The following is a 45,341-nucleotide window of genomic DNA, read 5'->3' on the forward strand; positions in this document are numbered from 1 at the left end:
TGAAAGCCGCATCATGGCGCGGGTTTTCATGCATTTTCCCTGGGCCATGGGGTTAGTTCTGATGGCGGTGATTACGCCCATTATATTTGGCGGCCTGAAGTCGATTGCTAAAGTAGCTGAGCTAGTGGTGCCGCTGATGGCACTGTTGTATTTGCTGTTGGCACTCACGGTGGTGGCGCTCAATATCAGCGATTTGCCCGCTGCCTTTATGACTATTATTAAGAGTGCGTTTGGTTTAGAGCAGGCGGCCGGTGGTGCAATGGGGTATGCCATTTCTCAAGCTATTATGAACGGTATTCAGCGTGGTCTGTTTTCTAACGAGGCGGGTATGGGTTCAGCGCCCAATGCTGCCGCGACCGCCAGTACTCAGCCAGACCATCCCGCTGCGCAAGGGTTTATTCAAATGCTGGGCGTGTTTTTAGACACCTTGGTCATTTGTACTGCCACTGCGGCCATCATCATTATGGCTGGGCCTGAGCTGCTGGCTGGCGAAGAAAACAACGGTATTCAGCTTACCCAAATCGCGCTCTCTAGCCATGTGGGTGATTGGGGCGGTATGTTTATTGCCGTGGCGATCTTGCTGTTTGCATTCACTTCGGTGATCGCTAACTACTCATACGGTGAATCTAATATTGAGTACTTGGCAGGCCGTCGTGCGCCTATTGCGGTGCTGATTTATCGCTTGGCGGTACTCGGTATGGTGATGGTAGGCTCGGTTGCTAGCTTAGGTGCTATCTGGAATTTTGCCGATCTTTCCATGGGTATGATGGCAGTGATTAACTTAGTGGCTATTTTGCTGCTATCGCCGATTGCCTTTGCACTGTTCCGTGATTACGACGCTCAGTTGAAGGCTGGCCAAGAGCCTGTGTTTGATCCCAGTAAATTCCCTAAATTAGTAAATAAAGTAGATCCTAGCGCGTGGCCAAAGCGGAAATAAACGCTACTTTTTGATGCGATAGACGAAAGGCCCCGCCCTGCGAGCACCGCAGGGCGGGGCTTTTTGTTGTCTATGTATTCGATTTTTTCGAATAAGACAGGGGAAACGTTGCGCTTTTTTTAATCGAAAAGCGCCGTAAAATAGTCACCAGAGTTCCCACTAATACGTTAGGAAATTATCCATGACTACACGTGCACTGCTTGTAACTTCTTCTATTTTAGGCGAAAACGGCCAGTCCAATGCGTTAGCCAACCATTTTAAAACCAAAACGGAAGCTCATGATGTAGTGGTTACTCAGCGTGATGTGGTGGCTAACGCGTTACCGCACCTTGCGATCGAAGAACTCGGTGCATGGCAGACGCCTGCCAACGAGCGCAACGCCGATCAACAAGCGTTAGCAGCTCACTCTGACGAACTGTTGGCAGAGCTACGGGCGAGTGATGTCTTAGTACTGGCGGTGCCGCTGTATAATTTAGGTATTCCGTCCCAGTTGAAAGCGTGGTTTGACCGCGTGCTGCGCGCTGGTGAAACTTTCCGTTACACTGAAAATGGTCCGCAGGGTTTGCTTGAAGGTAAGCGTGCGATTATTTTAGCGGCTCGCGGTGGTCAGTACGCAGGGACTGAATTAGACAGCCAAACGCCACACCTTAAAGCCATGCTCGGTTTAATGGGCATTAGCGATGTGGATGTTGTCTTTGCGGAAGGCTTGAATATGGGTGACGCTCAGCGTGATGCTGCGCTAAAAGAAGCGTTCCAAGCGATCGATCAACTGGTCGAAACACTCTAGTAATACGTTGATTTAAAAGAGGTGACAATGCCACGCCCAGAACTGCTCGAACAAATTTATACCATTGTTGATCAGATTCCTGCTGGGCGGGTAACCACCTATGGGCGTATCGCGGCGATGACGGAGGGCGCTACGCCGCGCATGGTTGGCTCGGCGATGCGCCACTTACCAGAAGGGCATCAGCTACCCTGGCATCGCGTCATTGCTGCGTCGCTAACGCTAGCCGACCACGGCGGTGCTGACCGCCAGCATCAGAAATTGCGCGATGAAGGCGTTATGTTTGATAGCAAAGGGCGCGTTCCTGCCCATCTTGTCTGGCCTGATTGAGCCAGAAGCGCTGTAAAAATAACGCCGCCCAACTATTGGGTACTATTGAGTGCCAGTTCATTCGGCGGCGTTATTAATTTACTCTTCCAGATTAGCCCCAGACTTCCAGGACCAGTCGCGCCAGCGTAGGTCAAATAAATCTTTGCGACGATCTTTCAAGTTGGTGACTGAGCCTTCGGCACGCACAACGGTAAGACGCGTCAGGTCTAGGTCCGAGAAGAAGATCATTTCGGTGTTAGGCGTGGTTTCCGCCAGCACTGCATCGTGGGGGAAAGCGAAGTCTGACGGTGAGAACACTGCCGATTGGGCATACTGGATATCCAGGTTCTCGATCGAAGGTAAGTTGCCGACGCTGCCACACAGTACTACATAGCACTCGTTTTCAATGGCTCTTGCTTGGGCGCAGTGGCGTACTCGCAGATAGCCGTTTTTGGTGTCTGTCCAGAACGGTACAAACAGTATATCCATATCCTGATCGGCTAGCAGGCGGCCAAGCTCCGGGAACTCAACGTCGTAGCAAATCAAAATGCCCACGCGACCTGCATCGGTGTCAAAGACCTGCAGGTTATCACCCCCTTCGATCACCCAGTCGCGGCGCTCTTGGGGGGTGATATGCAGCTTCGACTGCTTTTCGATTTTGCCATCCCGGTGGAATAAGTAGGCAATGTTGTATAGCCGGTCATCGTCACCGACTTCAATCATCGAGCCACCAACGATGTTGATGTTATACGACACCGCCATCCGCGAAAGCTCGCTTTTAAAACGCTCGGTGAAGCCCGCTAAAAAGCGAATCGCGCCCATTTGATCCTGCTGGGCCGAGCGGTCTTGTAGGCCCATCAGTGGCGCATTGAACAACTCCGGGAATACCGCAAAGTCACTTTGATAATCTGATAATGCGTCAACAAAGTACTCAATTTGTTGCAGGGCTGCTTCCACGGAAGCGAACTCACGCATTTGCCACTGTACTGCGCCCACTCGTACTTGAGTCGGGCGGGTATCTAGCACGCTCTCAGCAGGCTCGAACAGGATGTTGTTCCACTCCAACAGCGTGGCATAGCCGCGGGACTGCTCATCTTCCGGCAAATATTTACGCAGTAAGCGTTTTACTTGGAAGTCGTTAGCCAATTGGAACGACAAAATCGGGTCGTAGATCTCTTTGCGAGAGACTTTTTCGATGTACTCTGCTGGGGTCAGTTCTTGGGCGTGCTGGTGGTACTCGGGAATGCGTCCACCTGCCAGAATTGCACGCAGGTTGTGCGAGCGGCACAGCTCTTTGCGGGCTTCATATAAACGCCGACCTAAGCGATAGCCACGGTAGTCGGGGTGGATCAACACATCCAGCCCGTACATGGCATCGCCATCTTGGTCGTTAAGGATAGTTTCACGATGGCCGATCAGGTCGTCATATTTATGCGGGTTAGAAAACTCGTCGTAATCGACCTGTACCGTTAGCGCAACGCCCACCAGCGTACCATCGTCCTCAATGGCAATTTGGCCATCAGGAAATTCCTGAATGAGCTTGTCAATAGTGTGCTTTGGCCACGCACCGCCGATGTCGTGATATACCGCATCCATCAGCGTTTTGAGCTGGTCGTAGTCATCGCTGGTGAGGTTGCGAAGATTAAGGTGCAGTTCTTCTAAGGACATGTTCAGGGGTTCCCGGCCGTCGAATGAAGGTGGCCTATTGTATCATTGCTGTGCGTTGCTCGTTTTATCCGCCGCAATAGGGCGCACCAAGGGGCGTGTCAGCGTTTGTGCCATGATGACCCCGGCAAGAATGAGTAGCCCACCCATAAAGTGGAACCCGGCCACCTGCTCGCCTAAAAACGCCATGGCAATCAGGGCGCTAAATAGCGGCATTAAGTTGATAAAGATACTCGATTGGTTCGCGCCGATTTGGCGCACCGCGCGCATCCATAAGAACGTGGTAATGATGGAGGCAGGAATGCCTGCGTAGAGAATTAACCCTATATTGTGGCTATCTACCGGTGTCATGGGACCCATTAAATAGGGCGGCAGCAGGAATAGAACCGCAAAGCAGACCTGGGCATAGAGCATGACCCAAGGGGGTAGGTTCATCGCCCAGCGCTTCAGCATTACACCGTAAAGGGCGTAGCAGGTGGCAGCAACCACCATCAATGCGTCACCGATGGCTACCTGCAGTTGCAGCAGAGACAAGGGGTTGCCTCGCCCAAGCAGTACCGTGACGCCAATAAACGCCAGAACGCCCCCGGCAATACCGCCTAAGGTAGGCGGCTCGCGCAAGATCAGAGCGCTTAATAGTACGGTGAGAAGCGGCACCATGGCAGCCAAAATGCCCATATTAGTAGCAGTCGTTGTTTCCGCCGCCATATACGCCAAGCCTTGCCATAGCCCCATGCCAAGTAGCCCTAGCAACGCCAGTTTCGGCCAGTGGCGGCGTATTTCATCGCGATGACGTAATGCCGCAGGAAGCACAAACGGTGTCATTACCGCCAGTGCCAGCAACCAACGTAGAAAAGCGATACTGCTGGGCGCAATGGCACCCACTGTTAATTGGTTAATTGTCATATTCCCTGACCAAATCAACACAGTGGCCAGTGGCGGTAAAAAGTAAATCAATGGCATAGCGCGTTCCCTTATCGTTAGCCTGGTAATGTGACGTGCTTTCGCAAGAGGAGCAAGTGCTTTGCCACAAAGGTTGATGGTTTCGCAAGGCGGCCAAAGGGTGACAGATTAAGGGGTGTAAAGGACTGTACGTGAGGCGGTGTATGTCATACGCTTGTTTGAATGTTGTTAATAATATAAAGGAGTACCGTGATGAACCATACGCCCGCTTACCCGCATCTGTTTCGACCACTGACCGTTGGCCATTTAACGCTGCCTAATCGTGTGTTGATGGGCTCAATGCACACCAATTTAGAAGAAGCTCCCAACGGTTTTGAGCGTCTAGCAGCCTTCTATGCTGAGCGGGCTCGCGCGGGTGTCAGCCTGATTGTGACGGGCGGCATTGCTCCTAATGCTGAAGGCGCTGTGTTCCAAGGGGCTAATGCCCTCACTGACGAGTCTCAGCTAGCTGAGCATAAGTGCGTGGTTGACGCTGTTCATGACGCGGGCGGACATCTGTGTATGCAGATTCTCCATGCTGGGCGCTATGCCTACTCGCCAGAGCTGGTGGCACCTTCTGCGCTGCAGGCGCCGATCAACCCGTTTATGCCTCGGGCACTTTCAAGCGACGACGTTGAGCAGCAGATAGACGACTATGTGCGCTGTGCCCAGCTTGCCCAGCAGGCGGGTTATGACGGTGTTGAGGTAATGGGCTCTGAAGGTTATTTGATCAACCAGTTCATTTGTCGTCGTACCAATCAGCGTGATGATGAGTGGGGCGGCGATTTTGAGCGCCGTATTCGCTTCCCGATCGAAATTGTGAAACGCATTCGCGCGGCAGTGGGCGAGCGCTTTTTGATGATCTTTCGCCTATCGATGATTGATCTGGTGGAAGAAGGCAGTACGTGGGAAGAAGTGGTGCAACTTGGCCAATCCATTGAAGCTGCAGGCGCAAATGTGATCAACACTGGTATTGGCTGGCACGAAGCCCGAGTACCAACCATTGTGACTAGCGTACCTCGTGCAGCGTTTACCGAAGTTACCAAACGTATTAAATCAGCACTATCCATCCCGCTGATCACCACCAACCGTATCAATATGCCCGAGGTTGCTGAGCGCGTGCTAGCAGAGGGGCATGCCGATATGGTGTCGATGGCACGCCCGTTTTTGGCTGACCCTGAATGGGTGCGTAAAGCCGAGGCGGGCCTTTCAGACGAAATTAATACCTGTATTGCCTGTAACCAAGCCTGCCTAGACCACACCTTTATGGGCAAGCTCACATCATGCTTGGTTAACCCCAGGGCGTGTCATGAAACAGAGTTAACCCTCGAACCCACGCAAACACCTAAGCGGGTAGCGGTTGTCGGCGGGGGCCCCGCGGGGCTTGCCACCGCCGTGGCCGCTGCCAGTCGGGGGCATAACGTGGTGCTGTTTGAGCGACGTAGCGAGCTGGGTGGGCAGTTTAATTACGCCCGTAAAATTCCAGGTAAAGAAGAATTTAACGAAACGTTGCGCTACTTCCGAGTAATGCTAGAAAAACATGCGGTGGATGTTCGCCTAAATACAGCGGCTACCCTCGATACATTAGCTGAATTTGACGAGGTAGTGATTGCCACCGGCGTGATTCCCCGTGAACTTGCGCTACCAGGGGCTGACCATGCCAGCGTGCTTAGCTACGCTGAGGCCATTGAGCACCCTGAGCGTGTGGGCCGGCGCGTAGCCGTGATTGGCGCGGGTGGTATTGGCTTTGATGTTTCAGAGCTGCTCGCCGACCAGGGGCATCCTGAAATGGATGTGGCAGCCTGGTGTGATGAGTGGGGCGTTGACCTTGCCGTGGGCGATCGTGGTGGTCTGAAACCGCCAATGCCACCAGTTTCTCTTCGTGACATTGTTATGCTTCAACGCAAAAGCTCTAAACCAGGTAAGAACCTAGGTAAAACGTCGGGTTGGGTACACCGCGCATCACTAAAACAACGGGGCGTTAAAACCCTCACTGGCTGCGAGTATTTGAAAATTGATGATGCCGGCCTTCACATTCGCCGAGATGGCGAGGAGCAGGTGCTGGCGGTGGATACTGTCGTGGTATGCGCTGGGCAGGAGTCGGTTCGCGAGCTTATCGCGCCTTTAAGCCAGGCGGGAGCATGCTTTCATGTGATTGGCGGTGCCGATGAAGCTGCTGAGCTAGACGCAAAGCGGGCCATTGATCAAGGCACACGTCTTGCCGCTTCCCTTTAGCGGTAGGCACAAGCGAGTCAGGCGGGTGACGTAAGCGTTGAAATGGCGATAGACTGGTCGATCAGTGTAGCTGTTAACCACAGTTAACAAATTAAGGCGTGAGTGGCACCCAGCTCGCGCCGTAAGACCGTCAGATAAAAGGACTATCGTCATGACCTCGGAGTGTACCCCACGATTTTTAGCCAGTGACAACACCTCAGGTATCTGCCCAGAGGCTATGGAATACCTGATGGAAGCCAATCAAGCCGATGATTTGGCCTACGGCAATGACCGTTGGACTGCCCGTGCGGCAGATCGTTTTCGTGAAATGTTTGACTACGATTGCGATGTTTTTTTTGTGTTTAACGGTACTGCAGCAAACTCACTGGCACTTTCCGCAATGGGGCGCAGCTACCACAGCGTTATTTGTCATGAATTGGCCCACATTGAAACCGATGAGTGTGGTGGCCCTGAGTTCTTTTCTAACGGCGCTAAACTGCTGACCTCTTCGGGGGCTAACGGCAAGCTAACGCCCCAGGGTATTGAGGCGCTGGTCACTAAACGCAGCGATATTCATTATCCTAAGCCTAAAGTGGTGTCGCTTACCCAGGCGACAGAAGTCGGCACGGTTTACTCTCGAGAAGAGTTACTCGCGATACGTGCCATGGCAGACAAGCACGATTTACGCCTGCATATGGACGGCGCGCGGTTCGCCAATGCTTGCGCTGGTCTCAATGCAAGCCCTGCCGAGCTAACGTGGCAGGTAGGCGTCGATGTGTTGTGCTTTTCGGGAACCAAAAACGGGTTAGCGTTTGGTGAGGCGATTCTGTTTTTCAACCGTGATTTGGCTGAGGATTTTTCCTACCGCTGCAAACAGGCAGGTCAACTGGCTTCGAAAATGCGCTACGTTTCTGCCCCATGGCTAGGATTGTTGGAAAGCGGCGCGTGGTTAACCAACGCTGAGCATGCGAATGCCATGGCACGTTATTTATCCGAAGGGCTGCAAGCACTACCTGGCGTTTCCCTGATGTTTCCGACCCAGGCGAATAGTGTTTTCGTTGAATTTCCTCCTCATGCAATCGAGGCGTTGAAAGCCAAAGGATGGACTTTCTATACCTTTATTGGAGCGGGCGGTGCGCGTTTTGTATGCGCTTGGAACACCACCGTTGAATTGCTGGATCAACTGTTGGCAGATGTGAAAGAAGTGCTGGAATAATACTGCCTAAGCAGCGTCTACTAGACGCATTGTTGCCCGCCATTGCGCCGTCTTTCAGGCGGCGCTGTGCGTTCTGAGCAGCGTTTTCAAGGGCGCCGCACATTCAACGCAACTTAATCTCTCCTACTGTGCTCAAATTGTTAAACATTGTGCGTTGAAGGTTTAGTCATCACTTTTTGCTAATGCTGACTACGCTGATAGAGCAACACCTCGTATTGCACACCGCTTGATGTTTGGGCTTGGCGGTAGCTGCTGGGGGATGGGCCACAGGAGAGTTCCATGAGCATCTTTGATCACGTTCAAGACCGATTTGCCCGCGTTCAGCAAGAGGACATGAGCCTAGAGGAGTATCTGGCGCTTTGTCGCCGTGATCCAAAGGTTTATGCCAGCGCCTCAGAGCGTATGCTGGAAGCCATTGGCGAGCCTGAAGTGATCGACACGGCGAAAGACCCGCGTCTATCACGCATTTTCTCGAACAAGGTGATTCGCCGCTATCCTGCTTTTGCTGAATTTCATGGTATGGAAGAAGCTATCGAGCAAATTGTGTCGTACTTCCGTCATGCCGCGCAGGGATTAGAAGAGCGTAAGCAAATTCTCTATTTACTGGGGCCAGTCGGTGGCGGTAAGTCGTCGCTGGCTGAGCGCTTGAAGCTGTTGATGGAACGTATTCCGTTCTATGCCATTAAAGACTCGCCAGTGTATGAATCACCACTAGGACTTTTTTCGCCAGAAGAAGATGGTGAGCTTCTGGAGCAAGAGTACGGCATTCCCCAGCGCTATCTGCGCAGTGTGATGTCGCCATGGGCGGCGAAGCGCTTAAAAGAAGCGGGCGGCGATATTTCTCAGTTTCGAGTGGTGCGCCTTTATCCCTCGCGGTTGAATCAAATTGCCATCTCTAAAACTGAGCCTGGCGATGAAAATAACCAGGATATTTCTTCGCTAGTGGGTAAAGTCGATATTCGTCAGTTGGAGCTTTACTCTCAAGATGACCCCGACGCCTATAGCTTCTCTGGGGGGCTTTGCCGCGCTAACCAGGGGTTGATGGAGTTCGTTGAGATGTTTAAAGCGCCGATTAAGGTGCTGCATCCATTACTTACCGCCACCCAAGAAGGTAACTACAACCCTACCGAAGGCATGGGAGCAATTCCTTTTGACGGTGTGATTTTAGCGCACTCTAACGAATCGGAATGGCAGGCATTTCGCAATAACCGCAATAACGAGGCATTTTTGGATCGTGTTTATATCGTCAAAGTGCCTTACTGTCTGCGGGTCTCCGAAGAGATCAAGATTTACCAAAAACTGCTCGAAGACTCCTCGCTTAACGCAGCTCCTTGCGCCCCTGATACGCTGCGTATGTTGGCGCAGTTCTCAGTGCTTTCGCGGCTAAAAGTACCAGAAAACTCTAGCATCTACTCCAAAATGCGCGTTTATGACGGTGAAAATCTGAAAGACACCGATCCTCGAGCGAAGTCGATTCAGGAGTATCGTGATGCGGCGGGTGTGGATGAGGGCATGCAGGGATTGTCTACCCGTTTCGCCTTCAAGATACTTTCTAAAGTGTTTAACTTCGATGGCACTGAAGTCGCAGCGAACCCTGTGCATTTGCTGTATGTACTTGAGCAAGCATTAGAGAGGGAACAGCTGCCTTCGGAGGTGTTTGAACGCTACATCGGCTTTATTAAAGAGTTTCTGGCACCGCGCTATGTCGATTTCATTGGTAAGGAAATCCAAACGGCGTACCTGGAATCTTACAGCGAGTATGGGCAGAACATCTTTGATCGCTATGTGACCTACGCGGATTTCTGGATTCAAGACCAGGAGTATCGCGATCCCGAAACGGGCGAACTGTTGAACCGTCAGTCACTGAATGACGAACTGGAAAAAATTGAGAAACCAGCAGGTATCTCTAACCCGAAAGACTTCCGGCACGAAGTGGTTAATTTCGTATTACGGGCACGTGCGCAAAACAATGGCATGAATCCCAGCTGGCAGTCTTATGAAAAGCTCAAAGGCGTTATCGAGCATAAGATGTTTGCTAATACTGAAGAGCTATTACCGGTTATTTCGTTTAATGCGAAGGCGTCGAAGTCGGATCAGAAGAAGCACGAGGACTTTGTGGCGCGCATGGTGGATCGTGGCTATACCGAGAAACAGGTTCGGCTGCTTTCCGAGTGGTACCTACGCGTGCGCAAGTCCCAGTAGCGGATAATCGGGAGGTCGTATGACCTACTTTATTGATCGAAGGCCTAACGCTAAGCATAAAAGTGCGGTCAATCGGCAGCGCTTTTTGGAACGTTATCGCAAGCATATCAAGCGCTCGGTGGAGGAGGCGGTTAACCGCCGCTCCATTACTGATATGGAACGAGGGGAAAAGGTATCTATTCCAACCAAGGATATCTCTGAGCCGGTGTTTCAGCATGGTCCGGGTGGTGCGCGCAATATCGTATCGCCAGGCAACAAAGAGTTTTTAGAAGGGGATAAAATTCGCCGCCCTGGTGGTCAGGGCGGCGGAGATGGTACTGGCGAAGGAGGAGCTTCCAATCAAGGAGAAGGAGACGACGAGTTTGCATTTACCCTGAGCCGCGAGGAGTTTTTGGAGTTTGTGTTTGATGGTCTTGAGTTGCCGCATTTGCAGCGCAAACCATTGAAGTCACTTGAAGAAATAAAAATGGTGCGTGCGGGGCTTGCGCGTGACGGGGTTCCGTCGCGAATCAGTATTACCCGATCAATGCGTGAAGCTTACGCGCGCCGCATTGCCATGCGCGCGCCCATTAAGCGAGCCTTGAAAGAAGCTCAAGAGGCGCTCGCTGCAGAAGAACGCAAGGATCCGGTGTTGCGCAACCCGGCGAGAATTGTTGAGCTAAAGGCAGAAATAGAACGCTTGGAAAAGCGCATTGAAGGGGTACCGTTTATCGATACCTATGACCTGCGTTATCACCAGTTATCGGCCCAACCTCAACCTTCGAGTCAGGCAGTGATGTTCTGTGTCATGGACGTTTCTGGTTCCATGACTCAAAACCACAAAGATATCGCTAAACGCTTCTTCTTACTGCTCTATTTGTTTTTGGAAAAGCATTACGAAAAAGTAGAGCTGGTATTTGTGCGCCACCACACGGCAGCACGAGAGGTCAATGAGGAGGAGTTTTTCTACTCCCGTGAAACCGGTGGCACGATCGTTTCCAGCGCGCTCACCTTGGTAAATAAAATCATCGAAAAACGCTATCCCGCTGGGCAGTGGAATCTCTATATCGCCCAGGCGTCGGATGGCGATAACTGGGATGATGACTCGAATATTTGTCGGGACTTACTGGTTAAACAGCTTATGCCGCAGTTGCAGTACTACGCTTATGTGGAAATTACCCCCCATGAGCATCAGTCGCTGTGGCATGAATATGAAACGGTCGCCGCGCAATTCCCCGAACGGTTTGCGATGCGCCAAATTGTCGATGCCGGGGATATCTATCCTGTCTTCCGTGAGCTGTTTAAACGTCGGTTGAGTCAAGAGCAGTAACGCGAACCGAGGAGTACGCCATGAGTGTAGCCCGTAAGCCAATAGCGACCGGTTCCGACTGGAATTTTAGTGTGTTGGAGCGCTTCGATGAGGAGCTCGCTAGGCTCGCCGATGAGTACCGCCTAGATACTTATCCAAATCAGATAGAAGTGATTACCACTGAACAGATGATGGATGCCTACGCGAGCGTAGGGATGCCGGTAGGCTATCACCACTGGTCGTTTGGTAAGCAGTTTCTTGCCGTTGAACAAGCCTATAAGCGCGGCCAGATGGGGCTTGCCTATGAGTTGGTGATTAATTCCAACCCATGTATCGCCTATCTAATGGAAGAGAACACGCTAATGATGCAGGTGTTGGTCATTGCGCATGCCTGCTATGGGCATAACTCTTTCTTTAAAGGCAATTACTTGTTCCGCGCTTGGACCGATGCTGATTCCATCGTTGATTACCTAGTATTTGCTCGTAAGTATATTGCTCAGTGCGAAGAGCGCCACGGTGTCCATGCAGTAGAGCAATTGTTAGATGCTTGTCACGCTCTCCAAAACTACGGTGTCGACCGTTACAAGCGCCCCTCACCTATTTCTGCTGAAGAAGAGGTAAGGCGTCAAGAAGAGCGCGAAGCCTACCTGCAAACCCAGGTCAATATGTTGTGGCGCACAATCCCTGATGCGCCTAATGGAATTCCTTCGCTGCCGGGTAGCCTGCACAGTGATGCAGACCCACTAGGCTTGCACAGTGGGGGGCTTTATCCCTCTGAACCACAAGAGAACTTGCTCTACTTTATTGAAAAAAACGCGCCGCTTTTGGCTCCCTGGCAGCGTGAAATTGTGCGTATCGTGCGTAAACTGGCGCAGTATTTTTATCCCCAGCGACAAACCCAGGTAATGAATGAAGGGTGGGCTTGCTTTTGGCACTATACGCTGATGAATCGCTTGTATGATGAAGGAAAGGTTGATGAAGGCTTGATGCTGGAGTTTTTGCAATCCCATGCCGCGGTTATCAATCAGCCAGGTTTTGATAGCCCGCACTACAGCGGCCTTAATCCCTACGCGTTAGGGTTTGCGATCTTTATGGACATTAAGCGGATTTGTGAAGCGCCAACGGATGAAGACCGAGAGTGGTTTCCCGATATTGCGGGTAGCCCGTGGCGCGATACCGTTGAGTTTGCAATGCGGAACTTCAAGGATGAGTCGTTTATACAGCAGTTTTTATCCCCCAAGGTAATACGCGACCTCAAGCTGTTCTTAATTGTTGATGATGATCAGATGGAAACACTGGAAGTCGCAGCAATTCATAATGAGCGAGGTTATCGGCGAGTGCGTGAGGCGCTGTCAACTCAATATGCGTTATCGGTGCGTGAGCCCAATATTCAAGTTGTCGAAGCGGCTATACGCGGGGATCGTTCGTTGACGTTACACCATGTACAAGATAACCGTCGGCCCCTTGGTCGCAGCGTATATCCGGTGATTCGCCATTTGCAGCAACTATGGGGATTTCCGGTGCATTTGGTCTCAATGGAAGAGGGGCGTGTGACGCGCCGTTACCAGTGGCCGATTGAGGAGGAAAACAAAGAGGTGAGTTAAGGTTAAATAACTACCCCGCGGCAAGCGCGGGGTAGTGGTCAAGCTTGGTTGTTTCACCAAGAACAGTTGGCTACTAACATTAGCCTTTGGCAGTCCAGGACTGGCACCAGCCGCCTGCTTCAACGCTATTTTGCGGGAACAGCTGGCAACCTTCAGTTTCTGCATTAAAGAACATGCAGTTTGAGCACAGCTCTCCTTCCTCGTAGGACGGGTGGTCGCTTGCGTCACTGGCTACTTCAACGTAATTAAGTGCCTTGGCAGTAGAGTTAGATGGGTCAAGGCGAGGCAGTTCCTGGGCAAAAGCAGTCTTTGACAGGATGCCAGCACCAAATGGCAGGGCGGCTAGACCCATTACGCTATTGCGCATGAACTTACGACGGCTCTGATTAGCCATGGTGTCTCCTTAGCGTCACGGTTTGACGTTTTTTTGCTTATGTTATTGGGTGGTGAACCACCTCTAATACTCCGACAAGGCTAATAAGCCGGAGTTCTCTAAGCCATGCTAGCGCATGCTCAAAATTAGTGCGAATAACCTTATGAAAAGCGCGACAATTAACCACGTCACTGAGCGGTGCTTGGTCTTGGCAAGCAGCCTGTTATACTCGCCTCTGGTTGCTGATTAGATTGTTGTTAACGCTATTTTGGGGGTGCTATGCAAAATGCTGTGATTTTAATCAATACTGAGAAAGGCCAGGTAAAAGCAGTCGCCGAGCGCCTTGCTGATGTAGACGGTATTAGTGAAGTCTATTCGACGTGTGGTCGCTATGATTTGGTCGCTATTGCCCGGACCCCTGATTTTGAAAGCCTTGCTGAACTGGTCACGGAACGTCTAAACGCTGTCGAGGGCATTAGCGATACCGAAACGCTGAATGCGATGCAGGTGCACTCCCGTCACGACCTAGAAACGATGTTTTCCCTGGGTTGGTAACCAATAAATTACCTGACATAAAAAGCAGGATGCAGAATCATTATTGTAGGGAGTAAGTCTGTTGGGGAAATCGCTTTCGCGCTGGCGTCGTCAGGGAAAACGCCTGGGTATCGCTGTGCTTTTTGTCATAGTAGGAACGGGGCTTTGGGAGTTTCAGGAGCGTCAGCATCAGGATGACTATACCTGGATGGGGGTGCCTACCTGGGATGGGTTTCAGCTAACAACGTTTCACCGTGTGCTGAGAAACGATGGCTTCTTAGCGGGATGGTCTGATGTGCGGGTAAACCCACTTTGGGTCAGTTATCAAGTCGAAGCAGTGTCCGATGATACTCGTATTGGCCCACGGCCTAATTTTAAAGCTGACTGGCGCACGTTATGGCCAATAGGGACGACTAGTTACTCCGGTAGTGGCTATGACCGCGGCCATCTGGCTCCCAACTACGCTATTGCGGCTGTACATGGGCGCAATGCCCAGGTCGATACCTTTTTGATGAGTAACATGACACCTCAGCGGCCAAACTTGAACCGCCAGCTTTGGCAGCGTCTGGAAGAGTCTGTGATGGATCATTTTGCGCCACGTTTTGATCGGCTGCAGGTCATTACAGGGCCGGTATTCCCTGAGCGTTTTATGGATAACGTGTTTAATCGGGTCGGTTTTGTGGAAGTGCCCGAGGCGTTTTATAAAATTATAGTGGTGCCGGATAGTGACACACCGCTGGCGCTGGCGTTTATTATGCCCCAGGACGTTAGTGGTAATGAATCGTTAGCCGACTATCTGGTCACTATCGATGAAATAGAAGCGCGTACGGGACTAAATTTTTTCCCTGACCTCACGCCGGAGGTTGAGGCTATTTTAGAAGGCGAGTTGCGTACTCAAGGTTGGGCATTGGATGAAGTTGCTCAGCGTCCTGGGCGTTTTCAATAATTTGCCTAATTAAAGCATTTAAAGTCAAAGCGTTTTCGAGGGCATGTATTTAGCTCGAAGGCAATCTCGTCTACGAAACCTCTGGTTAACTATTACGCTTGTCCATACAGCGTTAAAAGTCGCCTCGTGCGCGAGCCCGGTCCTTTTTTCGTTGATTTTTTCCTTGTCTGGCCTGCGCTTATAACATTAATCAGAGGCTCCTTAATATATTTTTCCTAAATTAGATTAATTTTTCTTGCAAGTCTATATGGCGGCAGTAGTATGATTGTTGCTAAGATTTGAATGTTCGTTTGGGGTATGCGTGTCCACTCTTAGTTAAAAATATATTTATGCGGTGTGTTCTTGTGATCATGCCAATAAATCAGTCTTGGAGGGGTAGGTAAATGACTGTAAAAAAAGAAGAATATGAGTTTTTCACGCTGGATGATGAACTGTTAGCGAGCTATTACCTAAGTTTCCATGATCTAATGACTCAGGCGGAAGAGGCTACAGCTTCAGATGTTGCGGCTGATGCTGTTAACAAAATTCTGGGAGGGGGGCTAGCAACTAACGTTACCTATACCGGCTCAAGTAACGCTGCGTTTTGGGTTGATAATTTTGAAATTCTGCCAGATGAAGATTCTGAGTTGCCAGCATATCAATATGGTCAGGGTATTATGTTGTCGACAGGTGGGTTCCCAGGCTCAGAGAATACCACGACTGGGGATAGTGTGAGTCACGGGGAGCCAGGAGACTCAGATCTAACCGAAACGGCACTTGAAGCATTTCCGGGGGCGGGTAGCACAAACGATGCGTCAGTGATTGAGTTTACGGTAAACGTCAATGACCCGGATGTGGATACACTTCGTGCGAGCCTTGTATTTGGCTCAGAAGAGTTCCCTGAATATGTTGACAGTGATTTTGTAGATATTGCTGCTCTATATGTCAACGGCGTTAACTACGCTGAGTTTGCTGCTACGGATAAGCCTCTAAGTGTTATTTCAGATAACCTTGAGTCAGGTGTATTTATTGATAATGACAATCAATTTAGTTCGCCTTATGCAATTGAGTGGGACGGCTTTAGCAGAGAGATTGTAGTTCGAGCTCCTCTCCAACAAGGCGAGAATACCGTCAAGATTGGTATTGCGGATACTGGTGATTTCATTCTGGATTCAGGTCTTTTTGTATCTGATCTCTCTCTGATTGGTGGGGGAGGCTCTGGCGGCGGTGTGCTCAGTGCGTTGGTTCCGGATGCTGGGGGCAACGTCACTACAACCGTGGCTGCAGAAGAAGTCACGTTGAATGAGCAGGCAAACACCGTCACAGGCAGTACTACTGAGTTGAATGGTGATGTCATTGTTGGTTTTGAGTCGAATGACAAAGTAGTTGTTAAAGATAGCTTTTTTGATGTGTCAGATGTGACATTTAGCCTTGGGTCGGTGATTTTAGATATTGATTCTAATCAGGACGGGGAAAATGATACGACGCTGACGTTTGCGGACTTGGATGATCCAGATAGCTTTGTATTTACACAAGCTGAGGATGGGACCACGATCACCCTTGAGGAGACTTCTCCGGAGCCAGAGCCAGAACCAGAGCCAGAACCAGAACCAGAGCCAGAACCAGAGCCAGAACCAGAACCAGAACCAGAGCCAGAACCAGAGCCAGAACCAGAACCAGAACCAGAACCAGAACCAGAACCAGAACCAGAGCCAGAGCCTGTGGCCAATAATGATGATCTAGCGGGTCGTTTTGGCTGGTTGGCCAGTGGCAACTTGTTTGCTGATAATGGCAATGGTGCTGATCAGGCTACTGGGGACGATGCAATTGTCATCACTGCCATTGATGGTCAGGATGTTGTTTTCAATACGGCGATGACGCTGGACTCCGGTGCGAGTGTGGTTGTGCAGGAAAATGGCGACTTCACTTATGACCAAGGTTCTGCGTTTACTGCTTTGGCAGAGGGTGAGATGGTTATGGATACTTTCGAGTATTCAATTGCCAATAGCCAAGGCGTGGCAGCATCAGCAGTTGTTACAGTGGAGCTGGGTGAGGTAGCTGATAGCGTTGAGGTTTCGGCTATTGAGGCGCTTTACCAGATGGCGTTTGACCGCGAGGCGGATGCCGAGGGGTTGGAGTATTGGTCCGGTATTCGTAACGAAGGTAGCAGTCTGTTTGAGGTGGCTGACTACTTCTTAGCATCGGAAGAGTTTGTCAGCGCGCATGGTGATAACCTAGGCGATGATGACTTCCTAATGCTGCTTTATGACAATACCTTCGACCGTGCGCCCGATGCAGAAGGGCTTGAGTACTGGTCTGAGGTGCTGGGAGCTGAGCAGGCTGGCCAGGGCGATGTAATGGCTTACTTCGCCTCATCCGACGAAATACACAGCAAGTATCTGGCGGAAGGTTTTATCTTCGCCTGATAGCGCAATTTTGACAGTAACCTAAGCGGCTACATCTGTAAGAGTAGTCGCTTTTTTTATCTTCAGCCCAGCAGGCGCCAGCGCTCTATTCGAATCGAGGAAGTAGAAGTGAGAATTAAAAGTCAGAGGGACAATAAGTGTAGGCGAGGGGGGGTAAGTCAATAATGTTACAGCGTTGGTGCCCAGGAGAGGACTTGAACCTCCACGACCATACGGTCACTAGCACCTGAAGCTAGCGCGTCTACCAATTCCGCCACCTGGGCATATCATATTTCGCTATTGATCTTACTGCTGTTTGTATTCGCATGGTGCCCAGGAGAGGACTTGAACCTCCACGTCCATACGGACACTAGCACCTGAAGCTAGCGCGTCTACCAATTCCGCCATCTGGGCAAGTGGCGCGTATGATACCGAGGCCACGCTTAAATGCAAGACCCAGTAACTGTTTTTTATCATTAAAATCGTACAATTGCCGAGCTAGGTGGTTGGGTGATTGAGCGGGCAGCGCTATAATGCAGTGATGACCAAACCAAACATGATGTTTTTCAGTCAATCATTGGCTGAATCCTCCCGCCCGCAGTGCACTGCGCCTGCGCAAACTGTCTGCCTCCCGCAAACGCAATCAAGGATGTTGATCGCATGAAGTACTGGACGTTGAGTGATGATCCGCACGCCGAGCGCGAGGCGCAAAAGTATGATAATCCTGCGCCCAGCCGCGAATATTTATTAGCTGCCCTGGAAACGTACGGCAAGCCAATAACCCACGAAAATATGAGCCGCATGCTCGGCATTGAAGATGAAGATCATCTTGAAGCTATTCGCCGTCGTATGGCTGCCATGGAGCGTGATGGTCAGGTGCTGCGCGATCGCCGCGGCGCTTATGCACTAATTGATAAACTTGACCTTATTAAAGGGAAGGTGCTGGGCCACCGAGATGGCTTTGGCTTCCTGCTGCGTGATGATGGTAAAAAGCCAGACTTAGTATTGCCTCCACGTCAGATGCGCCGTGTTTTCCATGGCGATTACGTGCTGGCGCGTGTTAGTGGCCGTGACCGCCGTGGCCGTGATGAGGCGACTATTGCCGATGTGATTGCGCGAAACACCCAAACGATTGTGGGTGTATACCGTAGTAACTCGCCTGAGTTTGGTGTGCTGATTCCTGAAAATCCACGTATTACCCAGGAAGTTATCATTCCTCATACGGCAAGCGCTGGCGCGAAAGACGGGCAGGTAATATCTGCAAAAATCGTTCAGCAGCCGGCCACGCGTGTTCAGCCGGTCGGCGAGGTTATCGAAGTGCTGGGCGAGCGGATGGATCCTGGCATGGAAATAGATATCGCGATTCGTAGCTACGATATTCCCGCTGAGTTTCCGCCAGAAGTGCTTGATCAAACCAGCGGTATTTCAGCAGAAGTATTAGAGGAAGATAAGCAACACCGCGTCGATCTGCGTGAGATTCCGTTGGTCACTATCGACGATGAGTCCGCCAAAGACTTTGATGATGCGGTGTGCGCCTGGAAAACCAAGTCGGGCAGTTGGAAGCTGTTGGTCGCTATTGCCGATGTGTCGCACTACGTGCGCCCGGGGACCGCGCTTGATGATGAAGCGCGCACGCGGGGTAACTCGGTGTACTTCCCAGGCCAGGTTGTGCCGATGCTGCCTGAGCTGCTCTCAAATGGCTTGTGTTCGTTAAATCCCCATGTTGATCGTCTTGTGATGGTCTGTGAGATGAATATCTCCAAGACGGGGGCTATTAGCCGCTACTCGTTCTACGAAGCGGTAATGAACTCCCACGCTCGCCTGACCTACAATAAAGTGGCGGCCATCCTCGATAACGAGAGCGATGAAGGGGAAGCGCTGCGCAATGAGCACAAGGCGCTAGTGAAGCCGTTGCAAAATTTGCACGAGCTTTATGGCCTGCTGCGTAGTGCCCGGGAAGAGCGTGGTGCGATTGATTTTGATACCACTGAAACGGCGATTATCTTCAATGATGAGCGCAAGATTGAAAAAATCGTCCCGCGCACCCGCAACGATGCTCATAAGCTAATTGAGGAGTGTATGCTGGCGGCCAACGTGGCCACCGCGCGCTTCCTGGATAAGCATGACTTGCCCGCTCTTTACCGTATTCACGAGCGCCCGACACCGGAGCGCCTTGATAAGCTGCGTCTGTTCTTGAGCGAACTGGGGCTTTCCGTTGGTGGTGGCGATATGCCGACGCCTCAGGACTATCAAGCGTTACGTGAGGCGATTATTGATCGCCCAGATGCTGACATCATCCAAACTGTCATGCTGCGCTCAATGAACCAGGCGGTTTATTCGCCCCAGAATGAGGGCCATTTTGGCTTGGCTTACCAGGCCTATGCGCACTTCACCTCACCGATTCGTCGTTACCCTGATCTATTGGTGCATCGTGCCATTCGCTCGGTTATTCGTGGGCCACGACAAACCAATACGGTTGTTCGGGTAGAAGGCGCACCGGTTGATCCGCCAAGCAAGTGGTGTCCTTATACCTTCGAGCAAATGCTTGAGTTGGGTGAGCACTGCTCAATGACCGAGCGGCGGGCTGATGAAGCAACCCGTGATGTTGAAAGCTGGCTCAAGTGTGAGTTTATGTCCGACAAGCTGGGCGAAACGTTTGAAGGTACTATCGCCTCAGTGACTCAGTTTGGCTTGTTTGTGCGACTGGATGACTTCTATGTCGAAGGGTTGGTGCATGTCACCTCGCTGCCCTCTGACTACTACCACTATGAGGCAGAGAAGCATCGCCTCAAAGGTGAGCGCACAGGCACGACCTACCGCTTGGGTGACGGGCTTACGGTTCAGGTTGCGCGGGTAGATATGGATGATCGTAAGATCGACTTTGGTTTAGCTGACGAGAAACCCCGGCCACGCCGCCAGCCGCGCAAGCGCCGCGGTGGAGAAGGTGGTGCTGGAGTAGAAGGGGGAGCTAGCAAAGCGGCATCGGCTGATAAGCAGCCGACGCGCCGTGGGCCAAGACGCACGCGTAATGGCCCGCGTAAACCATCACCGAATAAGGGTTGAGCATGAAATCGTCGTCTCGACGTAGCTCGCGTCCGGCTGTTCGAACTCCGGATGGGCTAGACCAAGTGTATGGCGTTCACGCCCTGGAAAGTCTGCTGGAACGGGGCGAAACGCCCCTTGAGTTGTGGGTGCAGCAAGGCGCGGGTAACCGCTTGAAGGAAGTGGTTGCGAGCGCTCAGGCTCGTGGTGCGCGGATTAAAGAGCAGTCTCGAGACTTGCTGGATCAGCTTACTCAGGGTGCAGCCCACCAAGGGGTTGTGGCATTTTGCCCGCCGCTGGTTCCCGAAGGGGAAGAGTCGTTGTGGTTGAAGCTACGCGCATGGCAAGCGTCTGCACCGCCGCTATTGTTAGTGCTGGATGGTGTTACCGATGTTCATAACTTTGGTGCGTGCCTGCGCAGCGCGGATGCTGCTGGTGCCCACGGTGTGATTGTGGCTAAGGATAAAGCCGCGCCGTTGAACGCGACGGTGCGGAAAGTAGCTTGCGGCGCAGCCGAGGTGGTGCCTGTTTATCAGGTTACTAACCTATCGCGTACATTGGCTAAGCTAAAAGATGCTGGTGTATGGATTACCGGTACTGCTGGTGAAGCTGAGGCTAGCCTGTTTGAGATTGATATGACTGGCCCGACTGCATTAGTGATGGGCGCTGAAGGGAAGGGCATGCGCCGGTTAACCAGGGAAGCCTGCGATAATCTGGCAAAGCTGCCTATGGCCGGACAGGTGTCCAGCCTGAACGTATCGGTCGCGACAGGCATTTGTTTGTTTGAAGCTGTTCGGCAGAGGCAGCTTGCAAGTTAAGCACTAGCCCACTAGAATGCTTGCGCCCGTTTAACTTTAAGCGGGCGCTCGTATTGGCTAACAGTTAATACGAAAAACAGTTCTGCTTGATGCCCCAAATGACATCGTTCGCGGTGAACAATGGGCATTTCAGTTAACTCCTTGCTTCCCTGTCGTCATTGATACAGCTGTGTCAATACACACCGGAAGCTGTCAAACCGCAAGGAGATTCCATGCGTCATTATGAAATCGTGTTTATGGTCCACCCGGATCAGAGCGAGCAAGTGCCGGCTATGGTCGAGCGCTACACCAGCATTGTTACCGAAAACGGTGGCACTGTGCATCGCTTGGAAGATTGGGGCCGTCGTCACCTGGCTTACCCGATCAACAAGATCCACAAAGCCCACTACGTGCTGATGAACGTTGAGTGCACCGGCGAGACTCTCGAAGAAATCGAGAACATCTTCCGTTTCAACGACGCCATCATCCGCAGCTTGGTTGTTCGCTGTAAAGAAGCGATCACCGAAGCTTCTCCGATGATGAAGCCGGCAGAAGAAAAGCGTCCGCGTCGCGAAGATAAACCGCGCGCTGAAGAAGCTGAAGAAGAAACTGCCTAATTTCATCCACCGCACGTTTTAAGGAGCTAGTCCATGGCACGTTTTTTCCGTCGCCGTAAGTTTTGCCGCTTCACTGCTGAAGGCGTCAAGCAGATCGACTACAAAGATCTCGATACGCTGAAGGCTTACATCACCGAAACCGGCAAGATCGTTCCGAGCCGTATTACCGGCACCAAAGCACGCTATCAGCGTCAGTTGGCGACTGCTATCAAGCGTTCGCGTTACTTGGCACTGCTGCCCTACTCCGATAGCCATCAGTAAGCGTTTAACGTGATGCTGGCACTGGCGAGATGGCTCATGCGGAGCACGCCCTATGCCATTGGCGGGGCGGCGTTAGCGACGCTAGTGCCTTGGCTGTTCTGGTTAGGGGCAGCCATCGCCGCGCTAGTTACCTTACGCAAAGGTTTTGCACCTGCGCTTCCGGTAATTATCGCTGCTGCACTACCTGCGGGGTTCTGGTGGTCTCAAGGTGACGTCATTCCACTTGCTAGCGTACTGCTAGTAACGCTAATGGCAGTCATCCTGCGTGAGAGGATGCGTTGGAGTGAAGCGTTAATCGTTGGCACATTGGCGGCAGCGGTTATGGTTCAACTCGGCATCTTTATACCGCCAGGTGGAACAGAGTTAATGCTGGAGCAACTGCGAGCAAGCTCTACTGAGATTGATCGCATGCTGACAGAGTTTGCTAACCAAGGTATTGATGCACCGACGCTCGCCGCTATGGTGATCGGTGGTGTAACAGGCTTGGTGGTATTGTTGGCCGCTATTGCGTGTTTGGCTTTGGCGCGAAGCTGGCAAGCTGGGCTTTATAACCCAGGCGGCTTCCGCGAAGAGTTTCACGCACTGCGCCTATCGCCCAAAGAGCTGGCTGTTTTAGTCGTGCTTGGTGTGGGGGGTATGGTGTTGGGAGCGCACGCTCTGGCAATGCTTGGTTGGATTCCACTGCTGGTAGCTGGCATTGCGCTAGTGCATGGGTTTATTGGAATAAAGGGGATGAACGGGCTGTGGCTGGTGGCATTTTATGTGCTGCTGATCACGACCTGGCCCACGATTCTCATTGTGCTGCTGTTGGGGCTGATTGATACATTCGCGAACGTTCGCGCACGCCTTGCCCGCAGCAACTGACAAGAGGTTTACGAGATGGAAGTCATTCTGCTCGACAACATTGGTAAGCTGGGCGGCCTGGGTGACAAAGTCACTGTAAAGCCCGGTTATGGTCGTAACTATTTGGTTCCTTACGGCCTAGCCGTGCCGGCAACCAAAGATAACGTTGAAGCATTCAAAGCCCAGCGTGCTGAGCTTGAAGCCCAAGCCGCTGAGCGTAAAGCAGAAGCTGAAGCGCGTGCTGAGCAGCTTAACGACATCGAATTGTCGTTGGTTTCTAAAGCAGGCGATGAAGGCAAGCTGTTCGGTTCTATCGGTCCTCGTGACTTGGCCGACGCTATTTCCTCTGCTGGCATCGAAGTTGCCAAGAGCGAAGTACGTATGCCGCAAGGTCCGATTCGCCAAACTGGCGAATACGACATCGCTCTACACCTGCATGCAGAAGTAGATGCTGTTGTTCGCGTGGTTGTTGTCGCAGAGTAAACGCTCTCGCCAACGCTGACGCCTCAAAGGGCGCGGGTCTTCCCGCGCCCTTTGTCTTTTTAATCTATGTCGTTCTAAGCGCGGTCAAAAACGTTTGAGGTGTGGGTCGAATTTTTTTGAACGTCGCTTGGCGTAGATAGGTCGCTTATGGTGAGTTTGAGATTGTCCCGCTAAGATAGTCATCGTTATTGGCTACGCTTTATGATTAAGGAGCTCACTATGCAGGACCAGCCTTCTGCTGATCAGGAAACGGCAGCGATAAAGCTGCCGCCGCACTCTCTTGAGGCGGAGCAGTCGGTGCTAGGTGGGCTAATGTTGGATAATCAGGCCTGGGACAATGTCTCGGAACGGTTGGTGGCGGATGATTTTTACCGCTATGAGCATCGCTTGGTATTCAATGTGATGATTCATTTGGCCGAATCCGGGCAGCCGCTGGACGTTATAACGCTGTCAGAGGCGTTAGAAGCGCGTGATCAGTTGGATACGGTAGGCGGCTTGGCATTCTTAGCTGAGCTGGCTCGCAATACGCCTTCTGCCAGTAATATTCGTGCTTATGCGGATATCGTTCGCGAGCGGGCAACACTGCGTAAATTAATCCGTGCGGCCAATCAAATTGCTGACGGGGCGTTTTCGCCCCAGGGGCGGCCTGCTGATGAGCTGCTGAATGAAGCTGAGCGATTAGTCTTTCAGATTGCCGAAGAGCGGCCGAAAACGGGCGGTCCTATCGGCATGAGTGAACTGCTAACCAAAGCCGTTGATCGTATTGATGAGCTGTTCAATCTAAAGGGTGAAATGACAGGGCTCTCCTCGGGGTTTCGTGACCTCGATGAAATGACCTCAGGCTTACAGCCCTCAGATTTGGTAATTATCGCGGGCCGCCCGTCAATGGGTAAAACCACTTTTGCCATGAATCTGGTGGAGCACGCGGTTATTGCTAGCGATAAGCCGGTGATGGTGTTCTCCATGGAGATGCCAGCAGAATCTCTGATGCTGCGTATGCTCTCTTCGTTGGGTCGGATTGATCAAACCCGTGTGCGCTCGGGGCAGTTGGAAGATGAAGATTGGCCGCGATTAACATCGGCGGTCAACCTGCTCAAAGACAAGCAGCTATTTATTGATGATACTGCGGCGCTTTCGCCTAATGAAATGCGCTCACGCCTACGTAGAGTGGTGCGGGAGCACGGCAATATGGCGCTGATCATGATTGACTATCTGCAGTTAATGCAGATTCCTGGGTTTTCTGAAAACCGTACCGGTGAGATATCGGAGATATCCCGCTCGCTGAAAGGGCTAGCAAAAGAGTTTCAATGCCCTGTTGTAGCACTTTCACAGCTTAACCGTTCGTTGGAGCAGCGCCCCAATAAGCGTCCTGTCATGTCGGATCTGCGGGAATCCGGCGCGATTGAGCAGGATGCCGACGTCATTGCGTTTGTTTACCGAGATGAGGTGTATAACCCTGACAATCCTGACAACCAAGGGATTGCCGAGCTGATTATTGGTAAACAGCGTAACGGGCCTATCGGTACGGTACATATGGCCTTTATTGGTAAATACACACGCTTCGAAGACCTTGCGCCCGATAGCTATGGCGAAGCGTTCGGCGATTAACTTGAGCGTTAGGGGGGAGAACGTATAATGCTCCTCCCCGACCAAGCAGATAGACAGGAGTAGCAAATGGCAGGTGGTTTTAGACGTGGTAACCGTAAGCGTCTTCCTAAGCTGGAAGGCCGTGGGGAACTGCAGTCACTAGAGCGAGAAGGGCCATTTAAAGAGTGGTTGGGAATGCCTGACCTCTACCGTTACTTCCTGGTAGTTGAAGGAGAAAAATATAGCTACCAAACTGAAGATTCAGAACTGCCGGTAACGGTGGGCGATAAAGTAGTTTTCCGTTACAAGGAAACTAAAGGCGGTAACTGGATAGATCGCAACTCGTTAGGTAAAGCAATCGACCCCTCTGAGTATCAATAATTCGACGAATAAGTTGACGTTTTGGTCAGGAACTCTTTTGTGATGTTGCCGTCATAGGCAGTTAGTGCCAAGGTAATAAAATTGTCATGGGGTATCGTCATGCTGTGCCCCATGATGATGAACAATCACAGGAGGGAACCATGGAACTTAAAGAACTGAAGCAATTTGTTGCGGGTCACGATAACTTTGAAATACGCGTTATCACGCATTCGGGCAGCCGCTTTTATCAACTAGAGCTTGAAGATGTAGAGGGCGAGCGGCATATGTTGACCCAGCGCGGTAAGCCAATGCTGTTTCGCTCGCTAGATGATGTTTATCTTGAGCTAAAGCGTGCTGGGATTCACCGTGCTTACTTAGTGCAGCATGTACCCCAGGATGAAGTGATTGGACGCGATGCTCATTACAGTTCGCCGTTAACATCACGTATGCCGCTAGTGTTTTAACACTACAAACATTGCAACATCCTATGGCGTCCTCACTTGTTTGCGTGACGCTTCTTCCATCATCGCCCTAGCCGCACACGGCGACGGGCAAAAAAACGATAGCCTGCATCCATTACTCCTCGCAGGCTTGGTAAGCAAGAAAGCCATACTAGCCACCGGTAGCCCAGTACCGCATAGAGGGCCCGGCTGGCATCCATCCCGATATACCATTTCCTTGGCTGTCTTTGACATGCAGTAGCCCCATCATATCGTCAAACTTGTGCCCTATATCGGCTGCATTGAAATCACTACTCTGAATGTCCACGAGTGCGACACGTTCTTGATGGCGATGCTTTGCAAACCACGTGACTTCCACGCGGCAAAAAAGGGCAGTGGCCATTGTGATATAGCGTGACAGGTGACGTTGCGTGAAGCGTAGAAAAACGGCTCATTGAGCACTCTTTGATAATGAAAGCGAAGGCTGGTCACCAAGGATAAAGGCTTCGACATGAGTTGGTCTACAGTTATACAAATAATGTTGATAGTATAACTTTATGCCGCAGCTTTGCCGAAAAGTGTTAAGATTTTGCCAACTGTTTAAAGCATCTGAGGAGTTAGCGACATGGTCGATAGCGTTGTAAAAGATCAGCTGGGCGAAGGGCGCTTGGTCCATGCGCCAAGTGATCATCCTGCCGTTCCCCCTGCAAAAGTCGGCGTGGTGTTGGCTAACTTGGGCACCCCGGACGCAACCGACTATTGGTCTATGCGGCGCTACCTTAGCGAGTTCTTGTCCGATAAGCGTGTTGTTGATTACGCTAATTGGAAGTGGCAGCCGCTTTTACAACTGATTATTTTGACCAAACGTCCATTTTCTTCTGGTAACGCCTATAAAAGTATTTGGAACAACGAGAAGAACGAGAGCCCGTTGTTAACGACGACGCGTGCCCAAACTGAAAAAATAGCTGCACGTTTGAAAGCGCTCTACGGCGATAGCATCGAAGTTGATTTCTGTATGCGCTACGGCAACCCGTCAACGGAAAGTGTCCTTAAGCGCATGAAAGAGAAGGGCTGTGAGCGGATCGTTTTCTTCCCGCTTTACCCTCAGTACGGCTCGCCTACGACTGCGACGGCAAATGATCAGGCATTCCGTACGCTGATGAAAATGAAGTGGCAGCCCTATATTCGTACGGTGCCCGCTTATTTTGAGCATCCTGCCTATATTCAGGCGCTGGCGAATTCGGTTCAGGAAGCTTACGACGGCTTTGAAACGCGTCCGACGAAACTGGTAGCAAGCTACCACGGTGTCCCCGAACGTTATCTATTAGAAGGTGACCCTTACCATTGTCAGTGTCAGAAAACGACGCGTTTGATGCGTGAAAAACTAGGGCTGAGTAAAGAGGAAGTAGACACCGCCTTTCAGTCTCAGTTTGGCCCAGAAAAGTGGGTTGGCCCGCAAACCGTTGATCATGTGGCTGAACTTGCCAAGCAAGGGCATAAGCATATTGCGATTATGTCACCTGCCTTCTCTTCTGATTGTGTTGAAACGCTGGAGGAGATTAAAGAAGAGATTCACGATAGCTTTATGGGCGCAGGAGGGGAGACGTTTAGTTATATTCCCTGCTTGAATGATCGAGACGATCACATTGATGCCCTGTTAGCGGTTGTTAACAACGAGTTGGCGGGGTGGCTGTCCGCTTCTTAATAGTGCGTTTTGTCAAAAGCCGCCAAAGTGAACTGCACCCCAAAAGTGCTCAACTAGGACGGCTTTTTTTATGGGTGACTAGTTTTATAGAAACGTAATCAACCTTGGTATAAGGTTTGTGCATTAATAATCACATTTAGCCAACGCTTAGAGCCGTTTGGTCTTGCTACTGCCTTGGGGTTAACTGACACGTTCTTATAGGGAGAAACCACCGGATGCAATTCGCTGTATTAATGGGCTTTGTGCTGGCAGCGTCGTCGCCTTTGCTCAACCGCTGGTTTGGAGAACGGACGAGCCTCGTACTGGCGCTGTTTCCTGCCTTGATGTCTGCCTGGCTGTTCAGTCAGGCACCCGCTGTAATGAGTGAAGGGCCATTACTGTTGGAGTGGTCTTGGGTGCCATCATTAGGCATCAGCTTGAGTTTTCTGCTTGATGGACTGTCACTTTTATTCGGGCTGCTGATTACCGTTATCGGTACTTTCGTATTGATCTATGCCGGTGGTTATCTCAAAGGCCATACGGATATTGCACGCTTTCATTTAGCACTTGTTGCGTTTATGGCCTCTATGTTGGGGCTGGTGCTTGCCGATGGATTGCTTACGCTTTTCGTATTCTGGGAACTAACCAGCATCACCTCTTATTTGCTGATTGGCTTTAACCATACCGATATGGAGGCAAGAAAATCCGCACGTCAGGGGCTGTTTGTAACGGTTGCTGGTGGTTTGGCGCTGATGGCAGGTCTGGTGCTGTTAGGGGGGGCAAGCGGAAGCTGGTCGTTTTATGAGATTGGCCAAATGGAAAGCGATCTGCGTGAACATTCGCTTTATACCCCGATGCTCATTTGCTTGCTGCTGGGGGCATTCACAAAATCAGCCCAGTTTCCTTTTCATTTTTGGTTACCCAGCGCCATGGCTGCGCCAACGCCGGTGTCGGCATACCTCCACTCGGCCACCATGGTGAAAGCGGGTATTTACTTACTGGCGCGCTTACACCCTGAATTGGGTGGCACAGCGCTATGGATCGGAATACTGTCGGTCGTCGGTGCTATTACCATGCTGACAGGTGCCTTTTTAGCAATCCATCACACCAATATTAAAAAGCTACTGGCTTATTCCACCATTATGGCACTTGGCACGCTAACCATGTTGCTGGGCATTGGTTCTGAGTACGCCATGACGGCATTTGTAACGTTCTTGCTTGCCCACTCAATGTACAAAGGGGCACTGTTTATGGTCGCCGGTATTCTGGACCATGAGACAGGCACCAAAGATGTCACCGCAATGGGCGGCTTGAGGTCTGCCATGCCAATCACTGCGGTGATTGCTTTTGTCGTGGCACTGTCGTTGGCAGGCGTGCCACCGCTATTTGGCTTCATTGGTAAAGAGCTAATGCTAGAGGCAGCGCTGGGGGCGGAGCGCTTCAATGTGTTGCTAGTCCTGTTTGCTTTCCTGGCGGCTATTTTGACGATTGCAGTGGCTGCTATTATCGCCTTCCGCCCCTTCTATGGTCGGCAAATTGAAACACCCAAAACACCCCATGAAGCGCCTTTTAGTATGTTAGTTGGGCCCGCTGTATTGGCGCTTGGTTCACTTGTGTTAGGGCTGGCACCAGCCATGCTTGGTACCGATGCGCTGCTTACGTCAGCGGCGACAGCGGTGGTAGGTGAGCCGCTGCAAGTGTCATTATCGCTTTGGTATGGCATCAATATGGCGCTGATTATGTCGATCGTCAGCCTTGGACTAGGCTTTTTACTGTTTAAACGCTGGGATAGTGTGCGTTGTAAACTAGCGATGTTGGCGCCACTAATGCGACATGGCCCAGAAGCAGGCTATGAAGGCTTCATGAATAGCATTGTGCGTTTTTCTGAATGGCAAACACGCCTGCTGCAAAACGGTTATATGCGTAACTATATTCTCGTTATGCTGGTGGTGCTGATCGTTTTGATTGGTAACTCAATACTTGTGCGCCATGCACCTCAGTTGGCACTAACGCTGGACGTGCGCTTCCACGAGGTAATTGTTGTTGGCACTATGGTGATGGGGGCTCTGTTTGCCACCATTTCTCGCTCACGACTTGGAGCCGTCGTGTCGGTCGGCATTATGGGATTCTCTATTGCGCTTATTTTTATTCTTTTCAGTGCTCCCGACCTAGGCATTACCCAACTACTGGTTGAGACGCTCACCGTTATCTTGTTGGTTTTGGTGCTCTTTCGTTTGCCGCGTTTTTCAAACCTTTCCACAAATTTGGAACGTATTCGAGATGGTGCTGTGGCGGCAACAATGGGAATTCTGATTTTCCTACTGATTATGACCGCTTGGAGTATCGATCAGTTTGAGCCGATTTCAGCTTATATGATCGAAAATAGCGCTCCTCTTGCCTATGGTCGCAACATCGTGAATGTCATTTTGGTGGACTATCGTGCCCTCGACACGCTAGGTGAAATGTTTGTTCTTGCGCTCGCTGCTATTGGGGTTATCGCCATGCTTAAACTGCGCCACGGCGACAATGAAAGCAAATCAGCAGAAGGCGAAAACGGCGAAAACGCCAGTGTTAAGGAGCCCTACGATGGTTAAATCCGGCACTATTATTCTCAACACTGCGGCGCGGTTTTTGATGCCGCTACAGCTGATGTTTTCAGTTTTTCTATTGCTGCGTGGACATGATGAGCCAGGAGGTGGATTTATTGCTGGGCTAGTAGCAGCAGGGGCCTTCACGCTTTACCTGTTTGCCTTTGGGGTCAGCGCCACCAAAGAGGTGCTGCGTATGGTCGATCCACGCGACTTGATTGGTGTTGGGCTGCTGCTAGGGATGATTTCGGTGGTGCCAGCATGGTTTATGGATCAACCGTTTTTAACTGCTCAGTGGTGGACTATCCCCGTGATCGATTTTAAAGCGTCTACACCGCTTATTTTCGATGTAGGAGTGTACTTTGCCGTTCTTGGTTCGGTGATGGGCATGGTGATGGCGCTGATGGAGGTGGATAAGGATGAACCTTAGTGACTTAGGAGGTCCCGTATGGAACCGCTAATGGCACTAGCGATAGGGCTACTCTACGCCGCCGCTATTTTTATGATGTTACGTCGCTCTATTGTGAAGTTGGTGATTGGTCTACTGCTGCTGTCGAACGCTGCTAATTTGCTGATCTTCACTACTGCAGGCATGACGCGCGGCGCCCCACCATTAATACCGGAAGGCATGTTACAGCCGTTAGCCGAAGTAGCCGACCCGCTGCCTCAAGCTGTTGTATTGACGGCGATTGTCATTGCATTTGGGGTGCTGGCATTTGCTGTTGTGTTAATTCGCCGTGCCTACGAAATTGTTAAGGCAGATGATTTGGACAAAATGAAGGATACCGACACGTGAGGCCTGAAGTCGCACTGCCCGTCCTGTTGCCACTGCTTTCTGGCGCTCTTTCATTACTTTTTTGGCGCTCTCGCCCCGTCCAGCGTTTTATTGCGGTGGCGGGTAATGTTGCGCTGTTGCTAGTTAGTATATGGCTGTTTGTTGCTGTGTTAGCTGATGGTTACATCACCATGCAAATGGGCAGCTGGCCAGCGCCGTTTGGTATTACGCTAATTGCCGATATGTTAAGTGCTGTCATGATTTTAATGACAGGCATCATTGGTTTGGCTATGGGGGTTTATTCGCTAGCCACCACAGGGCGGGGGCATGAAAAGTTTGGTTATTACCCGCTGATGCATTTGCTGTTAGCAGGGGTGGCAGGGGCCTTTTTAACCGGCGATATCTTCAATCTATATGTTTGGTTTGAGGTTATGCTGGTGGCGTCGTTTGCGCTGTTGATTCTGGGCGGTGAACGGGCGCAGATGGAAGGCGCAATTAAATACGTCACGTTGAACCTGCTGGCTTCGGTGATTTTTTTAACGGCTGTGGGGTTACTGTATGGCACGGTAGGCACCCTAAACATGGCTGACATTGCGCTGCGTATGGATGAGGCAGAGCATAGCGGGATGGTCGAAGTGCTTGCCGTTATGTTTATGGTGGCATTTGGTATTAAAGCCGCCGCCTTCCCGCTCTTTTTCTGGCTGCCGGCTTCTTATCACACGCCGCCAGTAGCGGTGTCGGCGCTGTTTGCTGGTTTGCTGACAAAGGTCGGGGTGTATTCATTATTTCGCGTGTTCACGCTTATTTTTGATCAAACGATGGGGTATCTGCAGGATATAATGCTTTGGGGCGCTGTGCTGACAATGGTCACTGGCGTGCTTGGTGCCGCCGCTCAGTATGAGTTCCGCCGCATTCTCTCATTCCATATCGTCAGCCAGATTGGTTACATGATTCTGGGCTTGGCGCTGTATACACCGCTGGCGATTGCGGGTGGTGTATTCGCCATCGTGCATAACATTGTTGTTAAAACGAACCTGTTCCTGATCAGTGGCATTACCCACCGTCTGCAAGGTACTTATCAGCTTAAAAAAATGGGTGGCCTTTATCGAGAGCGTCCTTGGTTAGCCGTGGCATTCTTTATCTCAGCGTTTTCGCTGGCGGGCATTCCTCCACTATCGGGTTTCTTTGCCAAGTTTGTGCTGGTTCGCGCTGGCCTGGAGGCGGAGGCGTATGTAGCAACAGGTTTTGCGTTGGCAGTAGGGCTTATGACACTTTATTCCATGGTGAAAATTTGGAATGACGTGTTTTGGAAAGCGTTGCCAGAAGAAAATAAAGTGCCCGCCTCACAAACCTCCGTCGGTGATGATGGTCGATTACTAAAACCAAGCCTGTGGATGATGTACACCCCAGTTGCTGTGTTGGCCATGATGTCGTTATTAATCGGTGTTTTCGCAGAAGCCATTATGCAGGTGATGATGCTTATCGGTGATCAGCTAATGTCCCCATCAGGTTATATTGAAGCTGTGCTGGGCGTCTCTGCTAGTGCTGAAGATGCGCTGCTTGACCGGGGTGAGTTGCAGGCGGAGCAAATAGGTGACCGTGCGGAGGACGCCCCATGACTGGTGCGATTTGGAACCTTCTGCTCGGGTTGGCTTGGGTACTACTAAGTGGCGATTTTTCCGGGCTTAATCTGCTGGTCGGAATGATTTTTGGCTATATTGCGTTGCTGTTAATTGAGCCTCAAGTCGACGCGTTAAAAGGCTACCCCGCTCGTGTGCCGCGAATTATTGGTTTTATTGGTTTTTTTATTAAGGAGTTGGTGCGGGCAAACCTGCGCGTCGCCTTCGATATAGTGACCCCTCCCTGGCACATGAAGCCCGGCGTTATTGCGCTACCTCTTTCTGCACGCACGGAAATGGAAATTACGATCGTCGCTAACCTGATTTCGCTGACGCCTGGTACGTTGAGCCTTGATGTCTCTGACGATCGAAAGGTGCTCTATATTCACGCGATGTTTTTGGATAATGAAGAAGAGCTTCGAAATAACTTAAAAGAGATGGAGCACCGTGCATTGGAGCTATTTCGTTAATGGATACCGTTATTCTGATAAGCCAGATAATTATGGGGCTGGCGCTTGTACTGACCTTCGTACGTGTCGTTCGTGGCCCTAGCTTACCTGATCGTGTTGTTGCGCTTGAATTGTTTTCCACTACCGTGGTGGGGCTGGTGGGTGTTTATGCTATTCAGTCGGGGGTAGCGAGTTTTCTAGATGCGGCAATCGTGATCGCTCTGATGGGCTTTTTAGCCGCGATTGGGTTTGCGCGCTATCTGGAACGAGGGGGGCCGCGAGATGATTGAATTTATCAAAGGCGCGCTGTTGATAACGGGGTCAAGCTTTATGTTGCTGGCGGCCATCGGTTTGTTGCGGTTACCGGATCTGCTGACCCGCATGCACGCAACCACTAAGGCTGCAGCGCTTGGGGTTATTTTAATCATGCTTGCCTCGGCCATGCACTTTGCTGAAGTTGGGGTGGTTGCGCGCTCGTTCGCGATTATTGTGTTTATTTTAATAACGGCACCGATTGCTGCCCATGTGATTGGTAGGGCGGGTTACTTTGTTGGCTCGCGCCTCTGGAGCGGCACCGTTAAGGATGAACTGAGACCCAATTATGACCCGCTTACTCATGAGCTTAAAAGTGGCCTAGAAACCCATGAAAATGCCAAACGGCATCCCCGCGCCACAGACCCGGACTGACGGCAATTTGCTAACTTTCCCCATGCTGACACGTCTGCTCGAAAAGCCATCCACACGGATGGCTTTTTTATTTGCAGTGCTTTGGGGAAAAGCTATCGAGATAAGCGTGAAAAAAATCGGCTAAACAGTAGGGAAGGAGGCTCAGGGGAAAGAAAACACGCGTGCCTATTTGTGTACAATAGTTATACTGTGAAGGATTGTATGTCTATGTTTTTGACGCGTGGCGTGTAAATGTTAGCTAGCGAGATGGGGCCTATGCAACGTAAGCAGGATTTACCGCAAAAAGACTGTGTTCAATGCCAGCGTCCTTTTACTTGGCGGAAAAAGTGGGCGCGCTGCTGGGATGAAGTGCGCCATTGCAGTGAACGCTGCCGTCGCGAAGCCAAGCAGTCCAACGCACCAAGGAGGCAAATGCATGAGCAGCACGACTGATATTGTATGGCTTCAGGATAATTTGCGGATAGCTGATAATCCCTTGTTGCATTTTGATTCCCCTCCTGACCAGTTGCTTTGTCTCTATGTGCTAGACCAGCGATGGTTTGAACGTTCGATTACGGGTGATGCTTCTCCCAGGCTGGGGCCCGCTCGGCTACGCTTTTTATGGCAAAGTTTGATGGAGCTACGAGGCGAGCTGCTGCAGCGTGGCAGTGATTTGCTAGTCCGCATCGGTGATCCTGCCAGCATCGTGCTAGATACTGCTGCCATGCTTGGTGCAAGAGAAATACGTGTGGCAGCGCATTCTGGGTATGAAGAGTCACAGTATATTGCGCGGGTCGCTGACCAGCTCCCATCGGCCTGTCAGTTATGTTGTGCTGATAGCGGTTATTTAATTGCCGAAGACGAGCTTCCCTTTGCATTGAATGAGTTGCCGCCCAGCTTTTCGGCATTTCGGCGACGTGTTGAAAAGCATTGTACGTTTTTAGCGCCCCTGCCAGCGCCAGTGACACTGCCACCCTGGCCAGAATCTGCTCCCCGAGGATTTCCTCCCCTTAAAGTAGTGTGTAAAGAGAGTGCTGGCTGGCAGCCTGATAAGCGACAGGGCTTTGTGTTTGTTGGCGGGGAGGCGGCGGCAAGCGATCGTTTTCAGCAGTATCTCTGGCGGCAAAACGGCGCGGAATCTTATAAGACAACCCGTAATGGTTTGCTGGGCGCCAATTTTTCCACACGTTTTTCTCCTTGGCTGGCGCGTGGCTGCTTATCTGCGCGCCAAGTGTGTCAAGAAGTAAAAAACTGGGAGGCCATTCATGGGAGCTGCGAATCAAGTTATTGGATAATTTTCGAATTAATGTGGCGAGATTACTTCCATCGAGCGGCTCAGGTGGACGGTGCGGCATTATTTGGTTATGAAGAGTTACCGCCCGCTAACAGTGCATTTGATGCGTGGCGCAACGCGACAACCGGCGTGCCGTTTATAGATGCTGTCATGCTAGAACTGAAGGTTAGCGGGTGGATATCTAACCGAGCGCGTCAAAATGTCGCCAGTTTCCTAGTGAAAGATCTCAACGTCGATTGGCGCCTTGGTGCATCGTGGTTTGAGCACTGCCTGATTGATTACGATGTGGCGAGTAACTGGGGCAACTGGCGTTATATTGCCGGTATTGGTCGTGATCCCCGTCAAGACCGTTACTTTAATGTACTGAAACAAGCAGGGCATTATGATCCAAACGGGCTTTACGTTGCCTATTGGCTGCCTGAGCTGGCGTCGCTGCCGTTAGGAATGGAGCGCCACCAACCCTGGCGGGTAGCGCCTGCTAAGTTTGATGCACCATGCGTAGAGCCAGCCGAGTGGCAGCGTTGGCTAGTGGCTACAACGGAACTTCAAGAAACGGATGAGTAATGTTCTTCCTGGAAATAGACGATGGTGCCCGAAAGATAGGTTATGCAATGTGGGTAGGGCTAGCATCTACGCTATTTCTGAGCCATTATCGGAAGCACGCCAAGGATTGCCAAGAGATTAATGCTATGTCTTTGAAAGTTAAAGCTCCACTGAGTATCCGCCCCGCCTTGTATTTATCATTTGCACTAGCAGCATGCAGTGGGGCATTAAGTACTAATGCAGTCGCTAATCAGCAATTGATGAGCGAAGTGGATGCACAAGCGGCAGAACAAGTTAGCTATGCCAACTTTAACCAGTGGTTGGCTGATTTTCGCCGCTATGCTGCTCAGCAGGGCGTCAGTGAGTCTACTCTTGCCTCCGCTTTTGATGGGCTCCGCTATCGTGAACGAGTCATTGAGCTCGATCAGTATCAGCCAGAGTTTGTTCGTCCCATTTGGCAATACCTAGATACAGCGGTTTCCAGCACACGGATTAATAACGGCGTAGAGAAGCTTGCGGCTCACCGCGATACCGCGCAACAAATGCAGCAACGTTACGGGGTTCCTGCAGAAATCATCGTGGCTATTTGGGGTATAGAAAGTAACTACGGCAGCAATTTTGGTGATTTCTCGACACTTGAGTCACTGGCAACACTTGCTTACGACGGCCGTCGGCGTGATTTTGCACGCAGCGAACTGTTAGCCGCGTTACGTATTATCGACCAAGGCGATATTGCCGCCGAGCAAATGAAAGGCTCCTGGGCGGGTGCCATGGGACATACGCAGTTTATACCCAGCAGTTTTGAGGCATACGCAGTGGATGGCGACAATGATGGCCGTCGAGACATATGGGGCAGTATTCCTGATGTCATGGCTTCTACCGCTAACTATCTTGCCAGGGCAGGTTGGCAGGCCGGCCAATCTTGGGGCGTTGAAGTAAGTTTGCCTGACTCCTTCGATTATTCACAAACGCAACGTCGTAGCAGTGCTGAATGGGCGGCACAAGGCGTTCGCTCATTGAGTGGTGAGCTGCCCTCGTTCGATAGCGCTGCGGTTATTGTGCCAGCAGGAGCAAACGGCCCTGCCTTTTTGGTAGGGCCTAATTTTCGGGCAATTTTGCGCTATAACAACGCAACTAGTTATGCGCTAGCCGTGTCTACCTTGGCGGATGCTATTGCTGGGCGTGACGGCATTGCCCAGTCCTGGCCCAGAGATCAGGCGCCGTTGACACGTGATGATGTGCGTACTCTACAGCAACGCCTAAATAGTGCTGGATATTCAGTGGGTACTGCGGACGGCATCATGGGGCCTAATACGCGCGAGGGCCTACGTGCTTTTCAGCGTGACCAAGGGCTCACGCCCGATGGCTTTGCCACCCAGGCGCTGTTAGAACGGCTGCGTTAATGTTGCGTTTCGATGAGTCTCTTTAGCGAGTCAAATGTCTCATGCTAGGTAAACTTCTCACTAAGGACGAAAGGTAATGAGGAAAACTTTTGTAGGTGTGCTGGCTACCGGTGTAATGGTCAGTGCGTTGTCAGTGAGCACAGCTATCCAGGCAGATGATAAGGTATTTGGTTGGGTTGAAAATGCATCCATTGAACCGTGGGGTATCGCTGTAAAAGCGAAGCTAGATAGCGGTGCGCTGACCTCATCATTAGACGCGCGTGATATTGAGATGTTCGAGAAAGACGGCGAGGAGTGGGTTCGCTTCCGCCTGAAGCTCGAGGATCAGGCAAACGGTGAAACGTTTAGTGATCAGATTGAGCGCCCCCTCTATCGAGAGTTGGCGGTTCGTGGCGCAGGTGGTCGTGATGAACGTCCAGTGGTGCTAATGGATGTTTGCATGGGCAACACGGTGTATGAAGAGCAGTTTGGTCTGCGAGATCGTGAAGAGATGATTTACCCGCTGCTCTTGGGGCGTCGCACAATTAGCCACTTAGGACTATTAGATGTGCGCAATACCTTTCTTCAAGACCCTGAATGTGGGGAGAAGGCAGCCTATGTTCCCCACGATCCAACAGATGAACAGTCCTAATTACGCCGTTCTAAGCATAAAGCTCGTGTCACCCAGCTTACTGGCGTAATCGGTGATTAAAAAAGTCGCGATAATAGTGCGGTGACGGCAGTTTCTACCCGTAAGATGCGAGGGCCTAGGTGCATGCCCTCGCAGCCTGCCTCAAGTAGTTTTTCAACTTCCCAAGGTATAAAGCCGCCTTCCGGTCCAACGAGAAGCAGTACTTTTCCGTCAATATTCCGTGGACAGGCATTCGGCATACCAGGGTGTGCCACCAGCCCGCGTCGTTCTTTTAGCAGCTCCGGCAGTTGTTCTTCTAAAAAAGGGCGAAAGCCTTTGCACAGCGTCACATTAGGCAATTGTGTGTCTCGCGCTTGTTCCAGGCCTAGCACTAAGTGATGATGAATTTTTTCTGCACGGAGTTCTGGGGACTGCCAGTAGCTTTTTTCCACCCGCTTGGTGTGAAGCAGTGTAATATTTTTTACACCAAGAGCCGTGACATGCTCTAAGGTACGTGCCAGCATTCTGGGGCGAGGAAGCGCCAATATTAAGTGTACTGGCAAGGGCGGAGGGGGGGGCTCATTGAGATTTTCCAGTGTGAAGGTTGCCTGGGTCTCGTGTAGTTCAGTTAGCTGCGCTTTCCCCATCTTGCCGCCCTGTAGACCGACTGTGTAGTAGTCTCCTACACAAGCGCGGTGGACCTCGCGTAAATGGGTGATACGTCGTGTGTCAGTAAGGTAAGCATAAGCTCCCTTTACTTCGCTCGGATCAAGCAGAATAAGATTCATGATTGTCGTCTATTGGTCATAAGGAAGACACGCCTACCGGTACTAATCCGTTAAGCTGACTTGCATAGGCGCATGTTGCAGGCACAATAGCAGCAACGGCGACAAAGCCTCTACCGCGTTTAAGGAGATGCGCTGTGCGCGTAATTCGCAAATATGCCAACCGTAGGTTGTACGATACTCAACAAAGTCGTTACGTGACGCTTGAGGATCTGCGGCGTTTGATTATTGAAGAAGAACCCTTCCGCGTCGAGGATGCAAAAAGTGGTGAAGACCTGACGCGGACCATTTTGCTGTCGATCATTATCGAGCAAGAGCAGGCTGATAGTGAAGCCGAAGTTTTCTCAAATGACCTGCTGGCTCAGTTGATCCGTGTGTACGATATGTCATCGCCTTTACCGCTAGCACGTTATTTAGAGCAGGGCACCCAGCTCATGCTGGAACAGCAAAAGCGCATGCAAAGCCAGTGGCAACAAGCGATACGCCACTCTCCTATGGAGTTCATGCGTGAGTTGGCCGAAGAAAATATGCGTTTTTGGCAAAAAACGCTTAATCAGCCTAATCAAACAGACGATGACGATACGCCGGATAAAAGCTCCTGACGCCGCTGGTTGAGTCGTTGTGGCATAATATGCCGATTAACTTAGTTACGCTTTCAGCTAATCTCAGCTAGGCACTCCCGTTTGAGAAGGATGATGATGAACGTTTTAATGATAGGTGGCGGTGGTCGCGAGCATGCATTGGCGTGGAAACTAGCGCAGTCTAGTGACGTCGAGCAGGTGTTTGTAGCGCCAGGTAATGCAGGTACTGCCACTGAGCCTAAATTGACCAACGTAGCTATTGAAGCAACAGATTTAGACGCGTTGGTGGCGTTTGCCCAGCGCGAGCAGGTAGCGCTAACAGTGGTAGGGCCAGAAGCGCCGTTAGTTGAAGGGGTGGTTGATCGTTTTCAGGCGGCTGGCCTGACAATTTTTGGGCCTTCACAACGCGCCGCACAGTTGGAAGGCTCTAAGTCGTTTACCAAAGACTTTCTGGCACGCCACCAGATTCCTTCTGCCGCGTATCAAACCTTCACAGCGGTAGAGCCAGCCTTGGCTTACTTAGCTGAGATGGGCGCGCCTATTGTCATCAAAGCTGACGGCTTGGCGGCGGGTAAGGGTGTCATTGTAGCGATGAGTGAAGCCGAAGCTGAAGCGGCTATTCGCGATATGTTAGAGGCGAATGCATTTGGCGATGCGGGTGCGCGCGTTGTTATCGAAGAATTTCTGGAAGGCGAAGAAGCTAGCTTTATCGTCATGGTTGATGGTGAGAATGTGGTGCCGATGGCCACTAGCCAAGACCATAAGCGTGCCTATGACGGTGATACCGGCCCCAATACAGGCGGCATGGGAGCTTACTCTCCGGCGCCGGTGGTAACCCCAGAGATCGACGAGCGCATCATGGAGCAGATTATACTTCCCACCGTGCGGGGCATGGCGGAAGAAGGAAATGCATATACCGGCTTTTTATATGCAGGCCTAATGATTGATGCTGAAGGCAATCCAAAAGTAATCGAATATAACTGCCGTTTTGGTGACCCCGAAACTCAGCCAATCATGATGCGGTTAACGTCAGATTTAGCCGCGCTTTGCTTGGCTGGCGCTAAGGGCGAGCTTGCCGATAAGCAGTGTGAGTGGGACTCCCGCGCAGCCGTGGGTGTTGTGATAGCGGCAGGTGGCTATCCCGGCAGTTACCGCAAAGGCGATGTCATTCATGGCTTGGAGCAGGCAGGTCAGGCGCAGTGCAAAGTATTCCATGCAGGCACTACTCAGGCTGCTGACGGCAGTATCGTAACCGCAGGCGGGCGAGTGCTATGCGTAACCGCATTAGGCAACACAGTATCTGCTGCTCAACAGCAAGCATACCAGGGGGTTAAAGCGATTCACTGGGAGGGTGCTGAATTCCGCCGTGATATCGCATTCCGTGCTATCGCCCGAGAAAAATAGCGATCAGCGATGATCTCGCCGGAGCTAAACCACCACTGACAAGGAACTAAGCATGGAGCGTGTCACGCTAGATTTCCCCACGGCAGCGATTATTCATCGGCATCCTTTAACGGTGCGCGTAACGGATATGAATTACGGTCGCCACCTGGGGCATGACGCTTTAGTATCGCTGCTACATGAAGCTCGCGTGCATGCGTTCGCTGCGCTAGGTTTGCCTGAGTGGGATATAAAAGGCTACCCGAGCGTTGTTGCTGACCTAGCGGTTCAGTACCAGAGCGAGGCGCGCTGGCCGGATGCTTTGGTAATTGAGACCGCTGTCCCTGAACCACAAGGCAAAGCGTTGACGGTTTATCAGCGCATTTGTCATGCAGAAACCGATAAGGTGGTGGCAACTGCTCGGGTTAACCAGCTTCTTTTAGACCTTTCTTCAGGGCGGCCTGTCAAAGTGCCTGATGACGTTGCGCAGGCGATTGCTCGCGCGACTGCTCAGGAGAGAGGTACTTAATGTCGCGGGAATATCCAATCATTGCCATCACGGGCTCTTCAGGCGCGGGTACTACCACGGTGCGTCGCAGCTTTGAGCGCATGTTCCTGCGTGAAGATGTGCATGCTGCCATGGTGGACGGCGATGCCTTTCACCGCTACACCCGCGATGATCTCCAGCGGATTTTTCGTGACGAGCCCGAACGCAAAGATGAGCTTTCTCACTTTGCTGTAGAAGCTAATCTGCTTGATCGACTTGAAGGGCTTTTTGTTGAATACGGTGAGCATGGAGCGGGTACGTTCCGTCACTACATTCATGCAGAAGATAAGCAAAAAATTGAGGCAGGTTATCGAGTAGGGACGTTCACTGAGTGGCAGTCACTGCCTTGTGGTACTGATCTGCTCTTTTACGAAGGACTGCATGGCGGCTTGGTGACCCAAGAGTATGATATTGCTCGTCACGTAGATTTGCTAGTCGGCGTTGCGCCGACCATGAATCTTGAATGGATTCAAAAAATTGATCGTGATACCAAGCTGCGCGGTTATTCCCAGGAAGCGGTCATCGATACCATATTAGGGCGCATGGATGATTACGTGCGCTACATTCAGCCGCAGTTCTCGCGTACCCATATTAATTTCCAGCGTGTGCCCACTGTCGATACGTCGAACCCCTTTGAGGTTCAGGATATTCCGACCGATGCAGAATCGTTTGTGGTGATTCGCTTTAGAGATCCCTCAACGGTGGATTTTCCATGGCTATTGGCGATGATAAAAGATTCATTTATGACACGTCCGCACACGTTAGTGGTGCCTGGGGCGCGAATGTCGTTAGCGATGGAGCTGATCCTAGCGCCGCTAGTTCGCCATTTGTTGTCTCAGCGCCGTTTTCGCTAGGCCGTTTTTGCTAATTAGCACGTTTTCGCCACTTACAAAAATGAAGGAGGCCGTATGGATTGCCTGTTTTGCAAAATAATAAACCGCGAAATTCCCGCAGATATTGTGTTTGAAGATGAGCATGTATTGGCGTTTAACGACATTAATCCTCAGGCGCCAACGCATCAGTTGATCATTCCTAAAAAGCATATTGCTACGCTTAACGATATTGATCCTGAAGACCTAGCCCTGGTTGGGCGTTTGCAGCACACTGCCGCACAGCTGGCCAAGCAGCAAGGCTTCGCGGAAGATGGTTATCGTGTGGTGATGAATTGTAATGAACTGGGTGGTCAGACGGTTTATCACATTCATATGCATTTATTGGGAGGTCGGCAGTTTACTTGGCCGGCTGGCTGATAGTGGGTTTGTTTATTTTATAGCCCAACAAAAGTAAAAAGCCCCTGTGCGTTTTTAGCGTACAAGGGGCTTTTTACGTATCAGCGGTATTGCAACGAATCGTTAGGCGTCGATGCGCTTATACTTCATTCGCTTAGGTGTGTCGTTACCCACACGCTTCTTGTGATCTTCTTCATATTCGGTGTAGTTACCATCGAAGAAGACGACTTCTGAATCGCCTTCAAAGGCGAGAATGTGCGTGGCGATACGGTCTAGGAACCAGCGATCGTGAGAAATCACCATCGCGCAGCCTGGGAAGGCCAGCAGCGCTTCTTCCAAGGCGCGTAGGGTCTCGATGTCCAGATCGTTTGAAGGTTCGTCTAACAGCAGTACGTTTGCGCCTTGTTTAAGCGTTTGGGCAAGCTGAAGGCGACCGCGCTCACCACCAGAAAGCTCATCTAGACGCTTCTGCTGATCGTTGCCCTTAAAGTTAAAGCGGCCAACGTAGGCACGCGAAGAGACTTCATAGCCGTTAATGTTGAGAATATCCTGTCCGTCAGAGACGGCTTCCCAAACAGTTTGCTTGTCGTCTAGCGCGTCACGCAACTGCTCAACGTAGGCAATATCGACAGTCTCACCAATCACTACTTCGCCAGCATCCGGCTGTTCCTGGCCGGTGACTAGCTTGAACAGTGTCGATTTACCGGCCCCGTTACCACCTACAATCCCGACAATCGCCCCTTGAGGGATGGTAAAGGAGAGGTCCTGGTAGAGCAGTTTGTCATCAAACCGCTTGGTCACGTTATGAAACTCGATGACCTTATCACCCAGGCGCGGGCCAGGCGGAATATAGATCTCATTTGTTTCATTACGCTTTTGGAAATCGCCAGACTGCATCTCTTCAAAGCGATTAAGGCGCGCCTTACTCTTCGCTTGGCGTCCTTTAGTGTTGCTGCGCACCCACTCAAGCTCTTGCTTGATAGCTTTTTGGCGCGATACTTCCTGTTTGGCTTCTTGGTTCAGGCGCTGCTCTTTCTGCTCCAGCCACTGGGAGTAGTTGCCTTCAAAAGGAATGCCCTGGCCGCGGTCAAGTTCCAGAATCCATCCGGCAACGTTGTCCAGGAAGTAGCGGTCGTGGGTAATGGCCACGACAGTACCGTTATAGTCGTGCAAGAAGCGCTCTAGCCAGGCAACGGATTCAGCATCCAAGTGGTTGGTAGGCTCGTCGAGCAAGAGCATATCGGGGCTTGAGAGCAGCAGGCGGCACAGCGCTACACGGCGGCGCTCGCCCCCAGAAAGATTGCCTACTTTGGCATCCCAGGGCGGTAGACGCAGCGCTTCAGCAGCGACTTCCAGCTTACGCTCAAGGTTATGCGCATCGGCGGCTTCAATAATATTTTCAAGGCGTGCTTGTTCGCTTGCTAGGGCATCAAAATCCGCATCAGGCTCGGCATACGCGGCATACACCGCATCCAGTTTTTCCTGGGCTTCTTTAATGGCGCCTAGCGCCTCTTCTACTGTATCGCGAACGTTCTTTTCGTCATCAAGCTGTGGCTCCTGAGGCAGGTAGCCCACATTAATACCAGGCATCGGACGAGCTTCACCTTCAAACTCTTTATCGACACCAGCCATAATGCGTAGCAGTGTGGATTTACCGGAACCGTTCAAACCCAGTACGCCAATTTTGGCGCCAGGGAAAAACGATAGCGAAATATCCTTGAGAATTTGCTTTTTGGGTGGCACAACTTTGCCAACCCGGTTCATGGTGAATACGTAAGAACCTGTTTGACCTTTTTTGTCACCTTTTGACATGGTCTAGCTTTCCTCTAAATCAGTTTTCATGGGGCTTTGAGGGGGATAATGAACGCTCAAAGCAGAAAAATAAAAAGTTAAGTTTTTCTTTTCTGTATTCCTGTTCTTTACTATACTTAAAAAAGTCGCGTTTAAGAAGGAAGCAATATGGGTTATCAAGTCATCGAGCAGGTGGTAAATGCTGCGCGAAGAAAGGTGCTTGTGCAAGACCATATCCCCGTCTATTACCCAAACCTGTATGTGACCTTCGAGCTATCAGGCAAGGCTTTGGAAACCACCAAAAAGTATCTTGAACACTTGGCCGTACTTGAGGACTTCCTCGCTTTCTCATCCATCGATCTCATTTCCCGCCTGGAGCAGCGGCCCAGATCGCAGTATCTGACAGACAGTGAAATCTCTCGGTTTGTGTCAGACGCGGGATTCAACAAAGTAACCTTGGCCAAAAAGTATGCGGGTATGCGCTTACATCCAACGGCATACGAACCGGTTGGTAAGGTCCATGCGAAACAGCGTATTGAAGCAGTACGCGATTACCTGGCTTTTCTGTACGACAAGCTGGGTGATTACTTGACGCGAGATGAGGCAATTGACGATGTTAAGCGGCGTTTTAATCGTAAGATTAAAGCCGCGAGTCCGGGATGGAAAAAGACGCGCATTGACGATATGAAAGGGCTGACAGCCTCGGAACGGAATAGACTGTTGAAAGTCATGCATCCGGAGAGTGCCGAGAACCCGTTCGCAGATGAAGCAATTAAGCTTCGTAACTATATCATTTTGCTGTTAGGTCTCGATTTAGGATTGCGCCGTTCTGAAATGCTTCTGATCAAGACCAAAGATATTCGCTGGGACATTCCTGAGCTTAAGGTGGTCAATCTTCTGGATGAAAACATAGACCCTCGCACAACGGCCCCACAATTCAAAACCCACGAGCGCATATTGAAATTAGGCGATGACCTATGTTGGGCGATCAGTGAATATGAGTCAAAATACCTCTACAGAAAGACCCATACAGGCCCATCGCAGGCGAAAAAGCATCCGTTTTTGCTAGTAGCTCATAGGCGAAATGAAGGTAAACCTTTGAGTATCAAAGCGCTGGATGGCGTTTTCCCCCGGGTCGGAAAAGTAGTGCCTGAGCTGGCTAACATTCATCCTCATATTTTGAGGCATGACGCGGTCTACACCATGCTCGAAAGCATGCGTGAAGAGCTTGAAAAGTTCACGCCAGAGGATCGTACAACTCAAGTTCAAAAGACCCTCACTTGGATGTTTGGTTGGAGTCCTGAATCGAACATGCCGGGGCTTTACGGAGCGAAGTTTTGGAAGGAAGAAGCAGATAAGGCTATGAAAAAACGCTCGGATAAATTAAAGGCAATCAGAAAGAGTGTCGAGACTGAAATTCTCAAGGGACGCAAAGAATGAGTATCGCAGTTTCAGCTCTTGAAGCACCGACGCATGACTCTCTGGATGAGTGGTTGAGTACACCTAGACTCGCCAAATGTGGCGAGTTTTTTGTTTGCCCGGCGAAGCCGGCAACCCCGGACACCTGAA

The 45,341-nt window shown here is 51.1% G+C and carries 43 protein-coding genes, 2 tRNA genes and 1 pseudogene; 38 read left to right on the plus strand and 8 right to left on the minus strand.

Translation table 11 applies throughout. The annotated features are described in order from the left end of the window. The 3 genes from INT21_RS06635 to INT21_RS06645 all read left to right on the plus strand — a co-directional run. Window positions 1-937: alanine/glycine:cation symporter family protein (locus INT21_RS06635; protein ID WP_193085017.1), on the plus strand; the 937-nt coding region annotated here is incomplete at its 5' end. Between the two features lie 181 nt (window positions 938-1,118). Further along, a complete protein-coding gene (locus INT21_RS06640) occupies window positions 1,119-1,724 on the plus strand; it encodes an FMN-dependent NADH-azoreductase (RefSeq protein ID WP_193060406.1) in 606 nt (201 codons plus the stop codon). A 27-nt stretch (window positions 1,725-1,751) separates the two neighbouring features. Next, the gene (locus INT21_RS06645) at window positions 1,752-2,051 is read left to right on the plus strand and encodes an MGMT family protein (protein ID WP_038477012.1); all 300 of its coding nucleotides are present in this window, start codon (window positions 1,752-1,754) and stop codon (window positions 2,049-2,051) included. A gap of 78 nt (window positions 2,052-2,129) precedes the next feature. Here INT21_RS06645 and INT21_RS06650 read toward each other — a convergent pair whose 3' ends face one another. Beyond that, window positions 2,130-3,698, minus strand: a complete 1,569-nt coding sequence (locus INT21_RS06650; protein WP_193060407.1) for a GNAT family N-acetyltransferase — start codon at window positions 3,696-3,698, stop codon at window positions 2,130-2,132. A 42-nt stretch (window positions 3,699-3,740) separates the two neighbouring features. After that, on the minus strand, window positions 3,741-4,658 hold the full coding sequence (locus INT21_RS06655; protein WP_193060408.1) for a DMT family transporter: 918 nt from the start codon (window positions 4,656-4,658) through the stop codon (window positions 3,741-3,743). Window positions 4,659-4,850: 192 nt separating this feature from the next. On the opposite strand from INT21_RS06655, the gene INT21_RS06660 reads away from it, so the two are divergent. The 5 genes from INT21_RS06660 to INT21_RS06680 all read left to right on the plus strand — a co-directional run bounded on the left by INT21_RS06660 (window position 4,851) and on the right by INT21_RS06680 (window position 13,161). Further along, the gene (locus tag INT21_RS06660; RefSeq protein ID WP_193060409.1) at window positions 4,851-6,872 is read left to right on the plus strand and encodes an FAD-dependent oxidoreductase; all 2,022 of its coding nucleotides are present in this window, start codon (window positions 4,851-4,853) and stop codon (window positions 6,870-6,872) included. A 151-nt stretch (window positions 6,873-7,023) separates the two neighbouring features. Then, entirely contained in the window at window positions 7,024-8,067 is a 1,044-nt protein-coding gene (locus INT21_RS06665) for a threonine aldolase family protein (RefSeq protein WP_083006382.1), read from the plus strand. A gap of 279 nt (window positions 8,068-8,346) precedes the next feature. Then, complete coding sequence (locus tag INT21_RS06670) at window positions 8,347-10,269, plus strand: PrkA family serine protein kinase (protein ID WP_038476995.1); 1,923 nt, start codon at window positions 8,347-8,349, stop codon at window positions 10,267-10,269. A 19-nt stretch (window positions 10,270-10,288) separates the two neighbouring features. Beyond that, the gene (locus INT21_RS06675) at window positions 10,289-11,578 is read left to right on the plus strand and encodes a YeaH/YhbH family protein (RefSeq protein WP_083006380.1); all 1,290 of its coding nucleotides are present in this window, start codon (window positions 10,289-10,291) and stop codon (window positions 11,576-11,578) included. Between the two features lie 20 nt (window positions 11,579-11,598). Further along, complete coding sequence (locus INT21_RS06680) at window positions 11,599-13,161, plus strand: SpoVR family protein (protein WP_193060410.1); 1,563 nt, start codon at window positions 11,599-11,601, stop codon at window positions 13,159-13,161. Window positions 13,162-13,240: 79 nt separating this feature from the next. Here INT21_RS06680 and INT21_RS06685 read toward each other — a convergent pair whose 3' ends face one another. Next, window positions 13,241-13,555 carry a high-potential iron-sulfur protein gene (locus INT21_RS06685; RefSeq protein WP_193060411.1) on the minus strand — a complete coding sequence of 105 codons (315 nt, stop codon included), beginning with the start codon at window positions 13,553-13,555 and terminating at the stop codon, window positions 13,241-13,243. A 258-nt stretch (window positions 13,556-13,813) separates the two neighbouring features. Between INT21_RS06685 and INT21_RS06690 the strand changes: the two genes are divergently transcribed. From INT21_RS06690 to INT21_RS06700, 3 genes are all read left to right on the plus strand, one after another. Beyond that, a complete protein-coding gene (locus INT21_RS06690; RefSeq protein ID WP_009721675.1) occupies window positions 13,814-14,089 on the plus strand; it encodes an Lrp/AsnC family transcriptional regulator in 276 nt (91 codons plus the stop codon). A 61-nt stretch (window positions 14,090-14,150) separates the two neighbouring features. Beyond that, entirely contained in the window at window positions 14,151-15,014 is an 864-nt protein-coding gene (locus tag INT21_RS06695; protein WP_193060412.1) for a DNA/RNA non-specific endonuclease, read from the plus strand. A gap of 383 nt (window positions 15,015-15,397) precedes the next feature. Continuing rightward, window positions 15,398-17,419: a choice-of-anchor L domain-containing protein gene (locus INT21_RS06700; protein WP_193085018.1), complete on the plus strand. Its 2,022-nt coding sequence runs from the start codon at window positions 15,398-15,400 to the stop codon at window positions 17,417-17,419. 176 nt (window positions 17,420-17,595) lie between these two features. Here the strand turns inward: INT21_RS06700 and INT21_RS06705 are convergent. Continuing rightward, window positions 17,596-17,682: transfer RNA gene (locus INT21_RS06705), tRNA-Leu, on the minus strand. Window positions 17,683-17,725: 43 nt separating this feature from the next. Next, window positions 17,726-17,812, minus strand: a tRNA-Leu gene (locus tag INT21_RS06710). 246 nt (window positions 17,813-18,058) lie between these two features. On the opposite strand from INT21_RS06710, the gene rnr reads away from it, so the two are divergent. The 9 genes from rnr to INT21_RS06755 all read left to right on the plus strand — a co-directional run bounded on the left by rnr (window position 18,059) and on the right by INT21_RS06755 (window position 25,852). After that, window positions 18,059-20,461: a ribonuclease R gene (gene rnr, locus INT21_RS06715; RefSeq protein ID WP_193060351.1), complete on the plus strand. Its 2,403-nt coding sequence runs from the start codon at window positions 18,059-18,061 to the stop codon at window positions 20,459-20,461. A 2-nt stretch (window positions 20,462-20,463) separates the two neighbouring features. After that, entirely contained in the window at window positions 20,464-21,258 is a 795-nt protein-coding gene (gene rlmB / locus INT21_RS06720; RefSeq protein WP_089039382.1) for a 23S rRNA (guanosine(2251)-2'-O)-methyltransferase RlmB, read from the plus strand. A 212-nt stretch (window positions 21,259-21,470) separates the two neighbouring features. Then, window positions 21,471-21,854 carry a 30S ribosomal protein S6 gene (rpsF, locus tag INT21_RS06725; RefSeq protein ID WP_009721681.1) on the plus strand — a complete coding sequence of 128 codons (384 nt, stop codon included), beginning with the start codon at window positions 21,471-21,473 and terminating at the stop codon, window positions 21,852-21,854. A 33-nt stretch (window positions 21,855-21,887) separates the two neighbouring features. Further along, the gene (rpsR, locus tag INT21_RS06730) at window positions 21,888-22,115 is read left to right on the plus strand and encodes a 30S ribosomal protein S18 (RefSeq protein WP_009097135.1); all 228 of its coding nucleotides are present in this window, start codon (window positions 21,888-21,890) and stop codon (window positions 22,113-22,115) included. A gap of 12 nt (window positions 22,116-22,127) precedes the next feature. Then, the gene (locus INT21_RS06735; RefSeq protein WP_038476971.1) at window positions 22,128-22,979 is read left to right on the plus strand and encodes a hypothetical protein; all 852 of its coding nucleotides are present in this window, start codon (window positions 22,128-22,130) and stop codon (window positions 22,977-22,979) included. Window positions 22,980-22,994: 15 nt separating this feature from the next. Beyond that, complete coding sequence (gene rplI / locus INT21_RS06740; RefSeq protein WP_038476968.1) at window positions 22,995-23,441, plus strand: 50S ribosomal protein L9; 447 nt, start codon at window positions 22,995-22,997, stop codon at window positions 23,439-23,441. 219 nt (window positions 23,442-23,660) lie between these two features. Next, on the plus strand, window positions 23,661-25,049 hold the full coding sequence (dnaB, locus tag INT21_RS06745; protein WP_009721684.1) for a replicative DNA helicase: 1,389 nt from the start codon (window positions 23,661-23,663) through the stop codon (window positions 25,047-25,049). A 66-nt stretch (window positions 25,050-25,115) separates the two neighbouring features. Continuing rightward, on the plus strand, window positions 25,116-25,409 hold the full coding sequence (locus tag INT21_RS06750) for a hypothetical protein (RefSeq protein ID WP_009721685.1): 294 nt from the start codon (window positions 25,116-25,118) through the stop codon (window positions 25,407-25,409). Between the two features lie 140 nt (window positions 25,410-25,549). After that, window positions 25,550-25,852 (plus strand): DUF6482 family protein, encoded by a 303-nt coding sequence (locus INT21_RS06755; RefSeq protein WP_038476962.1) that lies wholly within the window; start codon window positions 25,550-25,552, stop codon window positions 25,850-25,852. Between the two features lie 59 nt (window positions 25,853-25,911). Here INT21_RS06755 and INT21_RS20645 read toward each other — a convergent pair. Then, window positions 25,912-26,058, minus strand: a pseudogene (locus tag INT21_RS20645) (DCC1-like thiol-disulfide oxidoreductase family protein); the annotation flags it as partial. 395 nt (window positions 26,059-26,453) lie between these two features. Between INT21_RS20645 and hemH the strand changes: the two are divergent. The 12 genes from hemH to rloA3 all read left to right on the plus strand — a co-directional run bounded on the left by hemH (window position 26,454) and on the right by rloA3 (window position 37,480). Then, entirely contained in the window at window positions 26,454-27,533 is a 1,080-nt protein-coding gene (gene hemH, locus INT21_RS06765) for a ferrochelatase (RefSeq protein WP_193060350.1), read from the plus strand. Window positions 27,534-27,748: 215 nt separating this feature from the next. Continuing rightward, entirely contained in the window at window positions 27,749-30,106 is a 2,358-nt protein-coding gene (locus INT21_RS06770; RefSeq protein ID WP_193060349.1) for a putative monovalent cation/H+ antiporter subunit A, read from the plus strand. Then, window positions 30,099-30,530 (plus strand): Na+/H+ antiporter subunit B, encoded by a 432-nt coding sequence (locus INT21_RS06775; RefSeq protein ID WP_193060348.1) that lies wholly within the window; start codon window positions 30,099-30,101, stop codon window positions 30,528-30,530. The genes INT21_RS06770 and INT21_RS06775 overlap by 8 nt, the downstream gene beginning before the upstream one ends. Before the next feature lie 18 nt (window positions 30,531-30,548). Further along, window positions 30,549-30,896, plus strand: coding sequence for a Na+/H+ antiporter subunit C (locus INT21_RS06780; protein ID WP_193060347.1), 348 nt, complete (start codon window positions 30,549-30,551; stop codon window positions 30,894-30,896). Continuing rightward, window positions 30,893-32,494, plus strand: a complete 1,602-nt coding sequence (locus INT21_RS06785) for a Na+/H+ antiporter subunit D (protein ID WP_193060346.1) — start codon at window positions 30,893-30,895, stop codon at window positions 32,492-32,494. The genes INT21_RS06780 and INT21_RS06785 overlap by 4 nt, the downstream gene beginning before the upstream one ends. Further along, window positions 32,491-32,964: a Na+/H+ antiporter subunit E gene (locus tag INT21_RS06790; RefSeq protein ID WP_193060345.1), complete on the plus strand. Its 474-nt coding sequence runs from the start codon at window positions 32,491-32,493 to the stop codon at window positions 32,962-32,964. Before INT21_RS06785 ends, INT21_RS06790 begins: the two co-directional genes overlap by 4 nt. Further along, on the plus strand, window positions 32,964-33,233 hold the full coding sequence (locus INT21_RS06795; protein ID WP_193060344.1) for a monovalent cation/H+ antiporter complex subunit F: 270 nt from the start codon (window positions 32,964-32,966) through the stop codon (window positions 33,231-33,233). Before INT21_RS06790 ends, INT21_RS06795 begins: the two co-directional genes overlap by 1 nt. Next, window positions 33,226-33,630: a monovalent cation/H(+) antiporter subunit G gene (mnhG, locus tag INT21_RS06800; RefSeq protein ID WP_038476932.1), complete on the plus strand. Its 405-nt coding sequence runs from the start codon at window positions 33,226-33,228 to the stop codon at window positions 33,628-33,630. Before INT21_RS06795 ends, mnhG begins: the two co-directional genes overlap by 8 nt. Window positions 33,631-33,885: 255 nt before the next feature. After that, entirely contained in the window at window positions 33,886-34,062 is a 177-nt protein-coding gene (locus INT21_RS06805; protein WP_193060343.1) for a DUF2256 domain-containing protein, read from the plus strand. Further along, window positions 34,046-35,467: a DASH family cryptochrome gene (locus INT21_RS06810; protein ID WP_193060342.1), complete on the plus strand. Its 1,422-nt coding sequence runs from the start codon at window positions 34,046-34,048 to the stop codon at window positions 35,465-35,467. Before INT21_RS06805 ends, INT21_RS06810 begins: the two co-directional genes overlap by 17 nt. 125 nt (window positions 35,468-35,592) lie before the next feature. Further along, the gene (locus INT21_RS06815; RefSeq protein WP_193060341.1) at window positions 35,593-36,849 is read left to right on the plus strand and encodes a lytic murein transglycosylase; all 1,257 of its coding nucleotides are present in this window, start codon (window positions 35,593-35,595) and stop codon (window positions 36,847-36,849) included. Window positions 36,850-36,925: 76 nt separating this feature from the next. Beyond that, window positions 36,926-37,480: a retropepsin-like aspartic peptidase RloA3 gene (rloA3, locus tag INT21_RS06820; protein ID WP_193060340.1), complete on the plus strand. Its 555-nt coding sequence runs from the start codon at window positions 36,926-36,928 to the stop codon at window positions 37,478-37,480. Between the two features lie 56 nt (window positions 37,481-37,536). Here the strand turns inward: rloA3 and INT21_RS06825 are convergent, their stop codons facing one another. Then, window positions 37,537-38,247: a 16S rRNA (uracil(1498)-N(3))-methyltransferase gene (locus tag INT21_RS06825; protein ID WP_193060339.1), complete on the minus strand. Its 711-nt coding sequence runs from the start codon at window positions 38,245-38,247 to the stop codon at window positions 37,537-37,539. A gap of 134 nt (window positions 38,248-38,381) precedes the next feature. On the opposite strand from INT21_RS06825, the gene phaR reads away from it, so the two are divergent. The 5 genes from phaR to INT21_RS06850 all read left to right on the plus strand — a co-directional run bounded on the left by phaR (window position 38,382) and on the right by INT21_RS06850 (window position 42,002). Next, window positions 38,382-38,846: a polyhydroxyalkanoate synthesis repressor PhaR gene (gene phaR, locus INT21_RS06830; protein ID WP_038476915.1), complete on the plus strand. Its 465-nt coding sequence runs from the start codon at window positions 38,382-38,384 to the stop codon at window positions 38,844-38,846. 96 nt (window positions 38,847-38,942) lie between these two features. After that, entirely contained in the window at window positions 38,943-40,229 is a 1,287-nt protein-coding gene (purD, locus tag INT21_RS06835) for a phosphoribosylamine--glycine ligase (RefSeq protein WP_193060338.1), read from the plus strand. A gap of 52 nt (window positions 40,230-40,281) precedes the next feature. Continuing rightward, complete coding sequence (locus INT21_RS06840) at window positions 40,282-40,734, plus strand: acyl-CoA thioesterase (protein WP_193060337.1); 453 nt, start codon at window positions 40,282-40,284, stop codon at window positions 40,732-40,734. Continuing rightward, window positions 40,734-41,606 carry a phosphoribulokinase gene (locus INT21_RS06845; RefSeq protein WP_038476906.1) on the plus strand — a complete coding sequence of 291 codons (873 nt, stop codon included), beginning with the start codon at window positions 40,734-40,736 and terminating at the stop codon, window positions 41,604-41,606. Before INT21_RS06840 ends, INT21_RS06845 begins: the two co-directional genes overlap by 1 nt. 54 nt (window positions 41,607-41,660) lie before the next feature. Then, window positions 41,661-42,002: a histidine triad nucleotide-binding protein gene (locus tag INT21_RS06850; RefSeq protein WP_193060336.1), complete on the plus strand. Its 342-nt coding sequence runs from the start codon at window positions 41,661-41,663 to the stop codon at window positions 42,000-42,002. A 102-nt stretch (window positions 42,003-42,104) separates the two neighbouring features. Here INT21_RS06850 and ettA read toward each other — a convergent pair whose 3' ends face one another. Continuing rightward, entirely contained in the window at window positions 42,105-43,793 is a 1,689-nt protein-coding gene (ettA, locus tag INT21_RS06855; protein WP_193085019.1) for an energy-dependent translational throttle protein EttA, read from the minus strand. Window positions 43,794-43,940: 147 nt separating this feature from the next. Between ettA and INT21_RS06860 the strand changes: the two genes are divergently transcribed. Further along, complete coding sequence (locus INT21_RS06860; protein WP_193068164.1) at window positions 43,941-45,212, plus strand: site-specific integrase; 1,272 nt, start codon at window positions 43,941-43,943, stop codon at window positions 45,210-45,212. Window positions 45,213-45,341: the final 129 nt, after the last annotated feature.

The sequence above is a fragment of the Halomonas sp. 3F2F genome, assembly GCF_014897805.1.
Lineage (GTDB): Bacteria > Pseudomonadota > Gammaproteobacteria > Pseudomonadales > Halomonadaceae > Vreelandella.

What these genes read in the sequence shown, in the direction of transcription:
- INT21_RS06640 (WP_193060406.1), top strand. Translation starts at nt 1,119, where the DNA reads ATGACTACACGTGCACTGCTTGTAACTTCTTCTATTTTAGGCGAAAAC.
- INT21_RS06645 (WP_038477012.1), top strand. Translation starts at nt 1,752, where the DNA reads ATGCCACGCCCAGAACTGCTCGAACAAATTTATACCATTGTTGATCAG.
- INT21_RS06650 (WP_193060407.1), bottom strand. Translation starts at nt 3,698, where the DNA reads ATGTCCTTAGAAGAACTGCACCTTAATCTTCGCAACCTCACCAGCGAT.
- INT21_RS06655 (WP_193060408.1), bottom strand. Translation starts at nt 4,658, where the DNA reads ATGCCATTGATTTACTTTTTACCGCCACTGGCCACTGTGTTGATTTGG.
- INT21_RS06660 (WP_193060409.1), top strand. Translation starts at nt 4,851, where the DNA reads ATGAACCATACGCCCGCTTACCCGCATCTGTTTCGACCACTGACCGTT.
- INT21_RS06665 (WP_083006382.1), top strand. Translation starts at nt 7,024, where the DNA reads ATGACCTCGGAGTGTACCCCACGATTTTTAGCCAGTGACAACACCTCA.
- INT21_RS06670 (WP_038476995.1), top strand. Translation starts at nt 8,347, where the DNA reads ATGAGCATCTTTGATCACGTTCAAGACCGATTTGCCCGCGTTCAGCAA.
- INT21_RS06675 (WP_083006380.1), top strand. Translation starts at nt 10,289, where the DNA reads ATGACCTACTTTATTGATCGAAGGCCTAACGCTAAGCATAAAAGTGCG.
- INT21_RS06680 (WP_193060410.1), top strand. Translation starts at nt 11,599, where the DNA reads ATGAGTGTAGCCCGTAAGCCAATAGCGACCGGTTCCGACTGGAATTTT.
- INT21_RS06685 (WP_193060411.1), bottom strand. Translation starts at nt 13,555, where the DNA reads ATGGCTAATCAGAGCCGTCGTAAGTTCATGCGCAATAGCGTAATGGGT.
- INT21_RS06690 (WP_009721675.1), top strand. Translation starts at nt 13,814, where the DNA reads ATGCAAAATGCTGTGATTTTAATCAATACTGAGAAAGGCCAGGTAAAA.
- INT21_RS06700 (WP_193085018.1), top strand. Translation starts at nt 15,398, where the DNA reads ATGACTGTAAAAAAAGAAGAATATGAGTTTTTCACGCTGGATGATGAA.
- rnr (WP_193060351.1), top strand. Translation starts at nt 18,059, where the DNA reads ATGAAGTACTGGACGTTGAGTGATGATCCGCACGCCGAGCGCGAGGCG.
- rlmB (WP_089039382.1), top strand. Translation starts at nt 20,464, where the DNA reads ATGAAATCGTCGTCTCGACGTAGCTCGCGTCCGGCTGTTCGAACTCCG.
- rpsF (WP_009721681.1), top strand. Translation starts at nt 21,471, where the DNA reads ATGCGTCATTATGAAATCGTGTTTATGGTCCACCCGGATCAGAGCGAG.
- rpsR (WP_009097135.1), top strand. Translation starts at nt 21,888, where the DNA reads ATGGCACGTTTTTTCCGTCGCCGTAAGTTTTGCCGCTTCACTGCTGAA.
- INT21_RS06735 (WP_038476971.1), top strand. Translation starts at nt 22,128, where the DNA reads ATGCTGGCACTGGCGAGATGGCTCATGCGGAGCACGCCCTATGCCATT.
- rplI (WP_038476968.1), top strand. Translation starts at nt 22,995, where the DNA reads ATGGAAGTCATTCTGCTCGACAACATTGGTAAGCTGGGCGGCCTGGGT.
- dnaB (WP_009721684.1), top strand. Translation starts at nt 23,661, where the DNA reads ATGCAGGACCAGCCTTCTGCTGATCAGGAAACGGCAGCGATAAAGCTG.
- INT21_RS06750 (WP_009721685.1), top strand. Translation starts at nt 25,116, where the DNA reads ATGGCAGGTGGTTTTAGACGTGGTAACCGTAAGCGTCTTCCTAAGCTG.
- INT21_RS06755 (WP_038476962.1), top strand. Translation starts at nt 25,550, where the DNA reads ATGGAACTTAAAGAACTGAAGCAATTTGTTGCGGGTCACGATAACTTT.
- hemH (WP_193060350.1), top strand. Translation starts at nt 26,454, where the DNA reads ATGGTCGATAGCGTTGTAAAAGATCAGCTGGGCGAAGGGCGCTTGGTC.
- INT21_RS06770 (WP_193060349.1), top strand. Translation starts at nt 27,749, where the DNA reads ATGCAATTCGCTGTATTAATGGGCTTTGTGCTGGCAGCGTCGTCGCCT.
- INT21_RS06775 (WP_193060348.1), top strand. Translation starts at nt 30,099, where the DNA reads ATGGTTAAATCCGGCACTATTATTCTCAACACTGCGGCGCGGTTTTTG.
- INT21_RS06780 (WP_193060347.1), top strand. Translation starts at nt 30,549, where the DNA reads ATGGAACCGCTAATGGCACTAGCGATAGGGCTACTCTACGCCGCCGCT.
- INT21_RS06790 (WP_193060345.1), top strand. Translation starts at nt 32,491, where the DNA reads ATGACTGGTGCGATTTGGAACCTTCTGCTCGGGTTGGCTTGGGTACTA.
- INT21_RS06795 (WP_193060344.1), top strand. Translation starts at nt 32,964, where the DNA reads ATGGATACCGTTATTCTGATAAGCCAGATAATTATGGGGCTGGCGCTT.
- mnhG (WP_038476932.1), top strand. Translation starts at nt 33,226, where the DNA reads ATGATTGAATTTATCAAAGGCGCGCTGTTGATAACGGGGTCAAGCTTT.
- INT21_RS06805 (WP_193060343.1), top strand. Translation starts at nt 33,886, where the DNA reads ATGCAACGTAAGCAGGATTTACCGCAAAAAGACTGTGTTCAATGCCAG.
- INT21_RS06810 (WP_193060342.1), top strand. Translation starts at nt 34,046, where the DNA reads ATGAGCAGCACGACTGATATTGTATGGCTTCAGGATAATTTGCGGATA.
- INT21_RS06815 (WP_193060341.1), top strand. Translation starts at nt 35,593, where the DNA reads ATGTCTTTGAAAGTTAAAGCTCCACTGAGTATCCGCCCCGCCTTGTAT.
- rloA3 (WP_193060340.1), top strand. Translation starts at nt 36,926, where the DNA reads ATGAGGAAAACTTTTGTAGGTGTGCTGGCTACCGGTGTAATGGTCAGT.
- INT21_RS06825 (WP_193060339.1), bottom strand. Translation starts at nt 38,247, where the DNA reads ATGAATCTTATTCTGCTTGATCCGAGCGAAGTAAAGGGAGCTTATGCT.
- purD (WP_193060338.1), top strand. Translation starts at nt 38,943, where the DNA reads ATGAACGTTTTAATGATAGGTGGCGGTGGTCGCGAGCATGCATTGGCG.
- INT21_RS06840 (WP_193060337.1), top strand. Translation starts at nt 40,282, where the DNA reads ATGGAGCGTGTCACGCTAGATTTCCCCACGGCAGCGATTATTCATCGG.
- INT21_RS06845 (WP_038476906.1), top strand. Translation starts at nt 40,734, where the DNA reads ATGTCGCGGGAATATCCAATCATTGCCATCACGGGCTCTTCAGGCGCG.
- INT21_RS06850 (WP_193060336.1), top strand. Translation starts at nt 41,661, where the DNA reads ATGGATTGCCTGTTTTGCAAAATAATAAACCGCGAAATTCCCGCAGAT.
- ettA (WP_193085019.1), bottom strand. Translation starts at nt 43,793, where the DNA reads ATGTCAAAAGGTGACAAAAAAGGTCAAACAGGTTCTTACGTATTCACC.
- INT21_RS06860 (WP_193068164.1), top strand. Translation starts at nt 43,941, where the DNA reads ATGGGTTATCAAGTCATCGAGCAGGTGGTAAATGCTGCGCGAAGAAAG.